The organism is Pseudactinotalea sp. Z1732 (assembly GCF_049724975.1).
Lineage (GTDB): Bacteria > Actinomycetota > Actinomycetes > Actinomycetales > Beutenbergiaceae > CALKWS01.
Map to the genome: position 1 here is coordinate 1 of NZ_JBMPQC010000011.1, position 54810 is coordinate 54810.

The 54810-nt window shown below is 69.8% G+C and carries 59 protein-coding genes, 1 tRNA gene and 1 riboswitch (1 of these 61 only partly in view); of the genes, 32 read left to right on the top strand and 28 right to left on the bottom strand.

The annotated features are described in order from the left end of the window. The first annotated feature begins 84 nt into the window (after positions 1-84). The gene (locus tag ACPL7H_RS15905) at positions 85-315 is read left to right on the top strand and encodes a ribbon-helix-helix domain-containing protein (protein ID WP_424797777.1); all 231 of its coding nucleotides are present in this window, start codon (positions 85-87) and stop codon (positions 313-315) included. A gap of 296 nt (positions 316-611) precedes the next feature. Here the strand turns inward: ACPL7H_RS15905 and ACPL7H_RS15910 are convergent, their stop codons facing one another. Continuing rightward, positions 612-749, bottom strand: coding sequence for a toxin-antitoxin system HicB family antitoxin (locus ACPL7H_RS15910; protein WP_424797778.1), 138 nt, complete (start codon positions 747-749; stop codon positions 612-614). A 37-nt stretch (positions 750-786) separates the two neighbouring features. On the opposite strand from ACPL7H_RS15910, the gene ACPL7H_RS15915 reads away from it, so the two are divergent. Continuing rightward, positions 787-1326: a hypothetical protein gene (locus tag ACPL7H_RS15915; protein WP_424797779.1), complete on the top strand. Its 540-nt coding sequence runs from the start codon at positions 787-789 to the stop codon at positions 1324-1326. Positions 1327-1413: 87 nt separating this feature from the next. Here ACPL7H_RS15915 and ACPL7H_RS15920 read toward each other — a convergent pair whose 3' ends face one another. The 5 genes from ACPL7H_RS15920 to ACPL7H_RS15940 are packed head-to-tail and all read right to left on the bottom strand — an operon-like array spanning position 1414 to position 7192. Next, positions 1414-2568 carry a cysteine desulfurase family protein gene (locus tag ACPL7H_RS15920; protein WP_424797868.1) on the bottom strand — a complete coding sequence of 385 codons (1155 nt, stop codon included), beginning with the start codon at positions 2566-2568 and terminating at the stop codon, positions 1414-1416. Between the two features lie 16 nt (positions 2569-2584). Beyond that, on the bottom strand, positions 2585-3439 hold the full coding sequence (gene nadC, locus ACPL7H_RS15925) for a carboxylating nicotinate-nucleotide diphosphorylase (protein WP_424797780.1): 855 nt from the start codon (positions 3437-3439) through the stop codon (positions 2585-2587). Beyond that, complete coding sequence (locus ACPL7H_RS15930) at positions 3439-5160, bottom strand: L-aspartate oxidase (RefSeq protein WP_424797781.1); 1722 nt, start codon at positions 5158-5160, stop codon at positions 3439-3441. Before ACPL7H_RS15930 ends, nadC begins: the two co-directional genes overlap by 1 nt. Beyond that, on the bottom strand, positions 5157-6476 hold the full coding sequence (gene nadA, locus ACPL7H_RS15935) for a quinolinate synthase NadA (protein ID WP_424797782.1): 1320 nt from the start codon (positions 6474-6476) through the stop codon (positions 5157-5159). Before nadA ends, ACPL7H_RS15930 begins: the two co-directional genes overlap by 4 nt. Continuing rightward, positions 6473-7192, bottom strand: a complete 720-nt coding sequence (locus tag ACPL7H_RS15940) for an NUDIX hydrolase (RefSeq protein ID WP_424797783.1) — start codon at positions 7190-7192, stop codon at positions 6473-6475. The genes nadA and ACPL7H_RS15940 overlap by 4 nt, the downstream gene beginning before the upstream one ends. A 192-nt stretch (positions 7193-7384) precedes the next feature. Here ACPL7H_RS15940 and ACPL7H_RS15945 point away from each other — a divergent pair, with 192 nt between their 5' ends. The 7 genes from ACPL7H_RS15945 to ACPL7H_RS15975 all read left to right on the top strand — a co-directional run bounded on the left by ACPL7H_RS15945 (position 7385) and on the right by ACPL7H_RS15975 (position 13902). Further along, the gene (locus ACPL7H_RS15945) at positions 7385-8845 is read left to right on the top strand and encodes a PQQ-binding-like beta-propeller repeat protein (RefSeq protein ID WP_424797784.1); all 1461 of its coding nucleotides are present in this window, start codon (positions 7385-7387) and stop codon (positions 8843-8845) included. A gap of 87 nt (positions 8846-8932) precedes the next feature. Continuing rightward, entirely contained in the window at positions 8933-9472 is a 540-nt protein-coding gene (locus ACPL7H_RS15950) for a hypothetical protein (RefSeq protein ID WP_424797785.1), read from the top strand. Beyond that, a complete protein-coding gene (locus ACPL7H_RS15955) occupies positions 9442-10176 on the top strand; it encodes a MazG family protein (RefSeq protein WP_424797786.1) in 735 nt (244 codons plus the stop codon). Before ACPL7H_RS15950 ends, ACPL7H_RS15955 begins: the two co-directional genes overlap by 31 nt. A gap of 142 nt (positions 10177-10318) precedes the next feature. Continuing rightward, a complete protein-coding gene (gene eno, locus ACPL7H_RS15960; RefSeq protein ID WP_424797787.1) occupies positions 10319-11599 on the top strand; it encodes a phosphopyruvate hydratase in 1281 nt (426 codons plus the stop codon). Positions 11600-11976: 377 nt separating this feature from the next. Continuing rightward, positions 11977-12360, top strand: coding sequence for an FtsB family cell division protein (locus ACPL7H_RS15965; protein ID WP_424797788.1), 384 nt, complete (start codon positions 11977-11979; stop codon positions 12358-12360). Continuing rightward, positions 12357-12848: a DUF501 domain-containing protein gene (locus tag ACPL7H_RS15970; protein ID WP_424797789.1), complete on the top strand. Its 492-nt coding sequence runs from the start codon at positions 12357-12359 to the stop codon at positions 12846-12848. The genes ACPL7H_RS15965 and ACPL7H_RS15970 overlap by 4 nt, the downstream gene beginning before the upstream one ends. Positions 12849-12939: 91 nt before the next feature. Beyond that, positions 12940-13902 (top strand): exopolyphosphatase, encoded by a 963-nt coding sequence (locus ACPL7H_RS15975; RefSeq protein WP_424797790.1) that lies wholly within the window; start codon positions 12940-12942, stop codon positions 13900-13902. 8 nt (positions 13903-13910) lie between these two features. Here ACPL7H_RS15975 and ACPL7H_RS15980 read toward each other — a convergent pair whose 3' ends face one another. Both ACPL7H_RS15980 and ACPL7H_RS15985 read right to left on the bottom strand, forming a co-directional pair. Then, a complete protein-coding gene (locus ACPL7H_RS15980; protein ID WP_424797791.1) occupies positions 13911-15338 on the bottom strand; it encodes an MFS transporter in 1428 nt (475 codons plus the stop codon). After that, complete coding sequence (locus ACPL7H_RS15985) at positions 15335-15967, bottom strand: ArsR/SmtB family transcription factor (RefSeq protein ID WP_424797792.1); 633 nt, start codon at positions 15965-15967, stop codon at positions 15335-15337. The genes ACPL7H_RS15980 and ACPL7H_RS15985 overlap by 4 nt, the downstream gene beginning before the upstream one ends. A 151-nt stretch (positions 15968-16118) precedes the next feature. On the opposite strand from ACPL7H_RS15985, the gene ACPL7H_RS15990 reads away from it, so the two are divergent. From ACPL7H_RS15990 to ACPL7H_RS16000, 3 genes are all read left to right on the top strand, one after another. Beyond that, the gene (locus tag ACPL7H_RS15990; RefSeq protein ID WP_424797793.1) at positions 16119-16370 is read left to right on the top strand and encodes a Smr/MutS family protein; all 252 of its coding nucleotides are present in this window, start codon (positions 16119-16121) and stop codon (positions 16368-16370) included. A 138-nt stretch (positions 16371-16508) separates the two neighbouring features. Beyond that, positions 16509-16787: a hypothetical protein gene (locus ACPL7H_RS15995; protein WP_424797794.1), complete on the top strand. Its 279-nt coding sequence runs from the start codon at positions 16509-16511 to the stop codon at positions 16785-16787. Further along, positions 16784-17062: a type II toxin-antitoxin system RelE family toxin gene (locus ACPL7H_RS16000; protein ID WP_424797795.1), complete on the top strand. Its 279-nt coding sequence runs from the start codon at positions 16784-16786 to the stop codon at positions 17060-17062. Before ACPL7H_RS15995 ends, ACPL7H_RS16000 begins: the two co-directional genes overlap by 4 nt. An 11-nt stretch (positions 17063-17073) precedes the next feature. Here ACPL7H_RS16000 and ACPL7H_RS16005 read toward each other — a convergent pair whose 3' ends face one another. Then, positions 17074-17583, bottom strand: a complete 510-nt coding sequence (locus ACPL7H_RS16005; RefSeq protein ID WP_424797796.1) for a DUF5946 family protein — start codon at positions 17581-17583, stop codon at positions 17074-17076. Positions 17584-17656: 73 nt separating this feature from the next. On the opposite strand from ACPL7H_RS16005, the gene ACPL7H_RS16010 reads away from it, so the two are divergent. From ACPL7H_RS16010 to ACPL7H_RS16025, 4 genes are all read left to right on the top strand, one after another. Then, positions 17657-18139: an aminoacyl-tRNA deacylase gene (locus ACPL7H_RS16010; RefSeq protein ID WP_424797797.1), complete on the top strand. Its 483-nt coding sequence runs from the start codon at positions 17657-17659 to the stop codon at positions 18137-18139. A 24-nt stretch (positions 18140-18163) separates the two neighbouring features. Further along, on the top strand, positions 18164-19018 hold the full coding sequence (locus ACPL7H_RS16015; RefSeq protein WP_424797798.1) for a uracil-DNA glycosylase: 855 nt from the start codon (positions 18164-18166) through the stop codon (positions 19016-19018). A gap of 61 nt (positions 19019-19079) precedes the next feature. Further along, positions 19080-20444, top strand: coding sequence for an NAD(P)/FAD-dependent oxidoreductase (locus tag ACPL7H_RS16020; protein ID WP_424797799.1), 1365 nt, complete (start codon positions 19080-19082; stop codon positions 20442-20444). Positions 20445-20524: 80 nt separating this feature from the next. Further along, a tRNA-Leu gene (locus ACPL7H_RS16025) sits at positions 20525-20598 on the top strand. Positions 20599-20630: 32 nt separating this feature from the next. Here the strand turns inward: ACPL7H_RS16025 and ACPL7H_RS16030 are convergent. Then, on the bottom strand, positions 20631-21011 hold the full coding sequence (locus ACPL7H_RS16030) for a DMT family transporter (protein ID WP_424797800.1): 381 nt from the start codon (positions 21009-21011) through the stop codon (positions 20631-20633). Between the two features lies 1 nt (position 21012). Then, positions 21013-21327, bottom strand: coding sequence for a DMT family transporter (locus ACPL7H_RS16035; RefSeq protein WP_424788069.1), 315 nt, complete (start codon positions 21325-21327; stop codon positions 21013-21015). A 12-nt stretch (positions 21328-21339) separates the two neighbouring features. Beyond that, a riboswitch (guanidine-III (ykkC-III) riboswitch) is annotated at positions 21340-21406 on the bottom strand. Between the two features lie 37 nt (positions 21407-21443). On the opposite strand from ACPL7H_RS16035, the gene ACPL7H_RS16040 reads away from it, so the two are divergent. The 3 genes from ACPL7H_RS16040 to nagA all read left to right on the top strand — a co-directional run bounded on the left by ACPL7H_RS16040 (position 21444) and on the right by nagA (position 24644). Then, a complete protein-coding gene (locus ACPL7H_RS16040; protein ID WP_424797801.1) occupies positions 21444-22349 on the top strand; it encodes a sugar phosphate isomerase/epimerase family protein in 906 nt (301 codons plus the stop codon). Positions 22350-22395: 46 nt separating this feature from the next. After that, a complete protein-coding gene (locus tag ACPL7H_RS16045; RefSeq protein WP_424797802.1) occupies positions 22396-23415 on the top strand; it encodes an N-acetylglucosamine kinase in 1020 nt (339 codons plus the stop codon). Positions 23416-23483: 68 nt separating this feature from the next. Continuing rightward, positions 23484-24644 (top strand): N-acetylglucosamine-6-phosphate deacetylase, encoded by a 1161-nt coding sequence (nagA, locus tag ACPL7H_RS16050; protein ID WP_424797803.1) that lies wholly within the window; start codon positions 23484-23486, stop codon positions 24642-24644. A 3-nt stretch (positions 24645-24647) separates the two neighbouring features. On the opposite strand, the gene ACPL7H_RS16055 is transcribed toward nagA, so the two are convergent. Next, positions 24648-26336, bottom strand: coding sequence for a serine/threonine-protein kinase (locus ACPL7H_RS16055; RefSeq protein ID WP_424797804.1), 1689 nt, complete (start codon positions 26334-26336; stop codon positions 24648-24650). Between the two features lie 119 nt (positions 26337-26455). Between ACPL7H_RS16055 and ACPL7H_RS16060 the strand changes: the two genes are divergently transcribed. Continuing rightward, positions 26456-27283 (top strand): hypothetical protein, encoded by an 828-nt coding sequence (locus ACPL7H_RS16060; RefSeq protein ID WP_424788074.1) that lies wholly within the window; start codon positions 26456-26458, stop codon positions 27281-27283. Between the two features lie 27 nt (positions 27284-27310). On the opposite strand, the gene ACPL7H_RS16065 is transcribed toward ACPL7H_RS16060, so the two are convergent. Then, positions 27311-27847 (bottom strand): N-acetyltransferase family protein, encoded by a 537-nt coding sequence (locus ACPL7H_RS16065; protein ID WP_424788075.1) that lies wholly within the window; start codon positions 27845-27847, stop codon positions 27311-27313. A 335-nt stretch (positions 27848-28182) separates the two neighbouring features. Here ACPL7H_RS16065 and ACPL7H_RS16070 point away from each other — a divergent pair, with 335 nt between their 5' ends. Then, positions 28183-28650 carry a GNAT family N-acetyltransferase gene (locus ACPL7H_RS16070; protein ID WP_424797805.1) on the top strand — a complete coding sequence of 156 codons (468 nt, stop codon included), beginning with the start codon at positions 28183-28185 and terminating at the stop codon, positions 28648-28650. A gap of 15 nt (positions 28651-28665) precedes the next feature. On the opposite strand, the gene ACPL7H_RS16075 is transcribed toward ACPL7H_RS16070, so the two are convergent. Together ACPL7H_RS16075 and ACPL7H_RS16080 are read right to left on the bottom strand one after the other, a co-directional pair. Continuing rightward, positions 28666-29574: an ABC transporter permease gene (locus tag ACPL7H_RS16075; protein WP_424797806.1), complete on the bottom strand. Its 909-nt coding sequence runs from the start codon at positions 29572-29574 to the stop codon at positions 28666-28668. Then, positions 29571-30506 carry an ABC transporter ATP-binding protein gene (locus ACPL7H_RS16080; RefSeq protein WP_424797807.1) on the bottom strand — a complete coding sequence of 312 codons (936 nt, stop codon included), beginning with the start codon at positions 30504-30506 and terminating at the stop codon, positions 29571-29573. The genes ACPL7H_RS16075 and ACPL7H_RS16080 overlap by 4 nt, the downstream gene beginning before the upstream one ends. Before the next feature lie 332 nt (positions 30507-30838). Here ACPL7H_RS16080 and ACPL7H_RS16085 point away from each other — a divergent pair, with 332 nt between their 5' ends. The 3 genes from ACPL7H_RS16085 to ACPL7H_RS16095 all read left to right on the top strand — a co-directional run bounded on the left by ACPL7H_RS16085 (position 30839) and on the right by ACPL7H_RS16095 (position 33295). After that, entirely contained in the window at positions 30839-31675 is an 837-nt protein-coding gene (locus ACPL7H_RS16085) for a Bax inhibitor-1/YccA family protein (RefSeq protein ID WP_424788078.1), read from the top strand. 133 nt (positions 31676-31808) lie between these two features. Next, the gene (locus tag ACPL7H_RS16090) at positions 31809-32807 is read left to right on the top strand and encodes an acetylxylan esterase (RefSeq protein ID WP_424797808.1); all 999 of its coding nucleotides are present in this window, start codon (positions 31809-31811) and stop codon (positions 32805-32807) included. A gap of 83 nt (positions 32808-32890) precedes the next feature. Next, a complete protein-coding gene (locus ACPL7H_RS16095; RefSeq protein WP_424797809.1) occupies positions 32891-33295 on the top strand; it encodes an FKBP-type peptidyl-prolyl cis-trans isomerase in 405 nt (134 codons plus the stop codon). A 63-nt stretch (positions 33296-33358) separates the two neighbouring features. Here ACPL7H_RS16095 and ACPL7H_RS16100 read toward each other — a convergent pair whose 3' ends face one another. From ACPL7H_RS16100 to msrA, 9 genes are all read right to left on the bottom strand, one after another. After that, on the bottom strand, positions 33359-33955 hold the full coding sequence (locus tag ACPL7H_RS16100) for a Dps family protein (RefSeq protein WP_424797810.1): 597 nt from the start codon (positions 33953-33955) through the stop codon (positions 33359-33361). Positions 33956-33992: 37 nt separating this feature from the next. Next, entirely contained in the window at positions 33993-35099 is a 1107-nt protein-coding gene (locus ACPL7H_RS16105) for a phosphotransferase (protein ID WP_424797811.1), read from the bottom strand. Then, complete coding sequence (locus ACPL7H_RS16110; RefSeq protein ID WP_424797812.1) at positions 35096-36358, bottom strand: hypothetical protein; 1263 nt, start codon at positions 36356-36358, stop codon at positions 35096-35098. The genes ACPL7H_RS16105 and ACPL7H_RS16110 overlap by 4 nt, the downstream gene beginning before the upstream one ends. After that, on the bottom strand, positions 36348-38231 hold the full coding sequence (locus ACPL7H_RS16115; protein ID WP_424797813.1) for an ABC transporter ATP-binding protein: 1884 nt from the start codon (positions 38229-38231) through the stop codon (positions 36348-36350). The genes ACPL7H_RS16110 and ACPL7H_RS16115 overlap by 11 nt, the downstream gene beginning before the upstream one ends. Beyond that, entirely contained in the window at positions 38228-39475 is a 1248-nt protein-coding gene (locus ACPL7H_RS16120; RefSeq protein ID WP_424797814.1) for a glycosyltransferase family 4 protein, read from the bottom strand. The genes ACPL7H_RS16115 and ACPL7H_RS16120 overlap by 4 nt, the downstream gene beginning before the upstream one ends. Beyond that, positions 39472-40749: a glycosyltransferase family 4 protein gene (locus ACPL7H_RS16125; protein ID WP_424797815.1), complete on the bottom strand. Its 1278-nt coding sequence runs from the start codon at positions 40747-40749 to the stop codon at positions 39472-39474. Before ACPL7H_RS16125 ends, ACPL7H_RS16120 begins: the two co-directional genes overlap by 4 nt. A gap of 4 nt (positions 40750-40753) precedes the next feature. Next, positions 40754-41968 (bottom strand): glycosyltransferase family protein, encoded by a 1215-nt coding sequence (locus tag ACPL7H_RS16130; protein WP_424797816.1) that lies wholly within the window; start codon positions 41966-41968, stop codon positions 40754-40756. A gap of 276 nt (positions 41969-42244) precedes the next feature. Further along, positions 42245-42673: a DoxX family membrane protein gene (locus ACPL7H_RS16135; protein WP_424797817.1), complete on the bottom strand. Its 429-nt coding sequence runs from the start codon at positions 42671-42673 to the stop codon at positions 42245-42247. A gap of 30 nt (positions 42674-42703) precedes the next feature. Further along, on the bottom strand, positions 42704-43381 hold the full coding sequence (msrA, locus tag ACPL7H_RS16140) for a peptide-methionine (S)-S-oxide reductase MsrA (protein WP_424797869.1): 678 nt from the start codon (positions 43379-43381) through the stop codon (positions 42704-42706). Between the two features lie 178 nt (positions 43382-43559). Between msrA and ACPL7H_RS16145 the strand changes: the two genes are divergently transcribed. Continuing rightward, positions 43560-44933: an AI-2E family transporter gene (locus ACPL7H_RS16145; RefSeq protein WP_424797818.1), complete on the top strand. Its 1374-nt coding sequence runs from the start codon at positions 43560-43562 to the stop codon at positions 44931-44933. Continuing rightward, complete coding sequence (ilvA, locus tag ACPL7H_RS16150; RefSeq protein ID WP_424788090.1) at positions 44930-46159, top strand: threonine ammonia-lyase; 1230 nt, start codon at positions 44930-44932, stop codon at positions 46157-46159. Before ACPL7H_RS16145 ends, ilvA begins: the two co-directional genes overlap by 4 nt. A gap of 86 nt (positions 46160-46245) precedes the next feature. Here the strand turns inward: ilvA and greA are convergent, their stop codons facing one another. Further along, positions 46246-46725: a transcription elongation factor GreA gene (greA, locus tag ACPL7H_RS16155; protein WP_424788091.1), complete on the bottom strand. Its 480-nt coding sequence runs from the start codon at positions 46723-46725 to the stop codon at positions 46246-46248. A 184-nt stretch (positions 46726-46909) separates the two neighbouring features. Then, a complete protein-coding gene (locus tag ACPL7H_RS16160; protein ID WP_424797819.1) occupies positions 46910-47338 on the bottom strand; it encodes a DUF4307 domain-containing protein in 429 nt (142 codons plus the stop codon). A gap of 122 nt (positions 47339-47460) precedes the next feature. On the opposite strand from ACPL7H_RS16160, the gene mca reads away from it, so the two are divergent. Genes mca through ACPL7H_RS16175 form a run of 3 tightly spaced genes read left to right on the top strand, consistent with a single transcriptional unit; the run spans position 47461 to position 49531 of the window. Beyond that, the gene (gene mca / locus ACPL7H_RS16165; protein ID WP_424797870.1) at positions 47461-48303 is read left to right on the top strand and encodes a mycothiol conjugate amidase Mca; all 843 of its coding nucleotides are present in this window, start codon (positions 47461-47463) and stop codon (positions 48301-48303) included. Then, positions 48300-48707, top strand: a complete 408-nt coding sequence (locus ACPL7H_RS16170; RefSeq protein WP_424797820.1) for a hypothetical protein — start codon at positions 48300-48302, stop codon at positions 48705-48707. The genes mca and ACPL7H_RS16170 overlap by 4 nt, the downstream gene beginning before the upstream one ends. Further along, entirely contained in the window at positions 48704-49531 is an 828-nt protein-coding gene (locus ACPL7H_RS16175) for a nitrilase-related carbon-nitrogen hydrolase (protein ID WP_424797821.1), read from the top strand. Before ACPL7H_RS16170 ends, ACPL7H_RS16175 begins: the two co-directional genes overlap by 4 nt. 47 nt (positions 49532-49578) lie before the next feature. Here ACPL7H_RS16175 and trhA read toward each other — a convergent pair whose 3' ends face one another. Continuing rightward, complete coding sequence (trhA, locus tag ACPL7H_RS16180; protein ID WP_424797822.1) at positions 49579-50253, bottom strand: PAQR family membrane homeostasis protein TrhA; 675 nt, start codon at positions 50251-50253, stop codon at positions 49579-49581. 223 nt (positions 50254-50476) lie between these two features. Between trhA and ACPL7H_RS16185 the strand changes: the two genes are divergently transcribed. The 3 genes from ACPL7H_RS16185 to ACPL7H_RS16195 all read left to right on the top strand — a co-directional run bounded on the left by ACPL7H_RS16185 (position 50477) and on the right by ACPL7H_RS16195 (position 54532). Next, positions 50477-51238, top strand: a complete 762-nt coding sequence (locus tag ACPL7H_RS16185; RefSeq protein ID WP_424788096.1) for an isoprenyl transferase — start codon at positions 50477-50479, stop codon at positions 51236-51238. An 85-nt stretch (positions 51239-51323) separates the two neighbouring features. Then, complete coding sequence (locus ACPL7H_RS16190) at positions 51324-52892, top strand: PhoH family protein (protein ID WP_424797823.1); 1569 nt, start codon at positions 51324-51326, stop codon at positions 52890-52892. 98 nt (positions 52893-52990) lie between these two features. Beyond that, on the top strand, positions 52991-54532 hold the full coding sequence (locus ACPL7H_RS16195) for a UDP-N-acetylglucosamine 1-carboxyvinyltransferase (protein WP_424788097.1): 1542 nt from the start codon (positions 52991-52993) through the stop codon (positions 54530-54532). 27 nt (positions 54533-54559) lie between these two features. On the opposite strand, the gene ACPL7H_RS16200 is transcribed toward ACPL7H_RS16195, so the two are convergent. Beyond that, positions 54560-54810, bottom strand: partial view of an NAD(P)/FAD-dependent oxidoreductase gene (locus ACPL7H_RS16200; RefSeq protein WP_424797824.1) — the 3' end only. Its footprint extends 1102 nt past the window's final position; 251 of the gene's 1353 nt are visible here — the last part of the coding sequence; the start codon falls outside the window, past its right edge — the gene reads right to left on this strand; the stop codon is at positions 54560-54562.

Here is a 54810-nt window from a genome sequence, read left to right on the forward strand (position 1 = left end):
GGCTAACGCTATGGCTTACCGCTGACGGCGTCGAACACCGGAGCCCGACCGGAGTAGGGACGGAGTCCTATCGAGGATCGGAGGTTGATCGTGCGGACCACACGACAGTTGAGCGTCACCCTTCCCAACGACATGGCCGATGTTCTGCGTGAGCGGGTGCGATCTGGTGCGTACGCCAGTAAGTGCGAGGTCATCCGGGATGGTTGGCGTGCGCTGTTCGCTCGCGACCAGGCGGTCGAAGCGTGCCAGCGCGAGGAGGTTGTTGCTTCCTACGGCGCGCTGGTGGCCGATCCCAACGATGTCGCGACCGGCTGACGATGTTCGCACTCAGCTTGCGGCAAGGCACGCCGCGCGCCGGTGAACGGCTACCGCGTCGTGTTCCGGCACGAAGCCATCGAACACCTTGAGGAACTGTACGGCTACATCGCCGACGCCGCCTTACCACAGTCGCTGACCGCTACACCGAGGCGATCGTCACCTACTGTGGGGGCCTGACCAACTTCCCACACCGCGGAAGTGCGCGCGATGACATCCGGCCGGGACGCACAGGCGGCTACAAGTAGCGCGTCGTCAGCGCGTTCAAGCCGCGCCGGCTTCGTGATCTGCGGTGGTCAGGAGGCCTCGTTGAGGCGCCGCACGACGTACTGGTTCAGGCTGAGTTGCTCGTCGGCGGCCTCCATCGCGAGTTTGCGGTGCAGGCGCTCACCGACCCGCAGGTTGAACTTGCTAGAGTAGGACCGCGATGACAACGGCTCGGGAACGTCCTCGTCGTTCGAGCGCAGGTCGATGAATCGACACGTGGACTACGAAGGGGTGGCGGGGATGCGACTGAACAGGATCGCTGGTCTCTCGGCGGCGGTGATCGTGGGGGCAGTCCTTACCGCGTGCAGTGTTGGCGGGGGTGCGGAAGCGGCTCGGGACGACACTGCTCCGGTTGCCGCTCAACAGCACGATGAGGATGTACCCGAGGCCTCGGGCGATACTGCTATGGATGATGTGGCGCTCTGTACGGCGTTCGGTGATGTGCTGACAATCCTGGAGAACGCGAATGTGGGGCTCGATGAGGACCGAATGGAGGCCCAGGAGCAGCAGGGGTGGTACAGACTGGCCACGCGGGTGCTGGATCGTCTGCCGTCGGACGGCGATAGCGACGTGAGTCGGGCGATCGCCGATCTGCAGGTGATCGTGCCCGTGGTACCGGCCGGTGCAGGGCTGGAAGTCGACGGGGTCAGGTCGCCTGACTGGAATGAGGCCAAGGGAGCACTCGATACCGCATGTGACGACGTCGACGCCCCACTGGCGATCAATATGTTCACCGGAGGGTGAGTCACCAGCGCCTGCGACCGTCGTCACGCGATGAGCGGCAACGGCTCCTGGGATCGCTCAGTCCACACCTGCGCTGACCAGGCAGGTTCAGCGTGGGGCGCCCTGCCCGAGCACGGACAACGCCCGGACTGACTCGGCCAGTTCCGCCACGGTGCGATCCAGGTCGGGCTCGGTCACCGCGGCACCGAAGGTCATCCGCACTGCCGTGCCGGCCACCTCCGGCGACAGCCCCAGGGCGAGCAGCACCGGTGAGGGCTCGTCCCTGCCCGCCGCGCACGCCGACCCGGACGAACACCGCACCCCGCGGCGCTCCAGTTCCAGCAGCACCGCCTCACCGGCGGTGCCGGGGAAGCAGAACGAGGCATGCCCGGGCAGGCGGCGCTCGCGGTGGCCGGTGAGGATTGCGGTCGGGATCGCCGCCAGTACCGCATCGATGAATGCCTGCCGGCGGGCTGTGACGACCCCTGCGTGCTCGGCACGTTCGGACTCGGCCTGCGCCAGTGCGGTGGCTAGGCCCACGGCTCCGGCCACGTTTTCTGTCCCCGAACGGCGGCCGTTCTCCTGCCCGCCACCGTGGATCACCGGTTCCACTGGTAGCCGGCCCCGGATGAACGCGGCGCCGCTGCCCTTCGGCGCGCCGACCTTGTGCCCGGAGAGGGTCAGCGCATCCACGCCGAGGGCCCGCACGTCCAGATCCAGCCACCCGGCGGCCTGGACCGCATCGGTGTGCCACAGGGCCCCGGCCTCGCGGGCCAGGGGTACCAGAGCGGCCAGGTCCTGCACCGTGCCGATCTCGTTGCTGGCGTAGGCGATGCTCACCAGGGTGGTATCGGGCCGCAGCACCTGCTCCAGTGCCCGCGGGGTCACCACACCGTCGGAGTCCACCGCCACCATCGAGACCTCGAAGCCGTGGTGGCGCACCAGGTAGTCCACCGAGGCGGTGACCGCCTCGTGCTCGATCGGGGACGTGACCAGATGCCGCCCCCGCGGGCAGGCCAGCGCCAAGCCCTTGATCGCCAGGTTCGCCGCTTCGGTACCACCGGCTGTGAAGGTAATCTCCGCGGCCCGCCCGCCCAGCACACTGGCGACGGCTCGGCGGGCCCGGGTGAGCCCGTCCTGGGCGCGGGTGCCCAGGTCATGGGTGGAGGAGGGGTTGCCGAATTCGGCGGTCAGGTAGGGCCACATCGCCTCCAGGACCTCCCGGCGCACCGGGGTGGTGGCGGCATCGTCCAGGTGCAGCACACTCACTGGCCGGCCTTCATGCCGACACCTGCACATCCAGGCCCAAGTCCAGGGCCGCCACCGAGTGCGTCAGGGCCCCCACCGAGATCACGTCCACCCCGGTGCCTGCGATGTCGGCGACGGTGTCCAGGCTGACGTTGCCGCTGGCCTCCACGATCGCCCGGCCATCGATCAACGCGACGCCCTGACGCAACTGCTCCAGGCTGAAGTTGTCCAACATGATCGTGTCCACTCCCGCGGCCAGCACGGCCTCGATCTGGTCCAGACGGTCCACCTCCACCTCCAGGTGCACGGTGTGCCCGAGCCGCCTGCGTGCTTTCCGCAGAGCCTCGGTGACATCCAGGCCGGCGGCGGTCAGCACCGCCAGGTGGTTGTCCTTGAGCATCACCGCATCGGAGAGCCCGAACCGGTGGTTGTGCCCACCGCCGGCCCGCACCGCATGGTGTTCCAGCACGCGCAGCCCCGGGGTGGTCTTGCGGGTGTCGGCGATCCGCACCCCGGTCCCGGCCACCGCCGCCACATAGCGGGACGTGGTGGTGGCGATCGCGCTCAGCCGCTGGGTGAAGTTCAACGCGATCCGCTCAGCCTGCAACACCGCCGCAGCCGGGCCCTGCACCCGGGCGAGGGTGTCCCCGGCCACGAACTGCTCGCCGTCGGCCGTCATGAGTGTGACCTGCACGGCGGGGTCGGTGAGGGTGAATGCGGCGGCGAGCACCTGCCCGCCGGCCAGCACGCCACCGGTGCGGGCCACCAACTCCGCGGTTGCGGTGGCCGACGGCGGAAGCACGGTCGCGCAGGTCAGGTCGCCCCAAGGGGCGTCCTCGGCCAGGGCGGCGCGGACGATCGGGTCGATCAGGGCGGCGGTCAGCATCAGGTCCTCACCAGGGTCGGGGTGGCGGCGCGGTTATCGGCGCTGTGGTGTGCCGATGTCGCGTCCGGAGGGCTCAGTGGCCCGGCGAGGGCATCGGCACGGTAGTGCGACCCGACCGAGGCGGTCCGGGCCAACGCCGCGGCGGTGGTGGCCCGGGCGAGCAGGAGCAGGTTGGCGTCCTCATGGTCGGCGATCGTGCGCGGCAGCGGCATCGTGGCCGACCAGGTATCCAGGGTGTCCAGGGCCCGGCGCAGTCCGGCGCCGGTGCGAACCAGGCCGACGGCGTCCCACATCAGGTGCTGCAGGGCCCCGCGGGAGAACGCGGTGCCGTCGGTGGGGTCCAGACCGGAGTCAGCAGGGCTCTGAGCGCCAGGGTGGCCCGGATCCGCGCGGAGGCGGGGATCGGTGGCGGAGTGGCCACCGGGGTAGACCTCGGCATGGTTCGTCAGGGCCGGACCCGCCGAGTGCTTGGCAGGTGAAGTCCACGACGACGGGGGCGCAGTCAGCGCGGTGGCCGCCCGGTGGGCGAACACCGCGCCCTCCAGCAACGAGTTCGAGGCGAGCCGGTTTGCCCCGTGCACCCCGGTGCGGGCGACCTCACCGATCGCGTAAAGGCCTGGGATGCTGGCGCGTCCGTGCAGGTCGGTGCTCACCCCACCCATGGCGTAGTGGGCCGCGGGGGTGATCGGCACCGGCTCGGTGCGCCAGTCGAGCCCGGTGGTCAGCACCGCGGCGTGGATGCTGGGGAACCGGGTGGTCAGCCGATCGGCCAGCGTTGTGGCATCCAGCAGGACCGGGGCCCCGCCCTGGGTGGCCATCTGGGCCGCGACGGCCCGGGCCACCACATCGCGCGGGGCCAGTTCGGCATCGGGGTGCACCTTGGTCATGAAGCGCCGCCCGGTGGCGTCCCGCAGCACCGCGCCCTCACCGCGGACCGCCTCGGAGATCAGGAAACCACCGATCGCCGAGATGGTGGGATGAAACTGATAGAACTCCAGATCCGCTGCCTGCGCGCCGGCGCGCAGGGCAGCCGCCACACCGTCACCGGTGGCAACCGCCGGGTTGGAGGTGTGGGCGTACAACTGCCCCGCGCCTCCAGTGGCCAGCACCACCGCGTCGGCGGGCAAGAAACGCCGAGGCCCCGAATGCTGTGCCGCGGATGCGGACCGCTGGTTCGAACGCTTCTGCCGATCGGTCGCCGGTGGTGGTGCCATGAGCACCTCCACGCCGGCTACCCGGCCGTGCTCGGTGCGGATCTCGGTAAGAAGGGTGTGCTCCAGCACGCGGACCTGGCCCTGTTCACGCAACCGAGCGATCAGCGCTGCGGTGATGTGCGCGCCGGTGGCATCGCCCCCGGCGTGCAGGATCCGGGGATGAGAGTGCGCCGCTTCCAGCCCACCCGCTAGGCCGTCGGCGTCGGTGTCGAACGCGACTCCCGCGCTGAGCAGGTCGGCGATCCGCTCCGGGCCCTCGGTGCACAGCACCTGTACCGCCTCGCGGTCACACAGCCCGGCGCCGGCGCGCATCGTGTCAGCGGCATGCGCACCGGGGCTGTCCCGGTCGAAGATGGCTGCGGCGATGCCGCCCTGGGCCAGGGAGGTGTTGCTCAACTCCAGCGGCCCCTTGCTGATCAACGTCACCTCGCAGGTGGTGCTGGCGCGCAGGGCGCACAGCAGCCCGGCGATCCCGGAGCCGACCACCACCACTCGGGGGCGGGTCACGTACCGGGCCTCGCGGCGAGCATCCGCTCCAGCGCCACCGTGGCGGGCCCCGCGTCCTCGGCGGGCACCGAGATCTGGTTCAGCACTTGTCCGTCCACCAGTGCTTCCAGTACCCAGGCCAGGTAGCCGGGGTGGATCCGGTACATCGTCGAGCATGGGCAAATCACCGGGTCCAGGCAGAAGATGGTGTGCTGCGGGTGCTCGGCTGCCAGACGCTGGACCAGGTTGATCTCGGTGCCGATGGCGAAGGTGGTGGGCTCGGTGGCCCCTTCGATGGCCCGGCGGATGTAGTCGGTGGATCCGGACTCATCGGCGGCATCGACCACCGGCATCGGGCACTCGGGGTGCACGATCACCCGGACGTCGGGGTGCTCGGCGCGGGCCTTGTCGATCTGGGCGGTGGTGAACCGGCGGTGCACCGAGCAGAAGCCGTGCCAGAGCACCACCTGGGCATCACGCAGCGTCTGCGCATCGTTGCCGCCCAGGGGGCGGTTCGGGTTCCACGTGGGCATCGCCTCCAGCGGCACCCCCATGGCTTTGGCGGTGTTGCGGCCCAGGTGCTGGTCGGGGAAGAACAGCACCCGCTGGCCCCGCTCGAACGCCCAGCGCAGCACGGTGTCGGCGTTGGAGGAGGTGCACACGATGCCGCCGTTGCGCCCGCAGAACGCCTTCAGGGAGGCGGCGGAGTTCATGTAGGTCACCGGGACGACCGGGACGCGGGACGGGTCAGGGTGAGTTCCGTCGTCGTCGGCCCTCTTGTCTTGATCGACGCGGTCCATCTCGGCGTAAAGATCTCGCAGTTGCTCCCAGGCGTCCTCCACCTGGTCGATGTCGGCCATATCCGCCATCGAGCAGCCGGCCGCCAGGTTCGGCAGGATCACCGACTGCTCCGGGCCGGAGAGCAGATCGGCGGTCTCGGCCATGAAGTGCACGCCGCAGAACACGATCGCCTCGGCCTCCGGGTGGGCCCGGGCGGCCTTGGCGAGCTGGTAGGAATCACCCACGTAGTCGGCATGGATGATCACCTCGTCGCGCTGGTAGAAGTGGCCGAGGATCACTACCCGTTCACCGAGTTCGGCGCGGGCCGCGCGGATGCGTCCGTGCAACTCATCGACCGGTGCATCGCGGTACTCGGCCGGAAGTTCACCCTGGCGCGGGGCGGTCGGGGGCAGGACGTCGCCCATCGAGGCACCGGGGCCGTATCCGCCCGGATCGAAGGCCCACGGTCCCTGGGCGAGGTCGTCGGAGCAGGTTTCGTCATCGGTGGCGCCGGAGCGCACACCCTGGATCAATATGTCGACGGAGGCGGTGGTCATGAGGTCCTCTCGGAGAGCAGCACGGGCCCCAGCGGCCCGTGGTCGGTCATGGACATGGACTCGTCGTAGCGGTAAAGGCGCGCCGGGCGGTGCCGCCCGCCGGTGCGCATCTCATCGGTGGCCACCACGTGCCCGGAGGTGAGCACCTGGCGGCGGAAGTTCGCCGGGTCCAGACGCTTACCGAGCACCACCTCGTGCACCTCGCGAAGTTCGGCCAGAGTGAAGGTCTCGCCCAGGAAGGCGTGCGCGATCCGGCTGTGCGAGACCTTGGTGCGCAGCCGCCATAAGGCGTAGTCGACGATCAGGTTGTGATCGAAGGCGAGGGTGGGCAGGTCATCGGCGGGTAGCCAGCGCACGTTCTGCCGGGCGGGGGCGTGGGTCACTTCGTCGATCCCGACCAGGGCCCAGTACACGATCGAGACCACCCGGGTGGCGCCGGGGGAGCGTTCGGGGTCGCCGAAGGTATAGAGCTGTTCCAGGTACTTGGGCTGCAGGCCCGTGGTGGAGTGCAGCGCCCGCCGGGCGGCGCCGGTGGGTCCTTCATCGGCGGCCAAGGGGCCGCCGGGCAGGGCCCAGTGGTTGTCATAGGGCGCGCGCAGGCGGCGCACCAGCGGGATCCACACCGTCGGCTCACCGCGCGGTTGGAGAGGGTCGTTGCTGCGCAGCGCGAAGATCACCGTGGATACGGCGAGGTCGATCGCGGACCCGGTGTCCATGGGCGCTCCTCACCACAGTAATGGTAGATGTGACTATAAGAAGTCGATTGCCTTAGTGTCGCACAGACACTTACAAAATGTACAGGGCCTTCTATATCGGCCCGATTCAGGCACCGGACTTGCTAGCGTGTGACCAATCGAGCCGGAAGGGGGCCCGTGACGACTGGCGGTAGCGATCGCGCAGGGGCGTGGGTGCGGTTCACCAGGGGCCCACACCGACGATGGATCATCAGCGCTCTTGTGGTCCTGGCCACCGGCGCCATCGTGGCGAGCGTCGCGCTGTGGGGGCCGGGCGGATGGTGGGCGATGCTCACCGGGCTGATCCTCATCGGTGCGGGCCTGATGCTTGCCTCGAGCGCCCCCGGATCGCATCGCCGGTACCGGCTGTTGGCCGGCGGGTTGGTTGCCGTCCTGGTGGTGGCAGGTGGCCTGAACGCGGTCCGGTTGGAGCCCTGGCGCACGCCCGGTTGGCACGTAGGGCCGGACGATGACCTGGTGGCACGGGCCGGAACGGTAGCGGTGACCCTCGATCCTCGGGGAACGCTGCAGGGCTGGCAGGCACAGACCGGCGAGCAGATGTGGCAGATCCCCGATACCGAGTTGTCTCTGGACACCCACTGGGCGACCGGCGACGGGGCTGAACTGATCTTCTGGTCGTTGTTGCTGGACCTCCCTGGTGACCAGCGGGTGGTGCTGCTGGATGCCGAGCGCGGAGAGCTACGGTGGACTGCCGACCCCGGCCGTGGCCTCACCCTGGGGCGGGTGACTGAGGATGTCCTGGTGTTCACGCTGAGCACCTTCGGCGGGTACGAGCGCGAGGTCCTTGCTCTGGACCGCACAGATGGGTCCGAGGTATGGCGTACCGATGGCTCGCTGGCCATGAACTCCCGTGGACTGGACCGAAACTCCGACGCAGAAGCCGTCGGCTGGTTCCAACTGATCCACGGTGCCGACTACGCGTTGATCGAGCATCACGAGGCCGCTGCGGAACTCACCCTTGTCGAACTGGCCACTGGCGCAGAACACCTCACCTTGCCGGACCCCGGTACGGACCGTCAGGATTACGAACTGATCGACGATGTGGTGATCCACCTCGAACCAACCGGCGCAGAACTCGGTGTCTCGGCGCAGTCGGTGGCGGGGGAAGCGCTGTGGCGGGCCACCCTGTCCACCCCCGGCCTGTTGTTCTACGCCGCGGTCGACGGGCACCTGCGAGTGGTGGACCAGCAGGGCTATTGGATCATCGACCCCACGACCGGGGCCGAGCAACGTCACGCCTGGCCCGACGGGGCCCTGGCTCCGTCTCCGCAGCGGAGTCACTACGGATCACCATGGCTAGCGTTGCGTCGGGATGAGGGTGGGCCGCTGCTGTTCAACACCTCCACCGCGGCGTCCATCACCCTGGACCGGCGGTTCCCGCTCGTCGATAGGTTGGGGGTGCACGGCACGATGAAATCGGATGTCCCACCCCCGCAGCCGCAAGCAGCCAGCGGCCATGTCTATGACCACTTCGGACGGTTCCACGCCGTCAATCTGGCGCTCGGGGACGACGGGCACGGAGACTTGCTCGTCAGCGACCGAATGGGCCGGCTGACCGATGGGCTGCTGCAGATCGGTGACCGGGTTGTGCCCCTGCCCGAACCGGAGCCGTAGACTGGCTAGGCCCGCCGGGATTGCGCACGCAGGGCCCCGGCGCGCCTACGATGTGCTCAGTCCGCGATGTTCACGAAAGGTCCTGCCGTGGTTCCGACCGCCCGTTTGCTCAAGGTCATCAGTGCCCTGCTCATCGCTGTCCTGGCGCTCGGCGCCTGTTCCGCACGGCCCGGTACCGCCGCGGTGGTGGACGGGCGCACGATCAGCGAGAACGACCTGTCCGTGGCCTCCTCCGAACTGAGCGAGGTGCTCGGGCAGCCGGTGAACTCCCAGGCGGTGCTGCAGATCCTGATCGTGGCTCCCACGATGATCCAGGTCTCCTCCCGTTACGGGGTCTCGGTCTCGGCCGATGAGGCCCAGGACTTCCTCATCGGTGAAGCAGCCTCCAGCGGGCAACAGGTGGCCGAGGGCGGCTACGACGCCGGCACCGTCACAGTGGGTCGCTACCTGCTGCTGGACAGCGCGGTTCGCAGTTCCACCGAAGGTCCCGCCATCGGGGCGGACCTGCAGGAGGAGTTCGCGGGTCTGAATGTCGAACTCAGCCCGCGGTACGGTGAATGGACCCCGGATGCGGGACCCACGCCGGTGCAGCCGGAGTGGATTCTGAACCCGGTCGAGTCGGCCTGATCCCCGGACCCTTCGAGCAGGCGCAGGAGGGGGTGGGGCCGGTGCGTATGAACGGCACCCAGCCGGTCGGTACCGGCCTGCTCCGCGCAGTGGCGGTGATGGATCGGCTGCGTTCTCCGGGCGGCTGCCCGTGGGATGCCGAGCAGACGCACGCCTCGCTTGCGCCCTATGCGGTGGAGGAGGCCCACGAACTGGCCGAGGCCGCAGAGTCCGGCCAGGCGGACCACTTGCGTGAAGAACTGGGGGACCTGCTGCTGCAGGTGCTCTTCCATGCCCGCATCGCCGCCGAGGCCGAGGACGGCTTCGACATCGACGATGTCGCGGCCGCTTTGGTGGACAAACTCACCTACCGCCACCCCCACGTCTTCACCGACGACGGCGAGCGCGGCCTGTCCGCGCAGGAGGTCACCGACCAGTGGGAGGTGCTCAAGGCGGCCCAGCAACGCCGAGCCTCGGTGTTGGAGGGGATCCCGGCGTCGCTACCGGCCCTGGCCCGGGCACAGAAAGTGCTGAGCCGGGTGGACAAGGCGGGGTTGGTGCTTGATGCCGACACCGCCGGGCCGGATGACGCCGTGAGCGAGCAGATCGGCGCGGACCTGCTGGATCTGGTCCGCGCCGCGCACCGCCAGGGCGTTGACGCCGAGGCGGCCTTGCGAGGCCGCATCCGGCACCTGGAGGAGCAGGTGCGTCGCGCTGAGGGCTGATTGCTGCCGGTCTCCAGGTCCACACCCGCCTCGGTTGCCACCCGTTACCCCGCGTGGGGAGCCGGGCAGTGCGCGCAGAGGGCTCGGCGCACTATCGTGTGGGGCGGACCGTGCTTATGTTGTCGATGAATTGGAGTGAATAGTGGCCACTATCGAGGCCCTGGGTGCCCGCGAGATCCTTGACTCACGCGGCAACCCGACCGTTGAGGTCGAGATCGCCCTGGACGATGGCTCCTTCGCTCGCGCCGCCGTACCCTCCGGGGCGTCCACCGGTGCGTTCGAGGCGGTGGAGCGCCGCGACGGTGACACCACCCGGTACCTGGGCAAGGGCGTGCAGGACGCCGTGGCCGCGGTCACCGAGACGATCGCGCCGGAGGTGCTCGGCCTGGACGCTGCCGACCAGCGGTTCCTGGACCAGACCCTGATCGACCTGGACGGCACCGCGAACAAGGGCACCATCGGAGCCAACGCGATCCTGGGGGTGTCCCTGGCTGCCGCGCGTGCCAGCGCCGAAGCGGCAGATCTGTCGCTGTTCCGCTACCTGGGCGGCCCGAACGCGCACCTGCTGCCGGTACCGATGCTGAACATCCTCAACGGCGGCTCGCACGCCGACTCCAACGTCGATATCCAGGAGTTCATGATCGCACCGGTCGGTGCGGGCACCTTCTCCGAGGCGCTGCGCTGGGGCACCGAGGTCTACCACGCACTGAAGTCGGTGCTGAAGTCCCGTTCCCTGGGCACCGGCCTGGGCGACGAGGGCGGCTTCGCGCCGAACCTGGAGTCCAACACCGCCGCGCTGGACCTGATCCTGGTCGCGATCGAGCAGGCCGGCTTCAAGGCCGGCTCGGATATCGCCCTGGCGCTGGATGTGGCGGCCACGGAGTTCTTCGCCGATGGTGCCTACAACTTCGAGGGCAAGGCGATCTCCCCGGCCGAACTCATCGACTACTACGCGACACTGGTGGCGGACTACCCGCTGGTGTCCATCGAGGACCCCCTGAGCGAGGACGAGTGGGACTCCTGGAGCGATCTGGTGGCCAAGGTCGGGGACAAGGTGCAGATTGTGGGTGATGACCTGTTCGTCACCAACCCCGAGCGCCTGGCCCGCGGCATCGAGACCAAGGCCGCGAACTCGCTGTTGGTGAAGGTCAACCAGATCGGCACCCTGACCGAGACCTTCGATGCGATCTCCCTGGCTCAGCGCCACGGGTTCACCGCGATGGTCTCCCACCGCTCCGGGGAGACCGAGGACACCACCATCGCTGACCTGTCGGTGGCGGTGAACGCCGGGCAGATCAAGACCGGTGCGCCGGCCCGCGGGGAACGCATCAACAAGTACAACCAGTTGCTGCGCATCGAGGACGAACTGGACAGCGCCGCCCGTTACGCCGGTGCGTCGGCGTTCCCGCGCGCGAAAGCCTGAGGCCGGCTCCGACGGCTGAGCATCCCCCGCGAACGCGGCGTTGGCCCGGTTCCGATCTATCGAGAGCCGGCCAACGCCGCGTTCGGCGTCGGTAGCGGGGTGCGACACTCCACCGCCGGCTCGCGGCTTTTGCCCCGCGGGTGCGTGACGATGTTGTGGTGAATGCCCGCCGCCCGAGTGCCCCTCGTGCGCCTTCGCGCGCCCCGGGGTCGAAACAGCGAGGCGGGACCGACACCACCACCCGGGGCCGGCGGGGCCGCAGCGGCCCTTCGGCGCCCCAGCCGGGGCTCAGTCCGGGCAAGACCGCCCGGGTCCCCCAACGGGGTGCCGGCCGAGCCGCCGTCGTCGATCCCGAACCGCCGCCGCGGCAGATCACGGTGCGCACGCTGGTGCTGTTCCTGGTGGTCCTGATGGCCTTCATCGTGGTGACTCCCACGCTGCGCGCCTACGTCACCCAGGCCGAGCAGCAGCGCACCTTGGTGGCCCAGATCGAAGCCGCCGAGGAACGCAACGTCCAGTTGCAGCGCACCCTGGACCGATGGGATGACCCCGCCTACGTGCAGGCCCAGGCCCGCGAGCGACTCGGGTTCGTCTACCCGGGGGAGACCGCCTACCTGGTGGTCGACCCCGAGATCGTGACCGGCGAAGAGGTGGAGTCCGATCCCGACGGCGACGGCCCGGTGATGATGCCCCAGGTGGGGCCCTGGTACATCACCGTGACCGACTCGTTGCGGGTGGCCGGTGAGGCGGGCGAGGAATGACCGGGCCGGTAACCGAAGCCGACCTGGTGACGCTGGCCGAGCAGTTGGGCCGGGTCCCGCGCGGCGTGGTGGCGATCGCGGCCCGCTGCGTGTGTGGCCGGCCCCTGGTGGTGCGCACGGCACCCCGGCTGGAGGATGGCACCCCCTTCCCCACGATGTACTACCTGACCCACCCCGCCGCCGTGGCGGCCACCTCCACCCTGGAGAGCCGGGGCGTGATGAAAGAGATGACCGAGCGCCTGGCCACCGATGCCGATCTGGCCGCCGCCTACGCCCGCGCCCACGAGCAGTACCTGCGCAGGCGTGCCGAACTCGGCGATGTCCCCGAGATCGACAAGATCAGCGCCGGAGGTATGCCCACCCGCGTCAAATGCCTGCACGTCCTGGTGGCGCACTCCCTCGCCGAGGGGCCCGGGGTGAATCCGTTGGGCGATGAAGCCCTGGAACTACTCGCCGAGGTGTGGAGCCCGGCGCGCTGCCACTGCTGAGCCGCGCCCACTACGGCACCGGTGCCCGGCCCGCGGGCCGGCGGTGGCCGCCGGGGGTGAAGGCACGCCGACGATCTGGCAGGCTGTCCGGGTGAAACGCGTCGCCGCCATCGATTGTGGAACCAACTCCATCCGCCTGCTCATCGCCGACGTCGACGACGGGTCCGGCCTGCACGAGATCACGCGTCTGATGGAGGTGGTCCGGCTGGGCCAGGGGGTGGACCGTACCGGGCGCTTCGACCCGGAGGCGCTGCAGCGGACCCTGGAGGCCACCTCCGGGTATGCCCGGTTGTGCGAGGAGCACAGGGTGCAGGCGATCCGGTTCGTGGCCACCTCGGCCAGCCGGGATGCGTCCAACAGGGAGGAGTTCTTCACCGGGGTGCACCAGCGCCTGGGGGTGGAGGCGGAGATCATCAGCGGCGCGGAGGAGGCGCGGTTGTCCTTCACCGGGGCGATCAGTGTGCTCGAGAACGGCACGGAACCGGACGGCGGAGCAGGGGTCCGGCTGGTGGTGGACATCGGCGGTGGTTCCACCGAACTGGTCAGCGGCACCGGCGCGACCCAGCACGCGGACGCTTCGATGGACGTGGGGTGCGTGCGGATGAGTGAGCGGCACCTGCACTCCGACCCGCCCACGCGTGCGCAGATCGAGGCGGCCCGCACCGATATCGACGCCGCGCTCGATTGTGCCGAGCAGCGCGTCGATCTGGGCCGGGTGCGCTCGGTTGTCGGCGTGGCCGGTTCCATCACCACCGTCACCGCGCATGCCCTGGACCTGCCGTCCTACGACCGGGACCGGATCAACGGGGCCCGCCTGGCTGTGCCCGAGATCAGGATGGCTTGCGATGAGTTGCTGCGGATGCCTCGTGAGCAGCGCGCACAGTTGCCCTACATGCATCCGGGCCGGGTGGACGTCATCGGCGCCGGGGCGCTGGTGTGGGACCGGGTGCTGGACCGGGTGGACCAGCGGGTGGCCCAGGCCGGTGGCGTGCTGGAGCCGGTGGTGACCAGCGAGCACGACATCCTGGACGGCATCGCGCTGTCGCTGGCCTGAGAGCATCCTCAGGCGTCGTCGCCGACCTCCGCCACTGCCTTGGCGGCCTCGATCGCGGAGGTGTTCACGCGCGTCCAGGCATAGGGCAGCAACAGTGCACTGAGCGCCCCAGCGGCCAGGAACGGGGTGCGCAGCGCCCACTCCCTGCCGAGCCCGGGTTCCAACCAGGTGACCAGCAGGCCGCTGACCAGCACGCCCAGGGACATGGTGCCCCAGCCGAAGAACCGGTAGACCGAGTTGACGCGGCCGAGGAGGTGGTCGGGGATGATGCGCTGGCGCAGCGAGACGGTGATGACGTTCCACAGCACGATGGCGAACCCGATCAGCACCGAGACCGCCCACACCGCCAGGCCGGAGGATAGCAGCCCGATCGCGGTGTACCCCAGGCCGAAGGTCATCATCGCCGACAGCAGCGAGCGTCCCTCGGTCAGCACGGCCGCGACGCGCTCGGCCACGAGGGAGCCGGCGATGGCGCCGGTGGCGATGCCGGTGAGCAGGAGCCCGAACTGCCAGCCGTCGAAGAGTCCCAGTACGTCCTGGGCGAAGAGCACGAACAGTGCCGTGGCGATCGCGCCGGCCAGGTTGCTCGCCCCCAGCAACAGCGCCAGGGCGCGCAGCACCGGGTGGCGCCACAGCCATCCGAAGCCCTCGCCGATCTCCGCGCGCCAGGCGATCCGCTTGCTGCGTTGCACGGTTGCGCCGCGGGGCCGGAAACTGCCCTTCAACGAGAAGATCAGCACTGCGCTGATGGCCAGGAACACCGCGTTGGCCCCGAACGGGATGGCGATAGCGATCGCCACCAGGAACCCGGCCAGGGGTGGGCCGACGAAGTTGTTCAGGGCCGTCTCCGCGCCCCACATCCGCCCGTTGGCCTTCTCCAGCAGCCGCTTGTCCACGATGGAGGGCAGCAGGGTCTGGGCGGTGTTGTCCCGCAGAACTTCGGCGAACCCGAGCAAGAGCGCCATGAGGATCAGGGCGATCAGTAACAGGGTGGACTGGGCCGGTTCGGGAGCTCCGGCGGCCAGTTCGGCCGGGGTGGGCAGGCCTTCCTGGTGCAGGAGGAGGACGACGGCGAAAACGGCGACGACGACGAACCTCGCCACGTCCATGGCTGCGACGAGGTAGCGCCGGTCGTACCGGTCGGTGATCACCCCAGCCGGAAGTGAGAACAGCAGCCAGGGTAGTCGGGACGCCAGGCCGACCAGGGTGATCCATAACGGATCGCGGGTCAGGGCTGAGGCCAGCCAGACCACGGCGATCGCCATCAGCCCGTCGCCGAGGTTGGTCAGGGCCGAGGCGGAGAAGAGTTTCCAGTAGTTGGCGCCGAGGCGGTGTTCGCTCGTGGGCGCCTCCGGGGTGGGTGCTTGGGGCTCTTGCGCGTGCACCTGGCTCGGGCTCGCAGCACCGTCGCTGCTCGGCTGATGGGCGTCGTTCATGGTGCGGACCTTCCGATGTGCTCTGTCTCGGAAGACCGCGCTCTGCCCTCTTCCGCCGCCGTCAGCGGGCGGCGGGTGGTGGGGTAGAGGGCAGCCGCGAGGGCGTACGTGGTTTGGCCCGCCCTGGGTTCCTCGGCGAACTCGAGCAGGAGGTCCTGCAGGCGGGTGCTGAAGGCTTCGGCGCGTTCGGCGGGGATACGGGCGTGGCGGATGTTCGCGAACACCTCGTGGCGTTGCTGGGCCGGGACCTGGGCGAGCTCGGTGGCCGCCGTGCCGATGGCGCGCTCGTCGGCCCCGGCGCCCTCGGCGATGCGGTGGTACCAGAACACCCGCGCGGTCCGACCGTAGTACTTCGCTTCCAGGGCGCGGACCTTCTTGGTGCGCACCACGTGCACCAGCCCGGCGTCGGAGAGCACCCTGAGGTGGTGGCCGATGGTGCCCTTGGGTTTGTCGAGCGCCTCGGCCAATTCGGAGGTGGTGGCGGCACGCTCGCTCAGGGCGCTGACGATCTGCAGCCTGGTGTCCTCGAACAGCGCGCGGTATTGCTCCGGGCGGGAGAATTCCAGGGCATCGGGCAGATCGTAGTCGGGTAGACCACTATGGTCGGCATCACTCGTATGGTCGGTCATTCCCGTATAGTCGGTTAATCCCGACCATCATGTCAAGGATGTGCGGGGCAGTCAGCACATCCCTAATCGCCCAGCGGGCGCCATCGGGAGCCGTGGCATGCTGGTAGGGCGCCGCGCGCGGCGGTGCCCGGCGATCCGTTGAGGAGGAGTGGTGGCTCTGAAGCTGGACCTGCATGACATCTACAACAAGGGGCACCACATCGATCGGGCGCTGGAGGACGTCATCGATGAGGCCGAACGCACCCGCACCAAGACCGTGGAGATCATCCCGGGCAAAGGCAGCGGGCAACTGAAGAAGCGGGTACTGCGGTTCCTCAACCGCAAGGACATCAAGGCCCGCTACCACCGGGTGGAGAAGGACTCCAAGAACTTCGGCCGGGTCTTCGTGCACTTCAAGCACTGAGCCACAGCGGCAGCCGACGCGTCGCCATGGCGTCGCGAACGAGCGACCATGGCCCAGTTGATGAATATGGCGTAGTTGGCGTAGTTGGCGTAGTTGGCGTAGTTGGCGTAGTTGGCGTAGTTGGCGTAAACTGAGGTCATGAGTGCTGACTCGACCGAGTTGAGCGTTGCCGAAGCTCGTGACCGATTCTCCGACCGTGTGAATCGAGCGACATACGGTGACGAGGTTACCTACGTGACCCGGGGGCGCAGCCGCCAACGGGTTGCTGCGATCGTCCCGATCGACTTGGTTGAGGCCTACGAGGAAATGCTCGACCGAGAAGACGGACGGATCGCCCAACAGCGGTGGGATGAAGTCCGCGCAGGCGACGCTGAGGTCGTCTCCGCAGAGGATGTCGCAGGAGACCTCGGTCTGTGAGCCCGGGGTCACCCGGTTTCGAGATCGTCTTTGACGCCCGGGCGCGTAAGGAACTCAGAAGGCTGGATAAACCCGTCGGCCGCCGGGTATACCGGGCGATTATGGCTTTGGCCGATGATCCACGGCCGGCCGACGTTCGGCAACTCAGGGGTCATCCGGGTCTGTGGCGTATCCGGATCGGTGCATATCGGGTTGTGTATGCGATCGATAACGACCAACTGATCGTCGTTATGCTTCGAGTAGCCCACCGCCGTGAGGCCTATCGGAATCTGTGAACGGGCCCGGCTCAGCCCTGCCACCCCCGCAGTGTCGCCTGCGCCCAAGCGCGGACCCGATCGGCGTGCCCATGGGCGGGGAAGGTGCCATCGACGGCCACATCGGCGATCGTGACGTCGAACCGGCCCGCGCGACGTTCCCGAGTGGTCCGGTGCTCAGCGGCGACCTCGGGGCCAGGGGCGGTCTGCGCCGGCTTCGACGGCTGCGGACCCGAAGACGTCGTGGAGCGCCGGTGGGAGTTCGCGCGCCGCGCGCCGGCGGTCCACCGATCCAGTGCCTGCGGACCGCCGTCGCGGTAGGTGCGCAACAGGTCCAGCATGGTCTGCTCCTGCCCGACGGCGAAGGTCGAGGGATGCTGCAGCCGGTAGCAGCACACCACCACACCGTGCAGCGGGCCCCACGGCGCGGCTCGGGAGTGATCCAGGGCCAGCACGCGATCGAACAGTTCGGCGCAGGGCACCGCAGCGGCGGCCCCGCACTCAGGGCAGTCGGCCGCAGCCTGGTCAGTGCGCAGGTGCATGGGGCGATGATGCCGCGCGGCTGCGCCAGGTGGGAACATTTTTGTGCCCGACCCCGGGCGTAAGGTGAGGAGGATGACCGACATGAACGAGTCCCAGGACGGCCCCGGGGTGCAGGCGCTGGCGGCCTCCGGCCTGGCCCATACCCTGCGGAGGCACGGGCCGGTGAAGTCCCTGACCGAGGCCGCCGCAGCGCGCGGAGTGGCTCCGCAGGACATGGTCAAGACGATGCTCGTGCGGCGCGGCAAGGGCGACTACCTGTTCGTGCTCGTTCCCGGGCTGCGCACGATCTCCTGGCCGAAACTGCGCGCGGTGCTCGGGGTGAGCCGGCTGTCCATGCCCGACGCCGACCAGGCCCACCACGTCACCGGCTACCTGCGCGGAGCGATCACACCGTTCGGCTCCGCCCAGACGCTGCCGGTCATCGCCGATGTCACCCTGACCGGCCGGATGGTCTCCATCGGCGCGGGGGAGCACGGAGTCGCCGCCACCGTTGACGCTGATCAACTGGTGCATCACCTCCAAGCGCAGGTCGTCGACGTCACTGAGCCGGAGTAACTGGGCGGAGTAGCCAAGGCAGACATGGAACGTCCCCATCCCATCACCGGCGAGCCGTTCCCCTCCCCGGTACCACCCGGAACCGGCTGGCCGGAGGACCCGGCGCGCCCGCGTACCCGCCGGGCCCGCGACGCCGAGCAGGTCGCTGAACTCGCAGCCTCCACCCGCACCCTGGAGCAACTCGATGCCCGCTCCAGCGTCTGCCGGGCCTGCCCTCGGCTCGTTGACTGGCGCGAGGACGTGGCCCGCACCCGCCGCCGCGCTTACGCCGACCAGCCCTACTGGGGACGCCCCGCCCCGGGCCTGGGCGACCAGGACCCGCACCTGCTGGTCGTGGGCCTGGCCCCGGCCGCCCATGGGGCGAATCGCACCGGACGGGTCTTCACCGGTGATCGCTCCGGTGACTGGATCTTCGCGGCCCTGCACCGAGCCGGCTACACCAACCAGCCCACCAGCCGCCACGCCGGAGACGGCCTGGAACTGACCGGGGCCCGGATCGTGGCCGCGGTGCGCTGCGCCCCACCGGACAACGCCCCCACCCCCGCCGAGCGGGCCACCTGCGCGCACTGGCTGCGCCGGGAGATCGAGTTGGTCACCCCCTCGGTCACCGGCATCCTTGCCCTGGGCCAGATCGCCTGGAACGCCACCTTCACCGCGTTATCCGCCCTGGGCTGGCAGGTACCCCGGCCCCGCCCGGCCTTCGGCCACGGCGCGAAGGCACCCGTAGCACCCCCCACGAAGGGATCGGCGACGACGCAGCGGGCGGTCGCCGTCGTCGGCTCCTATCACGTGTCCCAGCAGAACACCTTCACCGGCCGCCTCACCGAGGCCATGCTGGACGAAGCCATCGCCGCGTGCGGGCCACCACCGAGCCCGTAGCGGTCGCCGACTGCTCCGCCGGGCCCACGACAGCGGCATCGCACTGCCCTATCGTGGGGATATGTCCGCCACCACGGCTCGATCTCCACGCAAAGTACCCCGCGTCCTGATCCTGGGCGGAGGCTACGTCGGCCTGCACGCCGCCCGGCAGATCCGCAAACGTATGGGCAGGCGCCAGGTGGCGATCGCGGTGGTCGACCCGCGCCCGTACATGACCTACCAGCCCTTCCTGCCCGAGGCCGCCGCCGGCTCCCTCGAACCGCGGCACGTGGTGGCCTCCCACCGCCGGCTCCTGCGTGGCACCACGATCCTGACCGGCCGGGTGCATTCGCTGGACCACGCCGCTCGTCGGGCCACCATCGAGCCGTCCCGCGGTGAGGCCTACACGGTGGGATACGACCACGTGGTCCTCGCGCTCGGGGCCGTCGCACGGGTGCTGCCGATTCCGGGGCTGGCCGAGACCGGCATCGGGTTCAAGCAGATCGAGGAAGCGATCTCGCTCCGCAACCACGTGGTGACCATGATGGATCAGGCCGATTCCATCTGGGACGAGCAGGCCCGGCGGCGGATGCTCACCTTCACCTTCGTCGGCGGCGGGTTCGCCGGGTCCGAGGCCATCGGTGAGGTGGAGGACATGGCGCGGGAGGCTTGCCGCTACTACGACTCCATCAGCCCCGACGATCTGCGGTTCGTGCTGGTGGAGGGCACCGGCAGGATCCTGCCCGAGGTGGGGGCGGACCTGGGCCGATACGCACTGGAGCAGCTGCGCAGTCGCAACATCGACGTGCACCTGAACACGTTCCTGGAATCCTGCGTGGATGGACACATCGTGCTCTCCGACGGCACTGCGTTCGAGAGCGACACGCTGGTCTGGACCGCCGGGGTGAAGGCCAACCCGGTCCTGGCCCGGACCGACCTGCCCCTGACCGAGAACGGCCGGGTGCGCGCTCTCCCCACCCTGCAGGTGTGCGACGCGGACGATCAGGTGGTCGAGGGCGCCTGGACCGCGGGCGACTGCGCCGCGGTGCCGGACCTGTCCGCGCCCGGGATCACCACCTGTGCCCCCACGGCCCAGCACGCCATCCGCCAGGCCACCCACCTGGGCAAGAACATGACGCACCTGCTCGCCCAGGAGCCGCTGGAGGATTACAACCACCGCAACCTGGGCACCGTGGCCTCGCTCGGCCTGTACAAGGGGGTGGCCGAGGTGCTTGGGCTGAAGTTCCGCGGCCCGCTGGCATGGTTCATGCACCGGACCTACCACATGTCGGCGATGCCGACGGTGAACCGCAAGGTGCGGATCGTGCTGGACTGGACCATGGCCCTGTTGTTCCGGCGTGACATCGTGGCCCTGGGCCGGTTGCAGACGCCCCGGGAGGAGTTTCTGCAGGCTGCGGCGAGTGTGCGGAACGCGCAAGGTTCCTGAGCCGCGTTCGAAGGCCCGCACCCGGGTCCAGCGACGGTCCCCGGGGGCTCTATCGTTGGGCGTGCGCTCACGTGGCGACGGCCCCCGTAGCCCAATCGGCAGAGGCAGCCGACTTAAAATCGGTTCAGTCCGGGTTCGAGTCCCGGCGGGGGCACTCACTGTGGGGGACGAACGCGGTTCCCGGGGTCAGACGGCCGGCGGTGCGGGAGCCCCGTTCGGCACCGGCTCCTCGCCGTCGTGTGCCGCCGCACCCGACGGAGCGAGGTTCAAGCCGACGACGGCGACGATGATCCCCCCGATGAGCACGATCCGGACCGCCGAGACCGGTTCGGTGCCGGTGAGCATCGCGTAGGTCACGGTGAGCGCTGCGCCCACCCCGGTCCACACCGCGTACGCCGTACCGATCGGGATGGTCTTCGCCGCCCACCCCAGACCGATCATGCTGATGGTGAGGGTGATGAGGAACACGACGGTGGGACCGGTGCGGCTGAACCCCTCGGACATGCCCAGGGACGTGGCCCAGACCGCTTCGAAGACCGCGCTGATGAGCAGGATGAACCATGCCATCTCAGCTCACCACCCGCAGGCCCACCACACAGGCCACCAATAGCACGAGCATGAGGATGCGCCACCGGCTCGCGCGTTCCTGACCGGTGGCGAACGACCAGATCACGGTCAAGGTCGCCCCGATTCCCACCCACACGGCATAGGCGGTCCCGGTGGGCAGGGACACCATGGCATACGCCAAGCCGGCCATGCTGACCGTCATCGATACCGCGAACAGGACGGTGGGCCGCCACTTGCGGAATCCGTCCGATGCCGACAGGGCTGCGGCCCACACCGCCTCGAGTGCGCCGGAGAGCACCAGGATCGTCCACGCCATGACTGACACCTCCATGAGTCAGTCTTGTCGTGGTGCGGGTACTGCTCCCTCGTCCGCGGGTCCGATCGCCGGGCCCCGGTTATCGATTTTAGTCCGCACGGGTTACCGTGGCAATCATGCGCGAACCGAAAGACGCCGGACGAGGGACCGGACTCGACAGCGGACGGGCAGCACCGTCCGCCGGGAACGAGGAGATCCGGGTGGCCCTGTCCACCAGCGCGGTGTACCCCTCCCGCGCCCCGCACGCCTTCCAGGCCGCGGCCGAACTCGGCTACGACGGCGTGGAGGTGATGGTCTGGTCCGACCGGTACTCCCAGGACGCCCGGGCGCTGCAGGACCTGTCCGCCCAGTACGGCGTCCCGGTGACCAGCATCCACGCCCCCTCCCTGGTGCTCAGCCAGAACGTCTGGGGAAGGCTGCCCGGCCCGAAACTGGAACGGTCGGCGGACCTGGCCCTGGAGGTCGGTGCTTCCACCGTGGTGGTGCACCCCCCGTTCCGGTGGCAGCGACGTTACGCCCACGGATTCGCCGAGCACGTGCATGAACTGACCACCGCGACCGGCCTTCGGGTCGCGGTGGAGAACATGTTCCCCTGGCAGGTCAGAGGCCGGAAGGTGAACGCCTACCTACCCGGATGGGATCCCACCGACCGCGACTACGAGAACATCACGCTGGACCTGTCCCACGCCGCGGTCGCCCGACAGGACGGGCTCGAACTGCTGCGCCGCATCGGCGACCGGGTCAGCCACCTGCACCTGGCCGACGGTGTGCCCTCGATCATGGACCAGCACCTTGTTCCCGGTCGCGGGACCCAGCCCTGCGCCCAGGTGCTGCGGGAACTGGCCGGCACCGGCTGGTCCGGTGACGTGGTGGTGGAGGTCCAGACCCGCAAGGCACCCAGCGCTGAGCACGTGCGGGCCGACCTTGCCGCCGCGCTGGACTTCGCCCGGGCCCACCTGCGCGCCGGTGCCAACGAGCGTCGGCGAGCCCGGAACCTCACGACCGCGACGCCGACCGTCTGACCCGCCCCGGAGGCCGGGCCGATGAGGCTTGCGGCACCGGACCCCGATGGACTACACGTGGTACGTGACCGTCCTGGCGATCGACCTCGGTAAGACCGGATGCCGCGTACTTCGCCGCGAGAGCGCGGCCCAGCAGTGGCTGGGGCGGGGCAGCGGTGCCCTGGGCATGTCCCACCCCGAGGGTCCGGCCTCGGCGATGGCGGCGATCGAGGGGGCGCTGGTCGCCGGTGAGGTCCCCGACACCGGGGTGGACGCGGTGTGCCTGGGCGCAGCCGGTGTTGCAGCCGCACCCCGCGCGGCCGCGGAGGTAGCCCGGATGCTCGCCGACCGCTTCGCGGCACGGGCGTTGGTGACCTCGGACTCGGTCACCTCTCACGCCGGCGCCCTCGGCGGCTCGAACGGGGTGGTGCTGGCGGCGGGCACCGGGTCGGTGGCGATCACCTTCGACGGCGGGGGCGGCCTGGTTCAGGTGGACGGCTGGGGGCAGACCCTGGGGGATGAGGGCAGCGGCTGGTGGATCGGGCGAGAGGGCCTGATGGCCGCCTGCCGGGCACTGGACGGCCGCGGTCCGCGGACGGCGCTGCGGGCGGTCGCCGAGGAGGAGTTCGGTGACCTGCGCACCCTGCCCGCCCGGCTCGGCGATGCCACCGCAGCCATTCCGGTGCTGGCGTCCTTCGCGCCCCAGGTGCTTGTCGGTGCCCGGGGCGGTGATGGGGTCGCCACACAGATCCTGGCCCGCGCCACCGAAGCGCTCGGGGCCACGGTGCGGGCTGCCGCACGGGCCACCGCGCCCGCCGGTGATGCGACGCCCGACGGCGTCCGGGCCTCCACGGGCGGGCGGGGTGCGGGCTCAGCGCCCGGCGCCGTGGTGCGGTGCTGCATGATCGGTGGCCTCTCCGCCTGGCCAGAGCGCTTCCGCGCCGACCTGAGTCGGCGTGCTCAGGAGGGGGCCTCATTCACGCTGGAGTGGGTCGCGCCGCAGGGTACGTCGCTGGAGGGCGCTGCGCTGATCGCCGCGCGCACCGACCTGCCCCACCGCGGAGTGTGCACCAGCGCGGATCCCTGAGCCGGCGTGGTACCTGCACCGCTACCGGGCACTCGGACCGGTCCCTGCCTCGGTGTAGGTTGACGGTCATGACTCATCCGGCTGCCGACGTGGTGCTGCGCGCACCGAGGATGATCACCGATGGTGCTGAGCACACCGATGGCTGGGTGGCCTTCACCGGCGCCGGGATCACCGCCGTCGGCACCGGCGCCGCGCCGGACGCTGCCCAGGTGGTGCACGGCACCGGGCTGCTGATCCCCGGGCTCATCGACATCCACTGCCACGGTGGCGCCGGCGGCGCCTTCGCCGGCGGAACCGAGGCGATCGATCAGGGCCTGGGCTATCACCGTCGTCACGGCACCACCCGGTCGGTGCTGTCGATGGTCACCGCCACTATCCCCGATCTGCGCGACCAGGTGTCGGACGCCCGGCAGGTCTGCGCCGCCGACCCGCTGGTCCTGGGGATCCACCTGGAGGGTCCCTGGTTGAGTCCGGCGCACCGCGGTGCTCATGACCAGGCCCTTCTCCGGGAGCCCACCGAGGCCGATATCGATGCCATGCTGACCGCAGCCGACGGCTACCTGGCACAGGTCACGATCGCACCCGAGTTGACCGGCGCGCGCGGCGCGATCGAACAACTGCTCCGGGCCGGGGTGCGGGTCGCGGTAGGGCACTCAGCGGTCGATTACGACCACGCCGGTGCCGCCTTCGACGCCGGGGCCTCCATCCTGACCCATGCCTTCAACGCGATGGCCCCGATCCACCACCGCGCCCCTGGCCCGGTGCTGGCGGCCACCGAACGGGACGGCGTCACCTGTGAGGTGATCAACGACGGCGTGCACGTGCACCCCCGGATGGTACGCCTCCTGCATGAGATGGCCCCTGGTCGGATCGCCTACGTGACCGACGCGATGGCGGCCGCCGGTTGTGCGGACGGTGCCTACGAACTCGGCGGGCAGGCCGTGACCGTCACCGATGGGGTGCCGCGCCTGGATTCCACCGGCTCGATCGCCGGCTCCACGCTGACCATGGACGCCGCGGTCCGTCAGGCGGTGCGCATCGGGATCCCGCTGCCCGATGCGATCCAGGCTGCCACCAGTACCCCGGCGCGGACGCTGGGCCTGGCGGACCGGTTCGGCTCCCTTGCTCCCGGTTACGCCGCCGACGCGGTGCTGCTGGATACCGGGTTGCAGGTGGAGCAGGTGTGGGCGGACGGGACGAGCCGGCACCAGAGGGTCCCGGCGGCGTGAGGCTCAGCGGGAACCGGTGATGCGAAGGGCGGCCAACTGGCTATAGGGGTAGTCGATCCGCAGATCCGGTGCCTCGTCGGGGAAGTATCCACGTGGAGCGACCACCAGGAGCACGCTGTCCACGCTGCGGCCCACCACCGGCTCCCCGAGGAGTTCCTCGATCTCGGCTGCGGACAAGGTGACGTCGCGATGGCGTTCCTCGCTGGCACCCGGGTCCAGGCTCACCTCGTAGCCGGGGATCCAGGAGGTGTGGCCCAGGGAGAGGGACACCACCGCTCCCTCCTCCACCACCGGTCCCAAGCCGTGACGCACCACCCGTGTCTGCACCTCCTCCGGCGGGGCCAGATCCTGCGGGATGGCCACCTGGATCCGGCCGCCGTCCTCGGTCACCGTCAGGTGTTCCACCGCGGGACCCTCATAGGTTGCGGGCCGGTTCAGCAGCCAGATCCCGCCGGTGATCACCAGCGCCAGGATCACGGCGGCACCGGCCAGCACGGCCGGGAGGCGGCGACGACGGTGGCGTCCGCCGGGCGCAGCACTCGCGGGCAGTGCCGTCGAGGCCGTCGCCGGCGCGGAGGTACGGGCCGGTGGAGGCGAGGGGACCGGTGCCGGTGCTGGTGTGTGCGCGCCGGCGCGGGGTGGGGGTGGTGCCTGCTCCGGCGGCACCAGCGTGGGATGCCCAGCGGGCAGGCTCACCACATCGGCCGGGTTCGGCGGCGCGACCTTGTGGGCGGGGTCCGGCGGCGTGGCCGCCGGTTCGTGGCCACGGGGTAGGTCCAGGGGGGTGAGGTCGTGGCCCAGTTCGCGCTGGATCTCCCGCAGCGCTTGGCCGAACGCATAGGAGTCCGGATAGCGTGCGGCACGATCGAAGGACATCGCCCTTCGCAGCACGGCCACCAGCGAGTCCGGCAGGTCGGGTCGCTGCATCGCTGCCACGAAGCCGGACTGGATGCGACCGGTCAGGTGCGAGGCACTGTTCGGGCCGTGGGGAATCTCGTGGGGGGAACGTCCCTCCAGCAGCGAGTACAAGGTGGCGGCCAGGGAGTACCGGTCCGAGCGGGTGTCGGAGACGGGCGGGTCTCCCAGGGTCTCCGGTGCCGCCCAGGGCAGGCTGAGACCGATCGCGGCGTCGGAGTCGGCGTCGGTGCCGGAGGACTCGTAGGAGTACACCCGGGCGCGGGCCATGGTGGCCTCGGGGAACTCCTCGTCGATGGTGGAGATCCCGAAGTCCGACAGCACCGGAACCCCGTACTCGGTGAGCAGGATGTTGCCCGGTTTGATGTCGCGGTGCACGATCCCGGCCCGGTGCGCCGCCTCGAGCGCACCGCTGAGCCGCACCCCGATCCTCAGCACGTCCTGCACCGACATCGGGTAGTGCCGGTAGGTGTCACCCAGCGAGCCCCCGGAGCAGTACTCCATCACCAGGTACGGTTCACCTTCGTCATCGATATCGGCGTCGTAGATGGAGGCGATGTTGATGTGGTTGGACAGCCGCGCCATCAGGTTGGCCTCAGCGGCGAACTGGCGGCGCAGTGAGTCGGTCAACGCGTCGGTGCGCAAGACCTTGATCGCCACCTCACGGTGGGGCATGTGCTGGGTGTACAGGAACACGTCGGAGAAGCCGCCACGGCCGATGGTGCGCACGTAGGTGTAGCCCTCGATTTCAGGCGCGGGCTGCTTCGACTTCGCCACGCGGTGACCCCCGAACTCCCATCATCGGCCGCTGAGGCCTAGTCTTGTGCCGTCAAGAGACGAACTGACGATCTGATCCTAGGGGGTGGCTGGTGCGGCACGTGCGGTGGAGTGTTGCTGTGGTGCTGGCGGTAGTACTCGCGGCATGCACACCGCCCGCGCCGGTCACGGTGCCCGAGCCCACTCAAGCGCCCGACGCGCAGGTGCAGTCCCAGGCGCGCACCTTCGAGGTGCTCCTGAATGAGTTGTACGAACACTTCCTCGTCAGCGGCCCCGGGGCAGCGCAGTACATCTCCAGCGACGCCACCCCGGCGCAGGCCGCAGCCGAACTCAGGGATGCGGTCGGGCTGGGGGATCAGGCCACCAGGTTCGCCCTGGCCACCGGGACCGAACTGGCCCGCACCGCAGCGGCGGCCACCACCCCGGGGCGCGTCACGGAGGTGGAGTTCGATGTCCGCGACGTCGAGATCCTCGGGGACGTCGACGGGCGGCTGATCGTGGCCACCACCGTCTGGCACCAGCGTGCGGTCCGGCAGGGCCCGACCCACGAGCAGACCGTCACCTTCGCGGTCGGCTGGCGGGGAGAGGAGTTGGACAGTGTCGGCGAGGTGCTCAGCAGCGGGTCGGTGCGCGGACTGGACTCCGGCTCCGGGCTGCGCTCGCCGTTGGGGGCGGTGCGCCGATATGTGGAGTTGGTCGAGGCGCGTGCGTTCGAGGCCGTGGCGCAACTCAGTGGCGGGGCGAACACCGACGAGGTCGCCCTGGATGTGCTCGCCTCGGTGGTCGGATCCTCCGACTCCACCTTCGTCGTCGCCCTGCCGCAAGCGACCGAGGGATCGGCGCACGTGGTCTACCTGATCAACGCCTCGGGCATGGTGATCGGCCGCTTCGAGGTGAAACTCGCCCGAGCCGGGTCCACCGAGGTCGTCTACTTCGCGACGGTGTAGACCTGCCGGTGGGCGTGGCGACTGGGTTCAGGCGTCGGCCGCCGAGAGGTCCAGCACCATGGTGTCAGCGTTCCCGTTGCGGCCCACGACGGTAAACCCGGCCGCGGCGAACAGCGATTCCGAGGGGTTCCCGTCCTCCACGCTGACACTGACTCGCCGGATCCCGGCGGCCTCGGCGCGGGCGAACAGCGTGCGCAGCAGGCCTGAGCCGATGCCCCGGCGCCGGTGCTGCTGCGCTACCCCGATGCTCAGTTCGGGCACGTCGTCGGCGACGTAGCCGTAACCGGGGTGGTGGGAGTCGAACCGGCGCAGCCAGGCCGCACCGATGGGAATCTGCAGCCCGGCGGGTCCGCCGGTGTCCACCGCGATCACGCCGAGGTCCCCGGCGCGCTGCCAGCCGGCCACGTAGTGGGACAGGGTCTTGTCGCGCAGCAACTGGCGCCGCTTCATCCGTTCCTCGCCGGTCCAGTTCACCGCTTCGAGCAACATATCGATCAGGAACTCGGCGTCCTCGGGTCCGGCGTCCCGCACGCCGATCGTCCCTTGCCGCTGCTGTTCCGTCATCGTCTCGTTGTCCCTATCTCGTGCAGATCGTGACCGGTCGCCGCTCTGGTACGCCGCCTCGCGGTGCTGCTGGTGCGGCGTTGGGCATAGCCGTCCCGGGCGGGCTCGGACCGTTTCGGAGTCCAGTGTCCCCGAGATGGTGCCGATATGTCACATCGTCATGCCACAGGGGCTATTCTGTGCCACCCTGCGGACGGCCCGTGGCTGGCCCGCACAGTTGCTACGGCATGTTGCTGCCGGCGCCGCGAGCAGACCACCGTGGCGGTGGTCGGCCGGCACCCTCATCGACGGCGCCATCGGCCGGCAGCGAGCGTGGCAACGTTAGAATCGGCCGGGTGTCTCAACGCGACGTGACCTCTCCCGACCCGAACGAGAGCCCGCACCTGGTGGACCTCGAGCCGGGTGACGCCACCTGGCCGGACATTCTCGCCGTCCTGCAGGATTTGCGCCCGCACCTGACCGCCGAACTCCTCGATCAGGTGCTGGCCGAGGGAGAGGGGCAAGGTCTCCGGTTCACCGCGTTGTTCCACCAGGACCGCTGTGTGGCGGTAGCGGGTTGGCGGATCATCGCCAACACCAGCGCGATCCGGAAGTTCTATGTGGACGATCTAGCCACCGCCACCGGGAAGCGGTCCCGCGGGTACGGCGCGATCCTGCTGAACGCGCTGACCGAGCGGGCCAGGGACGCGGGCTGTACCCGGATCGAGTTGGATTCCGGTGTCCAGCGCCACCGGGCGCACCGATTCTACCTGCGTGCCGGGATGGACATCGTCGGCCACCACTTCAGCCGACGCCTGAACTGAACACCGGTAGGGCGGTCAGGCGTCCCGGCGGCGCAGCAGCACCCCGGCGAGCACCAGGGCGACGACGACGTAGCCGCACAGGACGGCGAAGCCCTGCCACTCGGTCAGCACGTCATCGGGTGCGCCCATCACCAGGCGTTCACCGGCACTGGCCGGCAGGTAGAGCGCCAGGTCCTGGAGCCAGTCGATCTGGATCATGCCCACGATCGGCAGCACCAGCAGGATGCCCAGCACGGCTGCGATGGCGCCGGCGGTGTGCCGCAGCAGGAACCCGATCCCCAGGCTGAACAACGCGATGGCGCTCAGGTACAGCGGCACCCCGAACAGGGTGCGCCAGGCACCCTCCTCGGAGACGTCCAGTTGCATTCCGTGCGGCTCCAGGATCGGGGTGGTGGCCAACCAGGACAGCGCCACGGCCAGGGCTCCCAGGGTCAGGCCCACCAGGATCACGATCACCACCTTGGCCACCAGCACCGGCAGGCGGGTGGGCACAGCGGTCAGGGTCGACCGGATCTGACCGGTGGCGTACTCACTCGTGGCCACCATCACCCCGAGCACCGCCAGCACGATCTGCCCCACGCTGTAACTGAAACTGATCGCCACCAGGCCGAGCGAAGTCAGCGAGAAGTCCTCCCCGCCCTCCATGGTCACGTCGGCCCCGCCGCCGTCCGCCGGTCCGCCCGGGCTGGTCGGATCGAACGTGAAGCCCCAAGCCATCAGGGCGGACAGGCCCACCATCACCACGATCGTGACCGCGATGGTCCAGATCGAGGACGGCAACGTCCAGAACTTCAGCCACTCCGACCGGATCGTGCGCCACATGCTGGTCGGACGCACCGCCAGATGCTGGCGGCCGGGGTTGAGCCCCGCACCCCGTTGATCGGCTGCTCCGGTCCGGTCGGTTCCTTTGATGTCGGGGCTCATGCCGCCCCTGCCTGTGCGTCGATCGGCTGCCCACCGGAGTGATACTCCACCTCGTCGGCGGTGAGTTTGAGGTAGGCGTCCTCCAGGCTGGCGTTGCGGGGGGAGAGTTCGTGCAGCACCAACCCGGCTCCGGCCGCGATCTCACCGATCTCCTCGGCACTGAGCCCGTCGACCTCCAGCACGCCGGGCCCCTCCTGCGCGACCGAGGCGCCGGCGCGGTCGAGCCGCTCAGCAAGGTCACCGGACCGGGGAGCACGCACCCGCACCGAGGTGCCGGTGACCGAGTCGATCACCTCCTGCAGGGGACCGGAGGCGACGATCCGGCCGCGGCCGATGATGATCAGGTCATCGGCGGTGATCGCCATCTCGCTCATCAGGTGCGAGGACAGGAAGACGGTGCGGCCCTGATCGGCGAGGGTGCGCATCATCGTCCGGACCCAACGCACGCCCTCGGGGTCCAGGCCGTTGACCGGTTCGTCCAGGATCAGCGTGCGCGGGTCGCCGAGCAACGCTGCGGCGATCCCCAGCCGCTGACCCATCCCCAGGGAGAACCCGCCCACCCGCTTGTGCGCCACCGAGCCCAGCCCGGTCAGTTCGATCACGTCGGTCACCCGGGAGTGCGGGATGCCGTGGGTGGCCGCAATGGTGCGCAGGTGGTGGTAGCCGGTGCGGGAGGTGTGCACCGCGCGGGCCTCCAGGAGCGCCCCGACCTGGCCAAGTGGGGCGGTGTGCTTGGCGTAGCACTTGCCGTCAACGGTCACCTGGCCGCTGGTCGGATGGTCCAGCCCCACGATCATCCGCATCGTGGTGGACTTGCCCGCACCGTTGGGACCCAGGAACCCGGTGACCCGCCCCGGATGGACGGTGAACGAGATGTCGTCGACGGCGACTTTCCTGCCGTATCTCTTGGTGAGGCCGCGTGCCTCGATCATGGTGCGTTCCCCCGTAGGTTGATGCGGCGGGCGAGGTGAATGATGCCAGCGCCTTCACATTAGGGGCCAGCACTTTGTTCCGGCGTCCCCCTTGAGGATGAGATCGCACCGGTCCCAGGGATGACATCTGGCACCCCCGGAACCGCACGTGGGTCGCCCGGTACCTGCGCGGGCCCCACGGGCGGTGGAGGGAGGTAGGGCACGGGAACACCGAAGCCCGCGCCGGCGTTACATGAGGTGAGAGGCCGATTACGGTGCTTCTGCCCGTCGCCTGGCCCAGTAGGATGGGTGCGGCACATCGGCCGACGTCCATGACGCGACCAGGAGAGTCCATGGCAAACCCTTATCTGTCCAACAGTCCGCAATTCGGCAAGGCGCAACCCCAGCACGGGGCGCACTTCCAACCCAAGGGCGGCACCGCAACGGTGCCGCAGGGATACGAGCCTCAGTTCCAAGCGGTCGAGCAGTCCTACTACGGCCCCGATGCCGGCCCGGAGCACACGGGTCGGATGACCTATGAGGACGTGATAGTCCGCACCGCCGGGATGCTCGCGCTGGTGGTCGGCGCGGCTGCCGCGGGATGGTTCCTCATCCCGGACGGACTGAAGATGGCCGCCCTGGTAGGCGGGCTGGTGGTAGGACTGATCCTCGGTCTGGTCAACGCCTTCAAGCGTGAGCCCAGCCCCGGTCTGATCCTCGCCTACGGGGTCGCTCAGGGTGTGTTCCTCGGTGTGATCTCGGGGGTCTTCGAGACCATGTATCCCGGCATCGTGGTGCAGGCGGTGCTGGCCACGTTCATCACCTTCGGCGTGACCCTGGCCCTGTTCCGCAGCGGCAAGATCCGGGTGACTCCCAAGTTCACCAAGATCGTGGTCATCGCGACCATCAGTTACGCGGTGTTCGTTCTGGTCAACCTCGGCATCATGTGGTTCACCGACATCGGCGGCCAGTTCGGCCTGCGCTCGGGATGGATCGGTCTGGCGATCGGTGCCTTCGCGGTCATCCTCGCGGCCCTGAATCTGGTGCTGGACTTCGACATGATCGCCCGCGGCGTCAAGAACGGGGTGGCTCGGCGCTACGCCTGGAGTGCGGCGTTCGGTCTCACCGTGACCCTGATCTGGCTGTACATCGAGTTCCTCCGGATCCTGGCGATCCTGCGGAACAACTGAGCGGCCCGGCCGGGCCCGCCGCGCACCCCTGAGCGCGCCCGCCCGCCCGGCGCGAACCCCCACGACGGCGCGTCCACCCACCGGGTGGGCGCGCCGTCGTCGTTCGCCCCGTGGCCCGCTACGATCGCTGCTCATGCCACTCTTCGATCTCCCACTGACCGAACTTCGCCAGTACCGCCCCGCGGTGGCCGAGCCGGATGACTTCGACGACTTCTGGGCCCAGACCCTCGCCCAGGCCCGCGGCCACGCGTTGGAGGTTCGCCATCAGGACGTCGAGGCCGGGCTGCGCCACGTTCAGGTACGCGACGTGACATTCGCGGGTTTCGGCGGGCACCCGATCAGGGCGTGGTACTCCCGCCCGGCCGGGGTAGCGGCGGACCTGCCGCTGGTGGTCAGCTTCCTCGGCTATAGCGGTGGCCGGGGGCTACCGCACGAGCACACCCTCTACCCCAGTGCGGGGTATGCCCACCTGGTGATGGACAGCCGCGGGCAGGGCCACCGCAATTCGGGCGGGCACACCCCGGACCCGGTGGGGACCACACCCTCGAAGCCGGGCTTCCTCACCCGAGGTGTGCACGACCCGGCCGAGTACTACTACCGGCGTCTGTTCACCGACGCCGTCCGCGCGGTCGAGGCCGGCAGGACCCTTCCCGGAGTCGATCCGGACCGCGTGGTGGTGGCCGGGATCAGCCAGGGCGGGGCGATCGCGCTGGCGGCTGCCGCCCTCACGCCTGGACTGGCCGGGGCGCTGGTCCACGTGCCGTTCCTGCAGCACATCCGCCGGGCGGTGGAGATCACCGGTGCCGCCCCGTTCGTGGAGATCGCCGACTACCTCGCCGTGCACCGCGACCGGGTCGAGCAGTTGTGGCGGACCATCTCCTACATCGACGGAGTGAACCTGGCCAAGCGCGCCCACGCTCCGGTGATGTACTCGGTGGCGATGATGGACACGATCTGCCCGCCCTCCACGGTCTTCGCCTCCTACAACGCCTACGGCACCGCAGCGGATGAGGGTGGATCCGAACCGGTGCGCAAGCAGATCGAGGTGTGGGAGTACAACAACCACGAGGGCGGCGGCGGGCACCAGGAGGCCAGGGACCTGGCCTGGCTGGCCGAGTTGTTCGGTCGATGAGCACCGGCGGCACTCCGGCGCCGATGTGTCTATCGTGGCCGGGACGGTTGACCCCAATGCTGATCGCAGCGAAATGAGGAGCGATGACCAACGCACTGCCCACAGCCTCCGGATCCTTCGGCGACAAGCCGGAGATCACCTTCCCCGACGCCGCCCCACCGGCAGATCTGACCGTCGCGGTGCTCAGCCGCGGTGACGGCGGGCTGGTCGAGGCCGGCCAGACCATCGACGTGGACTACCTCGGCCAGGTCTGGGGTGGACGGATCTTCGACAACTCCTACGACCGGGGTTCCTCGATCCAGTTCGGTATCGGCATCGGCCAGGTCATCGCCGGTTGGGACAACGGATTGGTGGGCCAGCAGATCGGGTCCCGTGTGCTGATCTCCATCCCCCCGCATGAGGGTTACGGGCCCGGCGGCAACCCGCGCGCCGGCATCGGTGGCGATGACACTCTCGTGTTCGTGGTGGACATCAAGAACGCCGGCTGAGAAACCACAGCACACGAGGAGGGCCCCCGCTGTGAACGGCGGGGGCCCTCGTGCGTCCTGGTGCTACTCCCCGGCCGCTTCCGCTGCGCGCTGGGCGGCGGTGTCCTCCGAGCGGGTGCCAGCGGTGGCGAGCTCGCCCTGGGTGTTCTGCAGGTGCGCCCGGATGAACCACTGGAACAACTCCAGGCCCTTGATCTGCCCGATGAGCATGTCCTCGGTGACCGGGTCGACGTCGGCGACCGCTCGCTGGGCGGTGCGGTGCTCGGTGATCAGACCGTCGTAGACCACGTTCAGCGCGCCGAGGTGCTCGTTGGTGGTGGCGCGCTCCAGGCTGTAGTCACTCCAAGAGCGGTTCTTCACGATCTCCCCGGGCGTGCCCAGAGGGGATATGCCCAGGGTGGCGATCCGCTCCGCGGTCTCATCGACCCAGGCCCGCACCTCCTCCACCTGGGGGTCGAGCATCTCGTGTACGGCGATGAAATGTGGGCCCACCACGTTCCAGTGCACGTGCTTGAGGGTCAGGGCCAGGTCGTTCAGCGCGTTCAGCCGGTCCTGGAGCAACTCGGCGATCTTGGTGCCCTCCTCCAGGCTCAGGCCGGGCACCGTGTAGGAGCCGGTGCCGGGACGGGTGGTGATCGGGTTGTCCTCGTGGGTAGTCATCCTTCGACGATACGACGCACTCTGGTCTCGTGCGAGGTCAGCGCCCCTCGGTGAGCACGTCCTCGAACAACGCCACCGCCAGTGGGCGCCACCGGGGGCGCAGCGCGTAGACGGCACTGAGCCGCAGCCTGGCGGCCGTTCGGTAAGCCTCCACCCGGGAGCGGGTGGCGGCATCGGGTGCCAGGGCGCCCAGGAACGCCTCCCTGGCCGCGGCTGCGCGCCACTCGGTGAGCAGGTCCTGACGGACCCGTAGTTCCAGGTGCGCCAGGACGTTGGCGACATCCAGGGCCGGTTCGCCCCACGCCGCGGTGTCCAGGTCCAACAAGGCGGGATGGTCCTGACCCTCCGCGATCAGCACCTGCTGGTCGTGCAGGTCCCGGTGCAGCAGTGCGACGGGCCTCGGATCACCGCGGTCGCCTTCGTCCTGGTGAACCAGGGGATCGAGCAACTGCTCGATCCGCTCCCGCTCGGTGGTCGGCAGGAGGCCCCAGGCCAGCACCGGGTCCAGCCATTTGTGGGTGGTGGCCACCTCCTCGGCGGCGTCGTGGCGCGCACGCAATTCCGGGGCCTGATCGGGCGTCACGCTGTGCAGGTGTTGCAGTGCTCGCCCGAGCATGTGCCAGGCCCCGGCCAGTTCGGGGTCGCCGACCTGACCGTCCCGACCCATTTCCAGCAGGCTCCGGCCCGTCAGCGGGCCCAGGCTCATCCAGTCCTCGCCGTGGTCCAGCAACGGCGCGGTGCGTACGGAGGAGCCCACCACCGAGGCCACGGACACGTGCCGCTGGATGGCGTCGACGGCCCGACGCCGGCGGGTCACCTTGGTGAAAGGTGCGTGCGGCCCCGCTCCGCGCAGCACTGCGCGCCGGCCCGGGCGGTGCACCACGACCCGCTCACCGGCGGCCAGCCGCTCGGCGAAACGGGGCAGTTTCGCGTCGCGGTGGAGCGGGTGCACGAGGACGCCGCCGACCACCTCGGCCGAGGGGATCTTCTCCGCCGCCTCATGTGCCTGGCGGGCATCGGACCACCACTCCGCGCCGCGCCGCCCGGCGGGTGTGTCCAGTTCCAGCAGGGCGTGGCCGGGGGAGCGTGGCCAGCCGCGCAGAACCGGCCAGGCCCCGACCAGAGCCGGTGGCCGCGCGCTCATCGCAGACTCCTGGCTCGCTCGGCCAGGACCGCTGCCAGCTCCACCCGCGCCCGGGTCGCGTGGAGCCAGTCCGGACTGCGCCACCGGAAGGGCTCAGCGGCTCGCTTGAGCACGGCACCGGACGCCAGCGCCAGCACGCTCGCCGGATCTGGGGTGGTGCCGCTGGATCGCTCGTAGCCGGTCACCAGTGCCGCGTGCTGGGTCAGCCCGGCCCGGATCGTCTCCTCGGGACCGCCCGGGCCCGGGTCGGCGCGGCAGGTCCGGGCCAGGTGCTCGCCGAGGAACTCACCCAGGTCGTATTCGCGCGGGGCCAGCACCACCGAGTCCAGGTCCAGGAGGCGAAGCGCGCCGTCCGGTTCGGCCAGTATCTGGTCGGCGGAGAAGTCACCGTGGCTGGTCACCAAGGTGTCCTCAGCGGTGGACCCGCGGTGGACGAGTTCACCTGCCCGGGCGATGATCCGGGCAGCGTGGCCTGCCGGTTCGCGCAATTCGGGTATGACGCGCCCCAAGTCGTCCAGACCGGTGCTGTCCACCCCCAGATCGCTCCGCCAGCGCCGGCCCGGGTGGTCCGGGTCGGGCCAGGCCACCTGGTGCAGCCGCGCCAGTAGCGCCCCGACCGCGGTCATGTCAGGCTCCCGCTGGCGGTCGAGGGTGACGCCCTCGCTCCAGGCGAACGTGAGGGTGCGCCGGTGTGGTCGCTCGGTGAGCAGGATCGGACCGGGAATGCCAAGTGTGGCCAACGTACGTGCGAGGACCGCTCCGCGTGCGCCCTGGTCGCCGTCGAACACCTTGGTCAGTTCCGGGCCGGACGAGCCGTCGCGCCGGCCCACCCAGCGCCTCGCCGGCTTGTACCGCACGGTGCGCGTGCCGGTACGGGACAGTTCCCGGTGCAGTCCGGGCAGGTGCCGGTCGGCACCGGCGTCGGCGACCGCCAAGAGGTGGTCGTCGTCCAGGTGGCACCAGATACGCCGGTCCTTCGCGCTGCGGGCGAGCTTGTCCAGTTTCGGACGCCCCGCGCGGGTCACCGCATGGGCCAGGGCGAGCCGGTCGCCGTCGTCGGTGCGTAGGTGCACCGCGGCCACCAGCGCCGTACCGGGCTTGTACCTGAGGTACTGGGTGTGCGCACTGTGCACCGCCGGGTTGCGCCGGCGCAGGAACTCGGCCAACCCGGCATCGTCCAGCAGCACCGCCAGGCCCGGCAGATCCGGGTCGGCGTCCAGCAGGCGGGCGTCGTCGGTACCGAGGGTTTCAGTGGGCATCCTGCCCTTGCCTTCCTGCTCCGGCCAGCGCGCGGGGGTCACCCGATGGGCCGGTTGCGGGGCGCTGGTCCGAGACCTGGTGGCCGTGGCGGGCCCGGATCTGCTCCGGGCTGCCCCGGTCGGTGATACGTCCGTTGCTGACCCACAGCACCAGGTCGCAGTCGGATACGTCCTCGGGATCGTGGGTGATGATGAACGTGGTGCGATCGCGGCTGAGTCGGCGCAACGCCTCGCGCACGCCGGCAGCAGTCCTGGGGTCAAGACCGGTGGTGGCCTCGTCCAGTACCACGATCGGAGCGTCGCGCAGCATCGCCCGGGCCACCGCGATCCGTTGCCGCTGGCCGCCGGAGAGAGTGCCGCCCCGCTCGCCCACCACGGTCTCGTACCCCTGCGGCAGGGCGGTGATGAACTCGTGGGCGCCGGCCGCGGTGGCGGCGGCGATGATCTCCTCACTGTCGGCGCCGGGGCGTCCGTAGCCGATGTTCTCGGCCACGCTGGTGGCGAACAGGACGCTGTCCTGCAGCACGATCGCGACGTTCTCCCGAACCGATTCCAGGGTCAGGTCACGCATGTCGTGCCCGTCCAGGCGTACCTCGCCGGCCACCGGGTCCTGCAACCTGGGCAGCAGTGAGACCAGGGTCGACTTCCCGCCGCCGGAGGGACCCAGCACCCCGATACGTTGGCCGGCCTGGACGGTCAGGTCCACGTCACGCAGCGCCAGCCGGCCGTCGCCGTAACTGGTGGACACGCCCTGCAGGCTGACGTAGCCGCGCAGGCGGTGCAGCGGCCGGGCCCAGGAGGAGTCGGTGATGTCGGGGGCCTCATCGAGCAGGTCGGAGATCCGCTCCCCCGAGGCAGCCGCCTTGGCGATCCGGCCGGTGTACTTGGCCAGGTCACGCATCGGCTTGAAGGAGGCCTTGAGGTAGGAGATGAACACGGTCAGTTCACCGGGGGTGAGCGTCCCCGCCAGTACCTGGCGGGCACCGAGGAACAGCACCAGCCCGGAGGCAAGACCCACCAGCACATCGGTGCCGCGCTCCAGCGCTGCCGACATCCGGGTGGCCTTGACCCCGTCCTTCATCGCGCGGGAGTTCGAGGCGGCGAACTGTCTGGACAGCAGGTCCTCCAGGCCGTAGGCCTGCACCACCTGCATCGCCCCGAGGGTCTCGTTGGCGGACCCGGCCAGGTCCCCTTCACGGCTGCGCTGTTTGCGGGCTGCGCCGGTGATGCGGGGACCCTGCTGGGAGGAGCCCAACGAGAACGCGATCAGCGCACCGATGGAGACCAGCGCCAACTGCCAATCCATCCACAGCATCACCCCGAGCATCGCGAACAGGGTCACGATGTTGCCCAGGAGTGGGAGGGCCGCGGTGACGGCCACGTCTCGGACGCGACCGACGTCGGAGATCAGCCGGTTCAGCATGTCACCGGACCGGTTCGAACGGTGGTAGGTCAGTGACAGCCGTTGCAGGTGGTCGTACAGGTGCCCGCGCACGCCGGTCATCGCCCGGTTCCCGGCCAGGGCGAAGCACACCGTGCGCAGGTATGCCGCACCGGCTCGCAGGGCCGCGACCGCCACCACCGCGAGCCCGGCCACGATCACCAGGGCCATCAGGTTGTCCTCACCGGCAGCGTCGGCGACCAGTTCCGGCGAGGCGGTCGCGATGATGGCGTCCAGGACGAACTTCAGCGGCCATGGTTCGGCGAGCCGGAAGGCGACCTCGGCGAACAGGGCGATCATGCCGATGATCACCAGACGCCGGTGCGGGCGCACGTGCGGGGCCACGTGCCTCAGGGTGCGGCGCAGCCCTGGTAGGGCCGCGCCCATCTGAGCGGCGGGGGTCTTGGCCTTACTGGGGTCGGGTCTACTCATGCGGCCGGCACACTCCTGTTCTCCAGCCCGGCCGGGAGGGCACGCAGGGTGTGCACCATGGTGTGCTCCCAACTGTGCTTCCTCTCGGCCTCGGCGCGCGCGGCGCGGCCCAGTCGGTGGCGCCGGTCCGGGTCCACCAACAACCCGGCCAGGGCGGTGCGAAGGGCTCGCACATCCGAGGGTGGGACCAGGAGTCCGGTGCGGCCGGCGTCGACCATGGTGGGCAGCTGGCCGACATCACTGGCGACCACCGGCAGACCGGCGGCGAGGTACTCCAGTACCTTCAGCGGGGAGAAGTAGTCCCCGGCGTCAGCGGGGTAGGGCGCGGTGCCGATGTCCATCCGAGCCAGCAGTTCCGGTACCCGGGCCGGAGCGACCGAGCCGGTGCGCTCGACGTGGCCGGCGATGCCCAGCCCGGCCACGCGGGTGTCGATCCGCTCGGCCAGTGGGCCATCCCCCACGATCAGCAACCGGGCGCCTCGCGGCAGGCCGGGCAGGTGGCCGGGGCGCAGCAGCGGGGCGACCGCGTCCAGGAGCATCTCCACCCCGTGCCAGGGTTTGAGGGTGCCGACGAATCCCACGGTGGGTACCGGAGGCACCGCCCGGTCCCCGGTGTCGCGGGGGCGTACCCGGTGGATGTCGGCGCCGTTGGGCACAACGACGGCGTGGGTGTGCGGGGCGCGGTCCCGCACCCAGGTGCGCACCGGATCGGAGACGCACACCGCCAGGTCGGCGGCATCCATCAGGCCTGCGAGGGCCCGCTCGGCGGCCTCCCGGTGCACCAGGCCGCGCTGCTGGTGGTGCTCGTCGATCAACGGGGCGTTGACCTCCACGATCACGGGAATGCCGACCGCACGCGCCCACCGGGCGCCCCCGGCGGAGAACAGGGAGTACCGCTCGTAGTAGGCGTCGAACCCACCGGCGCCCTCGAGCACCGCGGCGGTGGCGGTGTCGGCCTCGATCAGCCGGCGCTCGCGATCGGCGCCGGAGCGCCCGCCGGCGCCGAGGGGCAGCAGGTGCACGGGCAGGTCGGCCAGGTCCGCCGGGGCCGGGCCACCGGTCTTGGCGGCGAAGACCTCCACGTGGGCCCCGGCGCGGCGCAGCGTGCGCACCACGGCCTGGACGTGCACGGAGGCGCCCTTGGTGCCGAACACCCCGATCCCGGGGTCGGCGCACACGTAGGCGACGCGCCGGCCCGCGCACCGCCGGGTCAACTCGGCGAGCAACTCCGTCTGGGTGCTCATGCTCCCACCCCCACGCGAGCGGGACGGGGGGCCAGGCCGGCCAGCGTCCGGGCCTGGCGGCGCGAATCGAACGTGGTCTCGATCAAGGTCCGGGCCTGCGCGCGCACCCGGTCGGCAAGCTCGGTGTCGGTGCCCAGGCGCTCCAGCGCCCCGGCCAGCGCGGCCGGGTCGCGCTGGGGCACCAGCAGGCCGGTGCGTTCGTGGTCGATCACCTCGACCAGGCCGGTGACATCGGTGGTCACGCATGGGGTGCCCAGCGCCATCGCTTCCAGCACCACGGTGGGCAGCCCGTCGGTGTTGCCGTCCGAGCCCACCACGCATGGTGCGGCCAGCACGTCCCCACCGGCGACCACCTGGCGGACCTGTTCCTGGGGCAGGGGGCCACGCAGGTTCACCACGCCGTCCAGGCCCAGCGAGGTAATCCGCTCGGCCAGGGCAGCGCCGCGTTCACCACTGCCGACGATGTCGCATCGCACCGGCCGGCCGGCCGCGTGCAGCAGGTGGCATGCGTCGATGAGGTCCTCGAACCCCTTCTTCTCGATCAGACGTCCGACGGCGACGATCCGGATGGTCCCGGTGCCGTTGCGCCGGCGAGGTACCTCTTGGAAGGTCTGCAGGTCCAGGCCGTTGTAGACCAGGTGTACCTGGTCATCGGGAACGCCGAGACCGAGCAGATGGCCCACGTTGTACCTGGAGATCGTCACCACGTGGTGGGCGTCGGCGGCCTTCGCGCGCACGTCGTCGTTGTCCACGGCCGAGTGGAACAGGTCCTTGGCGTGGGCGGTGAAGGAGTAGGTGATCCCGGCCAACTGCGCGGCCAGGCGGGCCACGGTCGTGGCAACGGAGGCGAAGTGGGCGTGCAGGTGGGTGATACCACGCTGGTGGGCCTGCACCGCCACGTCCAGGGCCTGCGCGGCGTCCTCGGCCTCGGCGCCCAGCAGGAGTTCGGTGGTCTCGGGGGGCAGACCGCCCAACACCTCATCGGCCCGGCGCAGCCGCTGCCACAACTCCTCGGCGCGGCGGACCCGGGAGATGTAGCGGACCGGGGCCTGTACCCGGGACAGCGCGCCATGGAAGTGCTGGTCGGTCGGTGCACGCAGCGAGAAGATCTCCAGATCCGCCCCGGCGGCCTCGCGAGCCAGGATCTCGGTGACGATGAACGTCTCGGAGAAGCGGGGGTACATCTTCAGCACATACCCCACCCGCGGCCCGGGGGCGCAGGACCGGGCGTCGGCGTCGGTTCCGTTTGAGGCCGGCGCGCCGGGTCGGGTCATCGAGTCACGCACTGTGGGGCACCTCCGTGCGGTCGAGGAGCCGGGCAGCCAGGCCGGGGATCCGGCCCAGACCGCCGAGGTCGATCGGGTTGGCGGGGACGGGTGGACCGTTGAGGGTGTCGAACCAGGTGTTCAGCACGGCCGGGTCCAAGCGGTCGGGGTGGCACATCTCCAGGGCCCCGCGCTGGGAGAGCGCTTCGGCTCGCACCAGTTGCTCCTTCCGGGGGCGTACCCGGGGCACGACGAGCATCGATTTGCCGGCGGCGAGCACCTCGCACACGGTGTTGTAGCCGCTCATCGCCACCACCGCGCGCGCGGATCCGTACCAGTGCTCCAGGTCGTCCCGGAAGGTGTGCACCACCAGGTCATCGCGTTCGGCAGCGAGTTTGCGGACGGCGCGACGGTCGGCGTCGGGCAGGTTCGGCCCGGTGATGAGAACACCCTGGTGCCCGTTCGGGTAGGTGGCCTCGGCGAAGGTGCGGGCCAGGTGGCCACCATCGCTGCCACCTCCGAGGACGCCGAGCACGAAGGGTCGCGGATCCAGCGAGCGGGGCCGGCGTACCCGCTCCGGGCTCGGTACCCGGCCGGTAGCCAGGTAGCCGGTGGCCCGCACCGGGATGGGCAGGTCGAGGTCGGCCGAGGCGTCGTACACCTGTGGGTCGCCGTACAGCCACACTTCGTCGTAGAAGGCGCGCAGGGCGGTGTTGGCACGGTCCCGGCGCCATTCGTCGCGCGCCACCCGCGGCTCATCCAGCACGTCGCGCAGGCCGAGCACCACCTTGGTGCCGGCTCGCCGGGCGGCGATCAGGGCGCGTTCCATCTCCCCGTGGAACCCGCGAGGGTGCTTGTCCACGATCAGCAGGTCGGGCGCGAAGGAGGAGACGGCGGCGCGGAGCACCTCGGAGCGGATCCGGACCATGTCCTCCACACCCAGGCCCAGGGTGCGGGCCCGGTAGTGGCCCTCCTCGCACTTGGCCAGCGCCGGCATCGAGACGATGTCGATTCCCGGGATGTGCCGGTTTCCGGTGGCTTCAGGTGCCCCGGTGAGCAGCAGCACCTCGGCATCCAGGCTGTGCATGGCCCTGGCGATCGCCAGATTGCGCCGGACGTGTCCCAACCCCTGTGCGTCGTGTGAGTACAGGGCGATCCGGGGACGCTCGGATCCGGCGGTCGCGGGTGAGTGCAGGGCGCGCGCACCCCGGCGGCGATACAGGTTCATCGGATCCTTCGATCGTGGGTCGGTCAGTGCGAATGGGCACTACCTTCGCCAGCGATTCGGAGAACCAGATGAGCAGCCGATGAGAGGGCTCTCATCTGAGCAGTGGCGCGTGAGGCGATACCCGTCCCGATCGGGGTGCCAGAGGGAGGGCAGAGTGAGTCCGCCGCCGGAACGACGCCGCGGCAGAGGGGGGCGCCGCCGGCGGGCACCGCGGCGCTCGGGCTCAGCCCACCCGGGGAGCCCGCGTGGCCCACGCTGGGAGCACGCTGCGGAGTGTCAGCGGTGCTTGCGCCGGTACCGGTCGAATGCGACGAGGCTCACTCCGGCACCCAGGAGCCAAGCGTCCTTGGCGATGGCGATCCCGTCCGGAGTCGGGCGCAGGCTGCCCTCCTGGCGCAGACCGGGTGCGCGCAGGTACAGGCCCACCAGGCCGGCCGCGAACGCGGTCAACCCGGTGCCGGCCACGCGCGCCGGTACGCCCGGGATGAGCAGCGCGGCGCCGATCACGGTCTCGGCGATGGCCAGGGCCTTGTTGAACTCCTCCGCCGGCACATCGGCCAGGAACGGGTAGGCGGCGCTCGCGAAGCCGTGGGTCTGCGCCGCGGTCTCGGCGTCGGCGCCCAATTTCTCCATACCGGAGTTGATGATGAACGCACCGGTGGCGATCCGTAGCGGCCAGGTGGTCAGCGCTCGTGACTTCGACATGTGATCCTCCTGTTGGTCGCGGGAGCAGGGTCAGGCCGAGGGCGGTGCCACGTGTTGCTGGGCCGGCACCTCGTCCTGGCGCAGCACACCGACCGGGCAACTCATGCCGTTGGGCCCGTGGTTGCAGTACCCGCCCGGGTTCTTCTCCAGGTACTGCTGGTGGAAGGCCTCGGCGTAGTAGAACATCCCAGCCTGCGAGGCCGGACGCAACTCGGTGGTGATGTCGCCGAGCCCGTGCTCGCGCACCACGGTGTTGAAGGCCTCCCGGGAGGCGCGGACCAGCGCCTCGTCGGCCTCGTCGGTCCAGTAGATCGCCGAGCGGTACTGGGTGCCCACGTCATTGCCCTGACGGTGCCCCTGAGTGGGGTCGTGGTTCTCCCAGAAGGCTTTGAGGATCTCCTCCAGGCCGATCCGTTCGGGGTCGTAGACCACCTGGACGGCCTCGGTGTGGCCGGTCAGGCCGGTGCACACCTCCTCGTAGGTCGGGTAGGGGGTGTAACCGCCCTGGTAACCGGCTGCGGTGCTGATCACCCCGGGCAGGCGCCAGAAGATGCGTTCGGCGCCCCAGAAGCACCCCATCGCCAGGTACACCGAGCGCGCACCCTCCGGCCAGGGTCCGATCAGCGGGGAGCCGAGCACGTCGTGGTTGGTGGGGACCGGGTAGGCCGGCGCCGTCCGCCCGGGCAGGGCCTGCTCGGGCGTCACCATCTGGGTTGGCCGGCGGCTACCAAAGATCACGTACGACTCCTCACGCTGACGGAACCACCGAAACACGGCGGGTATATCTGCGCAACACCAGGATTGGTCGTAGTGTTCCCGATGCGGGGCCATGCGCTCAGTGTGTGCGGGCCGTACGCTGAGCCACAGACGAGAGGCTGGAGAGGCGATGGCGCGAGGAGCTGGGAAGCGGTTCATCGACCGCTTCACGTCCGATGGGGGTCGCGACGATGACGATCGGTCAGCGGCATCCCCGGCCTCCGCCGATCCGGCGTCGGATCCCGAAGCGGAGCCGGAGCAGATCTCAGCCAGGGCCCGGGCCGAGGCCGATGAGAACCTCACAGCGCCGGAGGGGACGCCCCAGAGGTTGGGGGATGCCGCGACTGCGCAGGCATCCTCGCGGGTGGTCTCGGCTTCGGCTTATGTGACGCCCGCGGTGCGCGGTGCGGCGGCCTGGGCGTGGCGCCTCGCCATCATCGCGATCGTCGGTGGGGCCCTGGTGTGGGCCCTGATGCAGTTGAGCCTGGTGGTCATCCCGGTGCTGGTGGCGGTGCTGCTGGCCGCGTTGATGATGCCGGTGGTGCGCTGGCTGAGCGGGCGCGGGGTGCCCCGGACGCTGGCCGTGGCGCTGACCATGCTCGTCAGTTTCGGTGCGGTCGGCACGTTGCTCACCCTGGCCGGGCGCGCGGTCGGCTCCGGTATCGCCGATCTGGCCGACCAGGCGGTCCAGGGGCTGTACGCCTTCGTCGACTGGCTCAGCGAGGGGCCACTGAACATCAGCCCGGACCAACTCGAGGAGTACCTCGATGAGGCGCTGGAGCAGGTTCAGGATAATGTCCAGGAGATCGTGACCGGAGCGATCAGCGTGACCACCACGGTGGGCCAGATATTCGCTGGGATGCTGATCGCCCTGTTCTGCCTGTTCTTCTTCCTGCGGGATGGGCGCACCATCTGGACCTGGGTGGTGGGACTCCTGCCGCAGGCGGGGCGCGCTCAGATCGACGGTGCGGCGTTGCGGGGCTGGCTGAGCCTGGGACAGTACTCCCGGATGCAGATCCTGGTGGCCTTCATCGACGGTGTCGGCATCGGTGTGGGGGCCTGGATTCTCGGGGTGCCGCTGGCCCTGCCGCTCGGAGTCCTGGTGTTCCTGGGTTCGTTCATCCCGATCGTTGGTGCCGTGTTGACCGGTGCGATCGCGGTGTTGGTGGCGCTTGTGGATGGCGGATTCTGGACCTCGGTGATCATGCTGGCGATCGTGCTGGGTGTGCAACAGATCGAAGGGAACGTGCTGCAGCCGTTCCTGATGGGACGCGCCTTGAAGTTGCACCCGGTGGCGGTGCTGCTCGCGGTGACCGCAGGTACCGTCCTGGGCGGGATCATCGGAGCACTGCTCGCCGTGCCGATCATCGCGGCCACCAATTCGGTGATGCTGTACCTGCACGGACATGACAACGCGCCCGCGGAGGACCAACGTGACCTGGAGCGGGCCACGCTGCAGATGCAGCGTGATTTCCGGCAGCGAGGAAAGGTCCGCACTTCTTGATCACGCTCGAGACGATCCGGGCCGCCGCCCGGGAATTGGAGGGGGTGGCCCAGCGCACCCCGATGGAGTACTCGCGGGCGTTGAGCCAGGTGGCGGGTGTTCCGGTGCACCTGAAGTGCGAGAACCTGCAGCGCGGTGGTTCGTTCAAGATCCGTGGTGCGTACACGCGGATGTCCCGGCTCAGCCCGGCGGAGAAGGCCGCCGGCGTGATCGCCGCATCCGCCGGCAACCACGCCCAGGGCGTGGCGCTGGCGGCGAGGATGCTGGGGATCTCGGCCACCGTGTACATGCCGGTCGACGCCGCACTTCCCAAGGTGGCGGCCACCGCCGGGTACGGGGCCGAGATCCGCCGGGCCGGCTCCAGCGTCGATGAGGCTCTCGTCGAGGCACGAGCGGAGGCCGAGCGCACCGGGAAGGTGGTGGTCCATCCCTTCGACCATCCCGACATCGTCACGGGACAGGCCTCGATCGCCCTGGAAATCGCCGAGCAGACGCCGGAGGTGGCCACCGTGCTCGTGCCCACCGGGGGCGGGGGGCTGCTGGCCGGGGTCGGCGCCGGACTGCGCACGGTCCTGGGGCGGCCGGTGGAGGTGGTCGGTGTGCAGGCGGAGGGCGCGGCTGCCTACCCGGCGTCGTTGAGCGCCGGGAGCCCGATACCGCTGGAGGCGATGCACACGATGGCTGATGGGATCGCGGTGGCCACTCCCGGGCAGGTGCCCCTGGAGATCGTGCAGGAATCGGTGGCCCGGGTGGAGACCGTGACCGAGGAGGAGATCTCCCGGGCCCTGCTGATGCTGACCGAACGGGCCAAGTTGGTGGTGGAGCCCTCCGGGGCCGCCGGTATCGCCGCGTTGATGCACCGTCCCGGGGCTTATGCCGGGCCGGTGGTGGCGATCCTGTCCGGGGGCAACATCGACCCGCTGGTGCTGATGCGGGTGCTGCGACACGGCATGGTGGCGGCCGGCCGGTACCTGCAGGTACAGGTCCGGGTGAAGGACACCCCCGGCAACCTCGCCCGGTTGCTGGCCCACCTTGCCGACCTGGACGCCAACGTCCTCAACGTCGGGCACGTGCGCACCGCGGCCGACCTGGCCGTCGACGAGGTGGACATCGCGGTCGAGTGCGAGACCAACGGTGCCGAGCACTGCGACTCAGTCCTGCGGGCACTGGCCGGAGAGGACCACTACCGGGTGCTGTGGGGTTCGATGGAGGCTCCCACCGCGTGAGCGGACGGGTCAGCGGTGACCACCCCGGAGAACTGGGGTGCCCGCCGAGCAGGTGCGGTGACCTGCCGGCGGGCACGGTGTCGTCGTCAGCCCTTGTAGGGCTTGGCGGCGGAGATCTTGACCTCGATGGTCGCTCCGTTGGGTGCCTGGTACTCCACCGAGTCACCGACCTGCTTGCCCGAGATCGCCGAGCCCAGCGGTGAGCCCGCCGAGTAGACATCCAGGTCGGTGTCGACGGCACCTTCGCGCGAACCGAGCAGGAACGTCATCTCGTCCCCACCCACGTCGGCGGTGACCACCATGCCCGGTTCCACCACGCCGTCGTCAGCTGGTGTCTCCCCGACGTGGGCGTTGCGCAGCAACTCCTCCAACTGGCGGATCCGCGCCTCCTGCTTGGCCTGCTCCTCCCGAGCAGCGTGGTAACCGCCGTTCTCCTTGAGGTCACCCTCATCGCGGGCGGCGTCGATCCGGTCGGCGATTTCGGCGCGTCCCTTACTCACCAGGTGGTCGTACTCGGCCTTGAGCCGGTCATAACTGTCCCGTGTGAGCCACGTGGTTTCGGACACGTTCCCTCCTCGGCATGAAATGGAGCATGAATAAATAGGGCCCGGTGCTGAACGCAGGGAACCTCTGGTCGTCCATGAGGTTCTGACTCACCCGGAGGCTCGATGCGGTCCGCTCCGGGCGGTGCAAGTGCCCCATTCTAGCAAGATCTGCGCGAATTCTCGCGAAGCAACGGTGCCGGAGGGGTCAATTCACCAATTCACATGAGCGCACGATGCCGGTTACCGGGGCCGCGCTGGTGGCCACGGGTACCCTGACCTGGTTCACCCGGTCCTGGAACGGGCCCAGGCGAGTATCGAGCAGGCCGACCTGGCCGAAGTTGGCGTCGAGGGCCTCGATCGTGCAGTCGGCCTGCTCACCCGGGGGCATGGTGATCTCGAACAGCACCTCTACCGAGGCCTGGTCGGGGGCCACGAAGAAGGAGATCTCCTGGGTGCTCACCGACGGGGCCAGTCGGTCGATGGCCACCCACAGGCCGAAAGCGCCCGCCAGCACCGCGACGCTCACGGCTAGGATCCACATGGTCCGCCGGCCGCGCCGAGCATCGCGCACCGGGCCGTACCGTTCGGCCAGCCTGCGGTCGGCCGGGGCCTGCGGCGCCGATGCACCCTGCACTGCTGTCATCCTTACACTGGTCGGTAGCACAGACCGGTATGCCTGTGCGCGACAGTCTCGCACTTCTCTCACCCCACACCTAGCCAGGAGGTTGGTCCGTGGTCAGCCAGGACCTGCGGCTGATGGCCGTACATGCTCATCCCGACGATGAGTCGAGCAAGGGGGCTGCCACCATGGCCCGCTACGCATCCGAAGGGGTGCAGGTGCTCGTGGTGACCTGCACCGGCGGGGAGCGTGGTTCCATCCTCAACCCCCGCCTGGAGAACGATGAGACCGTGCTCGCCGACCTCCCGGGCACGCGCCGCCGGGAGATGGCCGCCGCAGCGCAGGTCCTCGGCGTGGATCAGCACTGGCTCGGTTTCGTCGACTCGGGCCTGCCCGAGGGTGATCCGCTGCCGGACCTGCCGGAGGGCTCCTTCGCGCTCACCCCGGTGGAGGTGGCGACCGAGGCGCTGGTCGAGGTGGTGCGCCGGTTCCGCCCGCACGTGATGACCACCTACAACGAGAATGGTGGCTACCCCCATCCCGACCATGTGATGACCCACAAGATCTCGATGGCGGCTTATGAGGCGGCCGGCGACGGCGAGCAGTTCCCCGACGCCGGGGAGCCGTGGGAGGTCTCGAAGATCTACTACGACGTGGGCTTCCACAAGGAGCGGATCCTCACCGTGCACGAGGAACTGATCGAGCGGGGGATGGAATCGCCGTTCGGGGACTGGCTGAAGCGCTGGGAGGACCGGCCGAGCCGGGAGGTCACCACGCAGGTGCGCTGCGCGGACTTCTTCGGGCACCGAGACCGGGCGCTGTTGGCCCACGCCACCCAGATCGACCCCGACGGGTTCTTCTTCGCCGTCCCCCGCGACGTGGAGCGAGCGGCGTGGCCGACCGAGGAGTTCGAACTCGCCCACTCCCGGGTGCCCACAGACATTCCCGAGGACGACCTGTTCGCCGGGGTGCGGGCGTGAACGTGCGCTCGAGGGCCGCCGTGCTGATCCACGACGATAGCGGCGGCGTGCACCCGGTGGCCGATCAGCTGGCCCGGGGATCCGATCCGAATCTGGTGGCCCCGGGGATGGCGGCGTTCCTGGCCTTCCTCGCGCTGGCGATCGCGGTGATCGCGCTGGGATGGTCCCTGACGCGTCAGGTGCGCCGCTCGGAGTACCGCAACGCACAACGCCGCGCCGCGGCCGCGCAACAGCGCCCCGGGCCCGCCGGAGCCGGTGCAGCGAGCGTCGGTGACGTCGGCGCGGACAGCCCTGATCCTGGGGCCCGGCGCCCCGGAGGTGACGACGACGCATCACCAGGGGCGCCGGCGGCGTCCACGCCGGCCGACACCCCCGCCGACGGGGGATCGGAGGCGAGACCGTGACCAGCCCACTCGACGTCGCGGTGGTGCAACTGCAGGCGGATGAGGATGTGCAGGAGAATGCCCGCGCCGCCGCCGAGGCGATCCGGGATGCCGGCCGCGCGCAGTTGGTGGTCCTGCCCGAGTACACCAGCGGCTGGGCCAAGCACCTGCGCCCGGAGCTGGCCCAGCCCGCTCGGGGGCCATTCACCGAGGCCGTCCGGCGGGCGGCCAGGGAGTCCGGACGCACCGTGGTGCTGGGCACGATGGAGCCCGACGACGGCGAGTCGGCCCGCTGCGCAAACGTCGCGCTGGCCATCGGACCGGACGGGCAGGACCTGGGGCGCTACCGCAAGGTGCACCTGTTCGATGCTTACGGAATCCGGGAGTCCGACACCTTGACCCCGGGGCCGGCCGGCGCCGAGCACGCGCTGGTGCTCGACGTCGGTGCACTGCGCGTGGGTGTGGCCACCTGTTATGACATCCGGTTCCCCGAGACCTTCCGGGTGTTGGCCGACGCCGGTGCGAACGTGTTCGCCATCGGAGCCGCGTGGGCGGCCGGGGAGGGCAAGGCCGAACTACTCCTGACCCTGGCTCGTGCTCGGGCGATCGAGAACGGCAGTTACGTGCTGATCTCCTCCCAGCCCGGGCCCGGCCGGTCCGGGCACAGTGCCATCGTCGATCCGCGCGGGGTGGTGCTCTCCCAGGCAGGGAGCGATGAGGCACGCACCCTGCACGCCGCACTCGACCCGGAGGTGGTGCGCGCCACCCGGGCTCAGGTGCCGAGCCTTGGCCATCGCCGGTACCGGGTGGTGCCGGTGGACGGCGCCGGTGGCCGGGTCGGCTAGCCGCCTCAGCGGACCGTCGGTGCGCCGTCAGCAGGCCTTCTGCGGCGTCAGCGGGCCAGCAGCACCGCCGCCCCGACGGCCACGGCGTGACAGGTGTAGCCGACCACGGTGCCCACGTGGAAGATCTCGTGATAGCCGAAGTAGCGCGGGCTGGGATTGGGCCGCTTGAATCCGTAGGCCAGTGCGCCCAGGGTGTACCCGAGGCCACCGGCGATGATCAACCACACCACGGCCGCGTTGGAGGCGGACCAGAACGCGGGCATGAACCACACCGCCACCCAGCCCAGCGCCACGTAGACCGGCACGTAGAACCAGCGCGGTGCGTTCAGCCAGAACACCCGGGCACCGATCCCGGCGAGGGCACCTCCCCAGACCACCGCGAGCAGGACGGTGGCGGTGCGGACCGGGAGCAGCATCACGGCCAGCGGGGTGTCGGTGCCGGCGATGACCAGGAAGATGTTGGAGTGGTCCAGCCGGCGGAGGGTGGCGAACCGGCGCGGGGACCAGGTGCCCCGGTGGTAGATCGCGCTGGTGGTGAACAGCACCACGGTGGTCACCGCGAACACTGCCACCGCCGCGCGCGCACCCGGCGTCGGGGCCAGGACCAGCAGCACGATTCCGATCACCGCAGCCAGCGGTGCCATCACGGTATGGATCCACCCACGCAGCAGCGGCTTGGCGAGGGCCTGGGCAACGGTGTCGCCGGTGGAGGGGGCGGTCATGTGGCACGTCCGGGGAGTCTGGGGGCGGTGGTCCAGGCCGAGGGGCGCAGCCCCACTCGCCTTACCTACGCCATCGTAGGTTACGCAAACGTAGCCTTCAACGGCGATGCGAGCGAGTAGCGTATAGCCAGCGTGTGGTGCGCCCCGTGCCAGGTGGCCGCCTCCGCACGCACCCGCATCGCGTCCCGCCCGTACCGGTAACCGAGAGGAGAACCGCATCCGCATGCGACCTCCGGCCCTGCTGTACGGACTGTATGAGCGCAAACTCTCCCGGGATCTGCAGTCGGCCCAGGTGCCCAAGCACGTGGGGGTGATGCTGGACGGCAACCGTCGTTGGGCGCGGGCGGTCGGCCTGGACGCAGCCCACGGACATCGCGCCGGGGCTCAACGCATCCATGACCTGCTCACCTGGTGCGCCGAGGCCGGCGTGTCCGTGGTCACCATGTGGATGCTGTCCACCGACAACCTACGCCGGGAGGCCCAGGAGGTCTCGGACCTGTTGGAGATCATCGCCACCGCCGTGCAGGAGCTGGCCGACACCGGGCGCTGGCGGCTGCGCATGGTCGGGGAGCTCACCCTGCTGCCGCAGGAGATCGCGGCCCGGCTGGCCGCGAACGAGGCCGCCACGGCCGACGTGGACGGTATGCAGGTCAACATCGCCGTCGGGTACGGGGGGCGCCACGAGATCGCCAACGCGGTGCGCTCCCTGCTCAAGGAACACGTGGCCGCCGGGCACAGCCTGGAGGAGATCGTCGAGGAACTGACCGAGGCCCACATCGGTGAGCACCTGTACACCAAGGGTCAGCCGGATCCGGATCTGGTGATCCGTACCTCGGGGGAACAGCGCCTGGGCGGCTTCCTGCTCTGGCAGAGCGCGCACAGTGAGTTCTACTTCTGCGAGGCGTTCTGGCCGGACTTCCGCAGGGTGGACTTTCTGCGGGCGCTGCGGGCCTACTCCCGCCGGGAGCGCCGGCTGGGTCGCTGACCTGGTGAACACCGGATGACGTTTCGGCCCCCGGCGTGCCGTAACGCGGATCGGTGTCCACCAAGTCGTAGCGTGGGAGCACTGGATGGCAACCTCGCCATCCATCGGAAGGCCAGCCCATGGAGTTCACGCTCGGATGGGGAAGGGGCCTTCGGCCCGATCGGCCGACCGCCCCCCACCCGCGACCGCCACACCTGACGGTGTGCCGCGGCAGGTCCAGCTAGAGGAGCTACCTGTGAGCCGTGAATCCCTCGAGTTCGACGTCCAGATCGGATCCATGTCCGAGGCGGGGGGAGGCGCGGCAGAGCTGCCCGTGGCCGACCCTGCCCCCGACCTGGCCGACGGCGAGGTCGTCACCTATGTGCTGGACACCTCGGTGCTGCTGTCCGATCCGTGGGCGATCCTGCGGTTCGCCGAGCACGAGGTGGTGCTACCGGTAGCGGTGATCACCGAGTTGGAGGGCAAACGCCACCACCCCGAGCTCGGCTACTTCGCGCGCAGCGCGCTGCGGATGCTCGACGACCTGCGCCTCGAACACGGCCGGCTCGATTCCCCGGTTCCGGTGGGCGACCAGGGTGGAACGGTACGGGTAGAACTCAACCACTCCGATCCGGCGGTGCTGCCCTCGGGTCTGCGGTTGGGTGACAACGACACTCGTATCCTGTCCGTGGCCGCCAACCTCGACGCCGAGGGGCGCCACGTCACGATCGTCTCCAAGGACCTGCCGATGCGGGTCAAGGCCTCATCGGTGGGGCTGCGGGCAGAGGAGTACCGGGCCCAGCTCGCCCTGGACTCGGGGTGGCGCGGGATCTCCGAAGCGGGACTCAGCGAGGAGGAGATGGGGGAGTTGTGGGCCAGTGAGCGCCTGGTCATCGCCGACCTGGTGGCCGGGGAGACCGTGCGTGACCTGCCGTGCAACACCGGGCTGGTCCTGCACTCCCCGCGCGGTTCGGCGCTGGGCCGGGTCACGGCGGACAAACAGATCACACTGGTGCGCGGAGACCGGGATATCTTCGGGATGCACGGGCGCAGCGCCGAACAGCGCATCGCCATCGACCTCCTGCTCGACTCCGAGGTAGGCATCGTCTCCCTGGGTGGGCGGGCCGGCACCGGCAAGTCCGCCCTGGCACTGTGCGCGGGCCTGGAGGCGGTGCTGGAGCGCCAGGAGCACCGCAAGGTGGTGGTGTTCCGGCCGTTGTACGCCGTCGGCGGCCAGGAGCTGGGCTACCTGCCCGGTAGCGAGGCGGAGAAGATGAACCCCTGGGCCCAGGCGGTGTTCGACACCCTGGGGGCGGTGGTCTCGACCGAGGTGGTCGAAGAGGTGATGGACCGCGGCATGCTCGAGGTACTGCCCCTTACCCACATCCGTGGCCGGTCCCTGCACGATGCGTTCGTGATCGTCGACGAGGCGCAGTCACTGGAGCGCAACGTGCTCCTGACCGTGCTCTCCCGGATCGGGCAGAGTTCTCGGGTGGTGCTCACCCACGATGTGGCCCAGCGCGACAACCTGCGCGTGGGACGCCACGACGGCATCGCCTCGGTGATCGAGTCACTCAAGGGCCACCCGCTGTTCGGACACGTGACGTTGACCCGTTCCGAACGCTCTGCGGTGGCGGCGCTGGTCACCGAGTTGCTCGAGGGGCCGGGGATGTGAAGTGCCGGATGCGGAAAGTGAATTCCGCGTCCGCCCCTCGGGCGTGATCCTGGCCACTATCGCGAGCGGGTATCTCATATGCGAGATATCGTGCCCGAATGACCACGATTGAGCAGACCCAGACCACAGTGCCCGAGATCGGTGCCCTGATCCGCGGGGCCCGGCAGAACAAGGGCCTCACCCAGACCCAGTTGGCCGAGTTGCTCGGTACCAGCCAGAGCGCGGTGGCCCGGATCGAGAACGGCGGGCAGAACCTGACCGTGGAACTGCTGGGCCGGATCAACCAGGCCCTGGAGGCGGATCTGCTCCACCTCGGCCGGCCCCGCGCCTCCCACCTGCGGGTGACGGGAGAGCAGAAGCTCTCCGGGACCATCACGGTGAAGTCCTCCAAGAACGGCGCGGTAGCCCTCCTGTGCGCCGCACTGCTCAACCGTGGCCGTACCACCCTGCGCGGAGTCGCCCGGATCGTGGAGGTGGACCGGATCGTGGCGGTGCTGCGCTCCATCGGGGTGCAGGCCACATGGTCCGCCGACGGAAAGGACCTCGAGCTCGTTCCGCCGGCCGAGTTGGATCTGGCGAACATCGACACCGAGGCAGCCCGTCGAACCCGCAGCATCATCATGTTCCTGGGGCCGTTGCTGAACAGGGAAGCGGCGTTCGAGTTGCCCTACGCCGGGGGCTGCAACCTGGGTACGCGCACGGTGGAGCCACACATGATCGCCCTGCGGCCCTTCGGCCTGGACGTGCTGGCCACCTCCGGTGCCTACCAGGCCACGGTGAATCCGGAGCGGCCGACCGACATCAAGGTGGTGCTGACCGAGCGCGGTGACACGGTCACCGAGAACGCCATCATGGCTGCCGCCCGGCACCCGGGTGTGACCACGATCCGCAACGCAAGCCCGAACTACATGGTCCAGGACCTGTGCTTCTACCTCGAGCTGCTCGGGGTGCGGATCGACGGGATCGGTACCACCACCCTACGGGTGCACGGCCTGGCCGACATCGACGCCGACGTCGACTACGCCCCGGGTGAGGACCCGGTGGAGGCGATGAGCCTGCTCACCGCCGGCATCGTGACGAACTCGGAGATCACCGTGGCGCGGGTGCCGATCGAGTTCATGGAGATCGAACTGGCCACACTCTCGGAGATGGGTCTGCGCTACACGCTCTCGGAGGAGTACCCGGCCGCGAACGGGCGCACCCGGCTGGTGGACGTGACGGTGCAGCCGAGCGAGTTGAAGGCCCCGATCGACAAGATCCACCCGATGCCCTTCCCCGGCCTGAACATCGACAACCTCCCCTTCTTCGCGGTGATCGCCGCGACCGCCTCGGGCACCACGATGATCCACGACTGGGTCTACGACAACCGCGCCCTGCACTTGACGGACCTGACCAGGCTCGGTGCTGACGTGCGGCTGCTGGACCCGCACCGGTTGGACATCACCGGTCCTACCCGGTTCTCCGGCGCGGAGGTGACCTGTCCGCCGGCCCTGCGTCCGGCGGTGGTGATCCTGCTGGCGATGCTGGCGGCCAAGGGCACCTCGGTGCTGCGCGGTGTGGACATCATCGCCCGCGGCTACGAGCAGTTGCAGGAGCGGCTGATTGAGCTCGGCGCCCAGATCGAGACGTTCCGCGACTGAGTACCTGCGCCGAAGGCGCGGGCGTGTTCAGCGCAGCGGGTCGAACGGGGCGAGCAGCTCGGGAACCTGCCCGGTGGTGATCGCCTCGGTGAGCAACCGCCCGGTCAACGGCCCCAGCGTGATACCCCACATCCCGTGCCCACCGGCGATGTGCACCCGGGGCGAGGCGGTCGGACCGATCTGCGGCAGACCATCAGGCGTGACCGGCCGGGAGCCGACCCACTCGTCCTCGCGCGACTCGAAGTCCGCTCCGGTCAACAGCGGCCGGGTGGCACCGA

Excerpts from the sequence above, each read along its gene's own strand:
- nadC (WP_424797780.1), bottom strand. The coding sequence starts at position 3,439 with ATGCTGACCGCCGCCCTGATCGACCCGATCGTCCGCGCCGCCCTGGCC.
- nagA (WP_424797803.1), top strand. The coding sequence starts at position 23,484 with ATGACTCATCCGGCTGCCGACGTGGTGCTGCGCGCACCGAGGATGATC.
- ACPL7H_RS16010 (WP_424797797.1), top strand. The coding sequence starts at position 17,657 with ATGACCGACATGAACGAGTCCCAGGACGGCCCCGGGGTGCAGGCGCTG.
- ACPL7H_RS16190 (WP_424797823.1), top strand. The coding sequence starts at position 51,324 with ATGGCAACCTCGCCATCCATCGGAAGGCCAGCCCATGGAGTTCACGCT.
- ACPL7H_RS16195 (WP_424788097.1), top strand. The coding sequence starts at position 52,991 with ATGACCACGATTGAGCAGACCCAGACCACAGTGCCCGAGATCGGTGCC.
- ACPL7H_RS16105 (WP_424797811.1), bottom strand. The coding sequence starts at position 35,099 with ATGAGCGCGCGGCCACCGGCTCTGGTCGGGGCCTGGCCGGTTCTGCGC.
- ACPL7H_RS15915 (WP_424797779.1), top strand. The coding sequence starts at position 787 with ATGAATCGACACGTGGACTACGAAGGGGTGGCGGGGATGCGACTGAAC.
- ACPL7H_RS16040 (WP_424797801.1), top strand. The coding sequence starts at position 21,444 with ATGCGCGAACCGAAAGACGCCGGACGAGGGACCGGACTCGACAGCGGA.
- ACPL7H_RS16145 (WP_424797818.1), top strand. The coding sequence starts at position 43,560 with ATGGCGCGAGGAGCTGGGAAGCGGTTCATCGACCGCTTCACGTCCGAT.
- ACPL7H_RS15980 (WP_424797791.1), bottom strand. The coding sequence starts at position 15,338 with ATGAACGACGCCCATCAGCCGAGCAGCGACGGTGCTGCGAGCCCGAGC.
- ACPL7H_RS16065 (WP_424788075.1), bottom strand. The coding sequence starts at position 27,847 with ATGACGGAACAGCAGCGGCAAGGGACGATCGGCGTGCGGGACGCCGGA.
- ACPL7H_RS15995 (WP_424797794.1), top strand. The coding sequence starts at position 16,509 with ATGAGTGCTGACTCGACCGAGTTGAGCGTTGCCGAAGCTCGTGACCGA.
- ACPL7H_RS16015 (WP_424797798.1), top strand. The coding sequence starts at position 18,164 with ATGGAACGTCCCCATCCCATCACCGGCGAGCCGTTCCCCTCCCCGGTA.
- ACPL7H_RS16045 (WP_424797802.1), top strand. The coding sequence starts at position 22,396 with ATGGACTACACGTGGTACGTGACCGTCCTGGCGATCGACCTCGGTAAG.
- ACPL7H_RS16125 (WP_424797815.1), bottom strand. The coding sequence starts at position 40,749 with ATGACCCGACCCGGCGCGCCGGCCTCAAACGGAACCGACGCCGACGCC.
- ACPL7H_RS16135 (WP_424797817.1), bottom strand. The coding sequence starts at position 42,673 with ATGTCGAAGTCACGAGCGCTGACCACCTGGCCGCTACGGATCGCCACC.
- ACPL7H_RS16120 (WP_424797814.1), bottom strand. The coding sequence starts at position 39,475 with ATGAGCACCCAGACGGAGTTGCTCGCCGAGTTGACCCGGCGGTGCGCG.
- ACPL7H_RS16100 (WP_424797810.1), bottom strand. The coding sequence starts at position 33,955 with ATGACTACCCACGAGGACAACCCGATCACCACCCGTCCCGGCACCGGC.
- ACPL7H_RS16085 (WP_424788078.1), top strand. The coding sequence starts at position 30,839 with ATGGCAAACCCTTATCTGTCCAACAGTCCGCAATTCGGCAAGGCGCAA.
- ACPL7H_RS16075 (WP_424797806.1), bottom strand. The coding sequence starts at position 29,574 with ATGAGCCCCGACATCAAAGGAACCGACCGGACCGGAGCAGCCGATCAA.
- ACPL7H_RS16095 (WP_424797809.1), top strand. The coding sequence starts at position 32,891 with ATGACCAACGCACTGCCCACAGCCTCCGGATCCTTCGGCGACAAGCCG.
- nadA (WP_424797782.1), bottom strand. The coding sequence starts at position 6,476 with ATGACCACCGCCTCCGTCGACATATTGATCCAGGGTGTGCGCTCCGGC.
- ACPL7H_RS16185 (WP_424788096.1), top strand. The coding sequence starts at position 50,477 with ATGCGACCTCCGGCCCTGCTGTACGGACTGTATGAGCGCAAACTCTCC.
- ACPL7H_RS16005 (WP_424797796.1), bottom strand. The coding sequence starts at position 17,583 with ATGCACCTGCGCACTGACCAGGCTGCGGCCGACTGCCCTGAGTGCGGG.
- ACPL7H_RS16020 (WP_424797799.1), top strand. The coding sequence starts at position 19,080 with ATGTCCGCCACCACGGCTCGATCTCCACGCAAAGTACCCCGCGTCCTG.
- trhA (WP_424797822.1), bottom strand. The coding sequence starts at position 50,253 with ATGACCGCCCCCTCCACCGGCGACACCGTTGCCCAGGCCCTCGCCAAG.
- ACPL7H_RS16110 (WP_424797812.1), bottom strand. The coding sequence starts at position 36,358 with ATGCCCACTGAAACCCTCGGTACCGACGACGCCCGCCTGCTGGACGCC.
- ACPL7H_RS16115 (WP_424797813.1), bottom strand. The coding sequence starts at position 38,231 with ATGAGTAGACCCGACCCCAGTAAGGCCAAGACCCCCGCCGCTCAGATG.
- ACPL7H_RS16080 (WP_424797807.1), bottom strand. The coding sequence starts at position 30,506 with ATGATCGAGGCACGCGGCCTCACCAAGAGATACGGCAGGAAAGTCGCC.
- ACPL7H_RS16130 (WP_424797816.1), bottom strand. The coding sequence starts at position 41,968 with ATGAACCTGTATCGCCGCCGGGGTGCGCGCGCCCTGCACTCACCCGCG.
- mca (WP_424797870.1), top strand. The coding sequence starts at position 47,461 with ATGGCCGTACATGCTCATCCCGACGATGAGTCGAGCAAGGGGGCTGCC.
- ACPL7H_RS15985 (WP_424797792.1), bottom strand. The coding sequence starts at position 15,967 with ATGACCGACCATACGAGTGATGCCGACCATAGTGGTCTACCCGACTAC.
- msrA (WP_424797869.1), bottom strand. The coding sequence starts at position 43,381 with ATGGTGACGCCCGAGCAGGCCCTGCCCGGGCGGACGGCGCCGGCCTAC.
- ACPL7H_RS15970 (WP_424797789.1), top strand. The coding sequence starts at position 12,357 with ATGACCGGGCCGGTAACCGAAGCCGACCTGGTGACGCTGGCCGAGCAG.
- ACPL7H_RS16090 (WP_424797808.1), top strand. The coding sequence starts at position 31,809 with ATGCCACTCTTCGATCTCCCACTGACCGAACTTCGCCAGTACCGCCCC.
- ACPL7H_RS16030 (WP_424797800.1), bottom strand. The coding sequence starts at position 21,011 with ATGGCATGGTTCATCCTGCTCATCAGCGCGGTCTTCGAAGCGGTCTGG.
- ACPL7H_RS15940 (WP_424797783.1), bottom strand. The coding sequence starts at position 7,192 with ATGGACACCGGGTCCGCGATCGACCTCGCCGTATCCACGGTGATCTTC.
- ACPL7H_RS16035 (WP_424788069.1), bottom strand. The coding sequence starts at position 21,327 with ATGGCGTGGACGATCCTGGTGCTCTCCGGCGCACTCGAGGCGGTGTGG.